At 70.7% G+C, this 54,535-nt stretch carries 50 protein-coding genes, 2 rRNA genes and 1 pseudogene; 14 read left to right on the top strand and 39 right to left on the bottom strand.

What is annotated here, in order from left to right; translation table 11 throughout:
* Positions 1–200, top strand: a pseudogene (locus G6048_RS16085) (phosphatase PAP2 family protein); the annotation flags it as partial.
* A gap of 119 nt (positions 201–319) precedes the next feature.
* Here G6048_RS16085 and G6048_RS16080 read toward each other — a convergent pair.
* Positions 320–535: an I78 family peptidase inhibitor gene (locus G6048_RS16080; protein WP_165340214.1), complete on the bottom strand. Its 216-nt coding sequence runs from the start codon at positions 533–535 to the stop codon at positions 320–322.
* A 435-nt stretch (positions 536–970) separates the two neighbouring features.
* On the opposite strand from G6048_RS16080, the gene ctaD reads away from it, so the two are divergent.
* A complete protein-coding gene (ctaD, locus tag G6048_RS16075) occupies positions 971–2,662 on the top strand; it encodes an aa3-type cytochrome oxidase subunit I (protein ID WP_165340213.1) in 1,692 nt (563 codons plus the stop codon).
* On the opposite strand, the gene G6048_RS16070 is transcribed toward ctaD, so the two are convergent.
* From G6048_RS16070 to G6048_RS16055, 4 genes are all read right to left on the bottom strand, one after another.
* Positions 2,646–3,476 carry a hypothetical protein gene (locus G6048_RS16070; protein WP_165340212.1) on the bottom strand — a complete coding sequence of 277 codons (831 nt, stop codon included), beginning with the start codon at positions 3,474–3,476 and terminating at the stop codon, positions 2,646–2,648. The genes ctaD and G6048_RS16070 overlap by 17 nt on opposite strands.
* On the bottom strand, positions 3,473–4,741 hold the full coding sequence (locus tag G6048_RS16065) for a glycosyltransferase family 4 protein (RefSeq protein WP_165340211.1): 1,269 nt from the start codon (positions 4,739–4,741) through the stop codon (positions 3,473–3,475). Before G6048_RS16065 ends, G6048_RS16070 begins: the two co-directional genes overlap by 4 nt.
* Positions 4,742–4,921: 180 nt before the next feature.
* Complete coding sequence (locus G6048_RS16060) at positions 4,922–6,214, bottom strand: ABC transporter substrate-binding protein (RefSeq protein ID WP_165340210.1); 1,293 nt, start codon at positions 6,212–6,214, stop codon at positions 4,922–4,924.
* A complete protein-coding gene (locus tag G6048_RS16055; protein ID WP_165340209.1) occupies positions 6,189–6,716 on the bottom strand; it encodes a hypothetical protein in 528 nt (175 codons plus the stop codon). The genes G6048_RS16060 and G6048_RS16055 overlap by 26 nt, the downstream gene beginning before the upstream one ends.
* Before the next feature lie 374 nt (positions 6,717–7,090).
* Between G6048_RS16055 and G6048_RS16050 the strand changes: the two genes are divergently transcribed.
* From G6048_RS16050 to G6048_RS16035, 3 genes are read left to right on the top strand one after another with little or no spacing between them, the layout of a single operon-like run.
* A complete protein-coding gene (locus G6048_RS16050; RefSeq protein WP_165340208.1) occupies positions 7,091–7,588 on the top strand; it encodes a hypothetical protein in 498 nt (165 codons plus the stop codon).
* On the top strand, positions 7,588–11,070 hold the full coding sequence (locus G6048_RS49575; RefSeq protein WP_235989929.1) for an ABC transporter permease subunit: 3,483 nt from the start codon (positions 7,588–7,590) through the stop codon (positions 11,068–11,070). Before G6048_RS16050 ends, G6048_RS49575 begins: the two co-directional genes overlap by 1 nt.
* Entirely contained in the window at positions 11,067–11,744 is a 678-nt protein-coding gene (locus G6048_RS16035) for an ATP-binding cassette domain-containing protein (protein ID WP_165340207.1), read from the top strand. The genes G6048_RS49575 and G6048_RS16035 overlap by 4 nt, the downstream gene beginning before the upstream one ends.
* On the opposite strand, the gene G6048_RS16030 is transcribed toward G6048_RS16035, so the two are convergent.
* Both G6048_RS16030 and G6048_RS16025 read right to left on the bottom strand, forming a co-directional pair.
* Positions 11,686–12,312: a LysM peptidoglycan-binding domain-containing protein gene (locus G6048_RS16030; protein WP_165340206.1), complete on the bottom strand. Its 627-nt coding sequence runs from the start codon at positions 12,310–12,312 to the stop codon at positions 11,686–11,688. The two genes, G6048_RS16035 and G6048_RS16030, sit on opposite strands and share 59 nt — an antisense overlap.
* A 121-nt stretch (positions 12,313–12,433) precedes the next feature.
* Complete coding sequence (locus G6048_RS16025) at positions 12,434–13,054, bottom strand: LysM peptidoglycan-binding domain-containing protein (protein ID WP_206341645.1); 621 nt, start codon at positions 13,052–13,054, stop codon at positions 12,434–12,436.
* Positions 13,055–13,592: 538 nt separating this feature from the next.
* On the opposite strand from G6048_RS16025, the gene G6048_RS16020 reads away from it, so the two are divergent.
* Complete coding sequence (locus tag G6048_RS16020; RefSeq protein ID WP_165340205.1) at positions 13,593–14,402, top strand: hypothetical protein; 810 nt, start codon at positions 13,593–13,595, stop codon at positions 14,400–14,402.
* Positions 14,403–14,654: 252 nt separating this feature from the next.
* Positions 14,655–14,921 (top strand): hypothetical protein, encoded by a 267-nt coding sequence (locus G6048_RS16015; protein ID WP_165340204.1) that lies wholly within the window; start codon positions 14,655–14,657, stop codon positions 14,919–14,921.
* A 109-nt stretch (positions 14,922–15,030) separates the two neighbouring features.
* Here the strand turns inward: G6048_RS16015 and der are convergent, their stop codons facing one another.
* From der to aroH, 5 genes are all read right to left on the bottom strand, one after another.
* Positions 15,031–16,500, bottom strand: a complete 1,470-nt coding sequence (der, locus tag G6048_RS16010; protein ID WP_165340203.1) for a ribosome biogenesis GTPase Der — start codon at positions 16,498–16,500, stop codon at positions 15,031–15,033.
* 77 nt (positions 16,501–16,577) lie between these two features.
* The gene (locus tag G6048_RS16005) at positions 16,578–17,195 is read right to left on the bottom strand and encodes a lysophospholipid acyltransferase family protein (RefSeq protein WP_206341653.1); all 618 of its coding nucleotides are present in this window, start codon (positions 17,193–17,195) and stop codon (positions 16,578–16,580) included.
* A gap of 56 nt (positions 17,196–17,251) precedes the next feature.
* Complete coding sequence (gene cmk, locus G6048_RS16000) at positions 17,252–17,947, bottom strand: (d)CMP kinase (protein ID WP_165340201.1); 696 nt, start codon at positions 17,945–17,947, stop codon at positions 17,252–17,254.
* A gap of 149 nt (positions 17,948–18,096) precedes the next feature.
* Entirely contained in the window at positions 18,097–19,182 is a 1,086-nt protein-coding gene (locus tag G6048_RS15995) for a prephenate dehydrogenase (RefSeq protein ID WP_165340200.1), read from the bottom strand.
* A complete protein-coding gene (gene aroH, locus G6048_RS15990) occupies positions 19,179–19,541 on the bottom strand; it encodes a chorismate mutase (protein WP_165340199.1) in 363 nt (120 codons plus the stop codon). Before aroH ends, G6048_RS15995 begins: the two co-directional genes overlap by 4 nt.
* A 259-nt stretch (positions 19,542–19,800) precedes the next feature.
* On the opposite strand from aroH, the gene G6048_RS15985 reads away from it, so the two are divergent.
* From G6048_RS15985 to G6048_RS15970, 4 genes are read left to right on the top strand one after another with little or no spacing between them, the layout of a single operon-like run.
* Complete coding sequence (locus G6048_RS15985) at positions 19,801–20,460, top strand: hypothetical protein (RefSeq protein ID WP_165340198.1); 660 nt, start codon at positions 19,801–19,803, stop codon at positions 20,458–20,460.
* Between the two features lie 46 nt (positions 20,461–20,506).
* Positions 20,507–21,094 (top strand): DUF6529 family protein, encoded by a 588-nt coding sequence (locus tag G6048_RS15980; RefSeq protein WP_165340197.1) that lies wholly within the window; start codon positions 20,507–20,509, stop codon positions 21,092–21,094.
* On the top strand, positions 21,091–21,546 hold the full coding sequence (locus G6048_RS15975; RefSeq protein ID WP_165340196.1) for a Rieske (2Fe-2S) protein: 456 nt from the start codon (positions 21,091–21,093) through the stop codon (positions 21,544–21,546). Before G6048_RS15980 ends, G6048_RS15975 begins: the two co-directional genes overlap by 4 nt.
* Before the next feature lie 22 nt (positions 21,547–21,568).
* The gene (locus G6048_RS15970) at positions 21,569–22,300 is read left to right on the top strand and encodes a nucleotidyltransferase domain-containing protein (RefSeq protein WP_165340195.1); all 732 of its coding nucleotides are present in this window, start codon (positions 21,569–21,571) and stop codon (positions 22,298–22,300) included.
* Here the strand turns inward: G6048_RS15970 and G6048_RS15965 are convergent.
* The 14 genes from G6048_RS15965 to G6048_RS15900 form a co-directional block, all read right to left on the bottom strand.
* Positions 22,269–23,288, bottom strand: coding sequence for an ADP-ribosylglycohydrolase family protein (locus G6048_RS15965; RefSeq protein WP_165340194.1), 1,020 nt, complete (start codon positions 23,286–23,288; stop codon positions 22,269–22,271). The two genes, G6048_RS15970 and G6048_RS15965, sit on opposite strands and share 32 nt — an antisense overlap.
* On the bottom strand, positions 23,285–24,037 hold the full coding sequence (locus tag G6048_RS15960; protein WP_165340193.1) for an NUDIX hydrolase: 753 nt from the start codon (positions 24,035–24,037) through the stop codon (positions 23,285–23,287). The genes G6048_RS15965 and G6048_RS15960 overlap by 4 nt, the downstream gene beginning before the upstream one ends.
* 82 nt (positions 24,038–24,119) lie before the next feature.
* Positions 24,120–25,562 (bottom strand): MFS transporter, encoded by a 1,443-nt coding sequence (locus tag G6048_RS15955; protein WP_165340192.1) that lies wholly within the window; start codon positions 25,560–25,562, stop codon positions 24,120–24,122.
* A gap of 26 nt (positions 25,563–25,588) precedes the next feature.
* Entirely contained in the window at positions 25,589–26,173 is a 585-nt protein-coding gene (locus G6048_RS15950) for a TIGR03086 family metal-binding protein (RefSeq protein ID WP_165340191.1), read from the bottom strand.
* Positions 26,170–27,129: a sigma-70 family RNA polymerase sigma factor gene (locus tag G6048_RS15945; RefSeq protein ID WP_165340190.1), complete on the bottom strand. Its 960-nt coding sequence runs from the start codon at positions 27,127–27,129 to the stop codon at positions 26,170–26,172. The genes G6048_RS15950 and G6048_RS15945 overlap by 4 nt, the downstream gene beginning before the upstream one ends.
* 110 nt (positions 27,130–27,239) lie before the next feature.
* On the bottom strand, positions 27,240–28,313 hold the full coding sequence (locus G6048_RS15940; protein WP_165340189.1) for a pseudouridine synthase: 1,074 nt from the start codon (positions 28,311–28,313) through the stop codon (positions 27,240–27,242).
* Positions 28,313–28,963 (bottom strand): SMC-Scp complex subunit ScpB, encoded by a 651-nt coding sequence (scpB, locus tag G6048_RS15935; RefSeq protein ID WP_165340188.1) that lies wholly within the window; start codon positions 28,961–28,963, stop codon positions 28,313–28,315. The genes G6048_RS15940 and scpB overlap by 1 nt, the downstream gene beginning before the upstream one ends.
* Positions 28,960–30,102 carry a segregation and condensation protein A gene (locus G6048_RS15930; RefSeq protein ID WP_165340187.1) on the bottom strand — a complete coding sequence of 381 codons (1,143 nt, stop codon included), beginning with the start codon at positions 30,100–30,102 and terminating at the stop codon, positions 28,960–28,962. The genes scpB and G6048_RS15930 overlap by 4 nt, the downstream gene beginning before the upstream one ends.
* Before the next feature lie 19 nt (positions 30,103–30,121).
* Positions 30,122–30,733, bottom strand: coding sequence for a hypothetical protein (locus G6048_RS15925; RefSeq protein WP_165340186.1), 612 nt, complete (start codon positions 30,731–30,733; stop codon positions 30,122–30,124).
* On the bottom strand, positions 30,718–31,854 hold the full coding sequence (locus tag G6048_RS15920; RefSeq protein WP_165340185.1) for a ParA family protein: 1,137 nt from the start codon (positions 31,852–31,854) through the stop codon (positions 30,718–30,720). Before G6048_RS15920 ends, G6048_RS15925 begins: the two co-directional genes overlap by 16 nt.
* A 401-nt stretch (positions 31,855–32,255) precedes the next feature.
* Complete coding sequence (gene ald, locus G6048_RS15915; protein WP_165340184.1) at positions 32,256–33,380, bottom strand: alanine dehydrogenase; 1,125 nt, start codon at positions 33,378–33,380, stop codon at positions 32,256–32,258.
* 148 nt (positions 33,381–33,528) lie between these two features.
* The gene (locus tag G6048_RS15910) at positions 33,529–35,610 is read right to left on the bottom strand and encodes a tetratricopeptide repeat protein (protein WP_328826085.1); all 2,082 of its coding nucleotides are present in this window, start codon (positions 35,608–35,610) and stop codon (positions 33,529–33,531) included.
* A 186-nt stretch (positions 35,611–35,796) separates the two neighbouring features.
* Positions 35,797–36,423, bottom strand: coding sequence for an NUDIX domain-containing protein (locus G6048_RS15905; protein WP_165340182.1), 627 nt, complete (start codon positions 36,421–36,423; stop codon positions 35,797–35,799).
* 83 nt (positions 36,424–36,506) lie between these two features.
* Positions 36,507–38,165, bottom strand: a complete 1,659-nt coding sequence (locus G6048_RS15900) for a CTP synthase (RefSeq protein ID WP_165340181.1) — start codon at positions 38,163–38,165, stop codon at positions 36,507–36,509.
* Positions 38,166–38,655: 490 nt separating this feature from the next.
* On the opposite strand from G6048_RS15900, the gene G6048_RS15895 reads away from it, so the two are divergent.
* Positions 38,656–40,464 (top strand): glycoside hydrolase family 15 protein, encoded by a 1,809-nt coding sequence (locus G6048_RS15895; RefSeq protein ID WP_165340217.1) that lies wholly within the window; start codon positions 38,656–38,658, stop codon positions 40,462–40,464.
* A gap of 29 nt (positions 40,465–40,493) precedes the next feature.
* Here the strand turns inward: G6048_RS15895 and G6048_RS15890 are convergent, their stop codons facing one another.
* From G6048_RS15890 to G6048_RS15870, 5 genes are all read right to left on the bottom strand, one after another.
* Complete coding sequence (locus G6048_RS15890; protein WP_165340180.1) at positions 40,494–41,636, bottom strand: glycosyltransferase family 4 protein; 1,143 nt, start codon at positions 41,634–41,636, stop codon at positions 40,494–40,496.
* A 224-nt stretch (positions 41,637–41,860) separates the two neighbouring features.
* Positions 41,861–43,603 carry a DNA repair protein RecN gene (recN, locus tag G6048_RS15885; RefSeq protein WP_206341643.1) on the bottom strand — a complete coding sequence of 581 codons (1,743 nt, stop codon included), beginning with the start codon at positions 43,601–43,603 and terminating at the stop codon, positions 41,861–41,863.
* 245 nt (positions 43,604–43,848) lie between these two features.
* Positions 43,849–44,754 (bottom strand): NAD kinase, encoded by a 906-nt coding sequence (locus G6048_RS15880; RefSeq protein WP_165340179.1) that lies wholly within the window; start codon positions 44,752–44,754, stop codon positions 43,849–43,851.
* The gene (locus G6048_RS15875) at positions 44,751–45,566 is read right to left on the bottom strand and encodes a TlyA family RNA methyltransferase (protein ID WP_165340178.1); all 816 of its coding nucleotides are present in this window, start codon (positions 45,564–45,566) and stop codon (positions 44,751–44,753) included. Before G6048_RS15875 ends, G6048_RS15880 begins: the two co-directional genes overlap by 4 nt.
* A gap of 7 nt (positions 45,567–45,573) precedes the next feature.
* Positions 45,574–45,843, bottom strand: coding sequence for a hypothetical protein (locus G6048_RS15870; RefSeq protein ID WP_165340215.1), 270 nt, complete (start codon positions 45,841–45,843; stop codon positions 45,574–45,576).
* Positions 45,844–46,044: 201 nt separating this feature from the next.
* On the opposite strand from G6048_RS15870, the gene G6048_RS15865 reads away from it, so the two are divergent.
* On the top strand, positions 46,045–46,392 hold the full coding sequence (locus tag G6048_RS15865) for an SCP2 sterol-binding domain-containing protein (RefSeq protein ID WP_165340177.1): 348 nt from the start codon (positions 46,045–46,047) through the stop codon (positions 46,390–46,392).
* 22 nt (positions 46,393–46,414) lie between these two features.
* Here the strand turns inward: G6048_RS15865 and G6048_RS15860 are convergent, their stop codons facing one another.
* The 4 genes from G6048_RS15860 to G6048_RS15845 form a co-directional block, all read right to left on the bottom strand.
* Positions 46,415–47,257 (bottom strand): ABC transporter ATP-binding protein, encoded by an 843-nt coding sequence (locus G6048_RS15860; RefSeq protein ID WP_165340176.1) that lies wholly within the window; start codon positions 47,255–47,257, stop codon positions 46,415–46,417.
* Positions 47,254–48,327, bottom strand: a complete 1,074-nt coding sequence (locus G6048_RS15855) for a FecCD family ABC transporter permease (RefSeq protein ID WP_165340175.1) — start codon at positions 48,325–48,327, stop codon at positions 47,254–47,256. Before G6048_RS15855 ends, G6048_RS15860 begins: the two co-directional genes overlap by 4 nt.
* The gene (locus G6048_RS15850; protein WP_165340174.1) at positions 48,324–49,367 is read right to left on the bottom strand and encodes a FecCD family ABC transporter permease; all 1,044 of its coding nucleotides are present in this window, start codon (positions 49,365–49,367) and stop codon (positions 48,324–48,326) included. Before G6048_RS15850 ends, G6048_RS15855 begins: the two co-directional genes overlap by 4 nt.
* A gap of 147 nt (positions 49,368–49,514) precedes the next feature.
* Positions 49,515–50,543 carry an HAD hydrolase-like protein gene (locus G6048_RS15845; protein WP_165340173.1) on the bottom strand — a complete coding sequence of 343 codons (1,029 nt, stop codon included), beginning with the start codon at positions 50,541–50,543 and terminating at the stop codon, positions 49,515–49,517.
* A gap of 72 nt (positions 50,544–50,615) precedes the next feature.
* Between G6048_RS15845 and G6048_RS15840 the strand changes: the two genes are divergently transcribed.
* A complete protein-coding gene (locus G6048_RS15840) occupies positions 50,616–51,905 on the top strand; it encodes a DUF1015 domain-containing protein (RefSeq protein WP_165340172.1) in 1,290 nt (429 codons plus the stop codon).
* A 73-nt stretch (positions 51,906–51,978) separates the two neighbouring features.
* Here G6048_RS15840 and G6048_RS15835 read toward each other — a convergent pair whose 3' ends face one another.
* From G6048_RS15835 to G6048_RS15820, 4 genes are all read right to left on the bottom strand, one after another.
* A complete protein-coding gene (locus tag G6048_RS15835; protein WP_206341642.1) occupies positions 51,979–52,803 on the bottom strand; it encodes a tetratricopeptide repeat protein in 825 nt (274 codons plus the stop codon).
* On the bottom strand, positions 52,695–53,960 hold the full coding sequence (locus G6048_RS52220) for a hypothetical protein (protein ID WP_165340171.1): 1,266 nt from the start codon (positions 53,958–53,960) through the stop codon (positions 52,695–52,697). The genes G6048_RS15835 and G6048_RS52220 overlap by 109 nt, the downstream gene beginning before the upstream one ends.
* 256 nt (positions 53,961–54,216) lie before the next feature.
* Positions 54,217–54,333 (bottom strand): 5S ribosomal RNA (gene rrf, locus G6048_RS15825).
* A gap of 105 nt (positions 54,334–54,438) precedes the next feature.
* A 23S ribosomal RNA gene (locus G6048_RS15820) occupies positions 54,439–54,535 on the bottom strand; the annotation flags it as partial.

The raw sequence follows: 54,535 nt of genomic DNA, 5'->3' as shown, positions 1-54,535 counted from the left end.
GCCCCCGCGAGCCGGTCAGCGTGCCGCGCACGTCACGGACGCCCCCCGCGGCGCCCGTCTACCTGGCGCCCGGCCCGCACACGAGCCGCGCGGAGCGCACGCCGGTGACGCCCGCCGGCAGCCGCAGGCCCCCGCACTCGGAGCGAGTGACACGTGGCACCCAGCACAGCAGCCAGCCGCGCCCCGTGACGGGCGGCTGAGCAGCAGGCACAGAAGACAGAGCGAACAGCGGGGACGGTACGCACACGCCACTCCCCGCATGGCGAAGGCCCTCGGCTCCGGGAGCCGAGGGCCTTCGCCATGCGGACAGTAGGGGCCTTCAGCCCTTCCAGCAGCGCTTCACGACGCCATCGCTGACCTCGAAGTTCAAGCGACCGCTCAGGTATTCCATGGTGATCATCGCGCCCGGCGGCAGCGACCTCACGGTGGACCAGCCGCGCTCACGCGCGCGCTGCTCCGCGCCACTCGCCTCCAGACCGACGTACGTGTCCGGATTGTCCTGGGGCTCTGCGGATGGAGTGGGAATCGGTGCCATGCCGCCACGTTAGGCGCCGGAATGCGGACGGGGAAGCCCGCTAGCCGCCACGATCCGTCACCGGTACCTCTCCGGTCACGCTTCTGTCACAGGATCACGACACTCGATTCGACCGCCGTGACATCTGCCGCATGGCAGCGGGGAGTCACACGAACGGGCGGTTCCCGAAGCGTTTCGCGCACTGCCGAACGTAATTCCTGACTAGCTTGACGGCGATCCGAATAGGCCCGAGGGAACCCGGCGGAATGCGGGGCCCACTCGGTGCGTACGCCTTTCCGTTCCGAATCCGTGGTGCGTCCCGAATGGGGACGCACCACAGGAAATACATAGTTCAAGCACAGATCCGACGTACGCCCCCTGTCGGAGCGCCGCGCGACACGAGCATCATGGCGTGAGCTTCGGGAAGCCCAGGGCGCGATGAGCGAGGGGGCAGCGATGGGCACGGATACCGCGCAGGCACCGGTCCGGGCCGTACCGGTGAGGCAGCCCGGGCGGTTGATCGTCGACTGGCTCACCACCACCGATCACAAGAAGATCGGCCATCTCTACCTGATCACGTCGTTCGCGTTCTTCCTGGCCGGCGGTCTGATGGCGCTGCTGATGCGGGCCGAGCTCGCCCGTCCGGGCACGCAGCTGATCGACAACAACCAGTTCAACCAGATGTTCACCATGCACGGCACGATCATGCTGCTGCTCTTCGCGACGCCCACCTTCGCCGGTTTCGCCAACGAGATCATGCCGCTGCAGATCGGCGCCCCCGACGTGGCCTTCCCGCGCCTGAACATGCTGTCGTACTGGCTGTTCCTCTTCGGCGGTCTGATCGTGCTGGGCTCGCTGCTGGTGCCGGAGGGTCCCGCAAACTTCGGCTGGTTCGCCTATGCCCCGCTCAACAGCCTGGAACGGTCGCCCGGCATCGGTGCCGACATGTGGATCATGGGGCTGGCGCTGGCCGGTTTCGGCACGATCCTCGGCGCGGTGAACTTCCTGACGACCATCGTCGGGATGCGCGCCCCCGGCATGACGATGTTCCGGATGCCGATCTTCGTCTGGAACACGCTGTTCACGTCGATCCTCATCCTGATGGCGTTCCCGGTGCTCGCCGCGGCGCTGCTGGTCCTGGAGGCGGACCGGCGGTTCGGCTCGCAGGTCTTCGCCTCGGCCAACGGCGGGGCGCTGCTGTGGCAGCACCTCTTCTGGTTCTTCGGGCATCCGGAGGTCTACATCATCGCGCTGCCGTTCTTCGGCATCGTCACGGAGATCCTGCCGGTGTTCAGCCGGAAGCCGATCTTCGGTTATCTGACGCTGGTCGGCGCGACGATGGCGATCACGGGTCTGTCGGTGGTCGTGTGGGCGCACCACATGTTCGCGACGGGAGCGGTGCTGCTGCCGTTCTTCTCCTTCATGTCGTTCCTGATCGCGGTGCCGACGGGGGTGAAGTTCTTCAACTGGACCGGCACCATGCTCAAGGGGTCCCTGTCCTTCGAGACGCCCATGCTGTGGTCCACGGGCTTCCTGGTGACCTTCCTGTTCGGCGGGCTGAGCGGGGTGATCCTGGCGTCACCGCCGCTGGACTTCCATGTCACGGACACCTACTTCGTGGTGGCGCACTTCCACTACGTGGTGTTCGGCACCGTCGTCTTCGCGACCTTCGCCGGCTTCTACTTCTGGTGGCCGAAGTTCACCGGGAAACTGCTCGACGAGCGGCTCGGCAAGATCCACTTCTGGACGCTCTTCGTCGGCTTCCACGTCACGTTCCTGGTGCAGCACTGGCTGGGCGCGGAGGGCATGCCGCGCCGGTACGCGGACTATCTGGCCGCCGACGGCTTTACGGCGCTCAACACCGTCTCGACGATCGGCTCGTTCCTGCTCGGCCTGTCGACGCTGCCGTTCCTCTACAACGTCTGGAAGACGGCCAAGTACGGCGAGAAGGTGGGGGTCGACGACCCCTGGGGCTTCGGCCGCTCGATGGAGTGGGCGACCTCCTGCCCGCCGCCCCGGCACAACTTCCTCACGCTGCCCAAGGTCCGCTCCGAATCCCCGGCCTTCGACCTCCACCACCCGCAGTTCGCGGCGATCACGCCGCCCCAGACCCGGTCAGGTCAGGAGCGCTTCAACCCTCCGCAGTGACCGTCACCGACAGGTCGTTGTCCGCCGTGTAGTACGGCCCCGCCATCGCGTCGCCCTGCTCCGTCTTCAGCGCGACCTTCGGATAGGTGAAGATCGGCTTCTTGTCGGCGACGTCGTCGAGCAGCCGGGCGATCCGTAACCGCGGCCCGTTCTCCCCCGCCGGGCGCAGCCACAGGTCCCAGATGCCCTCCGTCAGGGCGCCGTAGTCGACCGTGAAGCGGAACTCGGTCCGGTCAGCCGTGATGTCGGCTCGCAGCGGGGTCGCCGGTGCGTGACGGGCGCGTACTTCGGCGTACGCGTCCGGCGTGAGCGTCTCGCCGTACAGCCGGCCTCGTACGCTCAACTCCCCCTCCTTGACGTACAGTTCGCCCGCCTCGGCGTGCGGGGCGCGCAGCCAGCTGCGGACGGTGAGGTTGCCGTGCTTGGTGGCGTACGGGATGCGGACGGCGATGCGGCCGGCGGTGTCGTCGTCGGGGACGCGGTCGACGAGCGAGCGCAGGTCGTTGACGCCGGGCACCAGGCGCTGCGGCTCGCCGTCGGACAGTTGGGCGTAGGCGTCCCAGCGGCCTTCGGGCAGTTCGACGCTGCTGGGCAGCGCGGCGCGCAGCCGGTCGTCGGCGGTCGGCGTGAGCGGCAGGCTGACCTCCCCCTCGCCGCCCCGGCGGCGCAGCAGCAGGTGCGCGGTGCCGGCCCGGGCGGACCCGGTGAGGTCGAAGGTGAGCCCGCCCGCGGAGTCGGCGATGCAGTCGGCGCGCGGGGGCATGGCGGCGCCCTCGTCGGTGTGCTGGGGCGCGGGCTGCGGAGCCAGCGTCATGCGGTGTGCCCCTTCTTGAGTACCGTGCGTCCGGCATCCCGAACGGCATACGCGCCACCGAGCAGCGCTGCGCGGGTGCGGTGCAGTGAGCCGCGCATCCGGCCACCCGTCGAGCCGCCGCCACGGGCGGCCAGGCCGGAGAACAGCGACTCGTAGCGTTCGGCGATCCGGCTCGGGTCGAAGCGCTCGGAGTCCTTGAGGGCCGCGCTCGCCATCTGGTGGCGGAGTGCGTCGTCGTTGATCAGCTCGAGGAGGCCGTCGGCGATGGCCTTGACGCTGCCGACCTTGACGAGGCGTCCGTCGACACCGTTGTCGATGATCTCCCCCGGGCCGTGCGGACAGTCCGTGGAGACGACGGGCAGACCGCAGCGCATGGCCTCGACGATCGTCATGCCGAAGCTCTCCAGGCTGGAGGTGACGGCGGCTACGGAGCCCTTGGTCCACTCGGGCTCGATGGGGTGGGCGGGGCCCATCAGATAGACGTGGTTGTAGAGCCCGAGGTCGTCGATGAGGGCGCGCAGCTTGTCCTTCTGCTTGCCGCCGCCGTATATCCGCAGGCGCCAGTCGGGCCGCTCTCCGCGTACCCGGTCGAAGGCCTTGATCAGCAGGTCGTACCGCTTGACCGGGGCGAGCCGCCCGGCTGCCACGACCCACTTGCCGGAGCCGTCCGCGGGCTGGACGCCGGGCGCGGGCACGGAGTTGGGCACGGCCTCGACGCGTACGCCGGGCAGCCGCATCTTCTTGCGGTACGCGCCGGCATCCGCCTCGGTGGTCGTCGTGAGCGCGTCGAGCCGGGGATAGACGCCGCGCAGCTCCTCGCGCAGGGCGGCCGAGTGGCTGTCGAGCGTGAGGTGCTCCTGGCCGACCCGGATCGGGCCGCGCCGCGTCTCCCTGGCCAGATGCACGTTCAGGCCGGGCCTGGTGCCGACCACGACATCGGCGTCGACCTGCGCGAGGTGCTCGGCGATACGGCGGTCCGTGAGGGCGCTGTACTGGTCGTAGCGGCCCTCCGCACGCGGGAAGACCCTGGCAGGACGCTTGTTGTCGGGGTCCTCGCCCTCGTAACCCGGGCTCTCCTTGCGGAGGTCGACGAGGTGGCGCAGACGGACGCGGGGGTCGGGTGCGAAGACCGGCTCGTCGCGGTGGCGGAACACCGAGACGATCTCGACGTCATGCTGCTCGGCCAGAGTGCCGGCGATGTTGTACGTCGTCCGGATCGTCCCCCCGATCCCGTACGCGTTGTGTATGAGGAAAGAAATATGCATGCGTCCCCGAATCCCCTGTCTCGTCCGCTACCGCGTGGTTAGACCTGGGCCACCGGGAGATGGTTGGCCTCTATTATCACCTTGTTCCCAAAGAGTTTCGCTTTTGGGTCCAGATGTACGGAACCCTTCGTCAACTTCACGCATCCGGGCTAGTAACGGACATCGCAGGGATCGTGAACCTCAGGGCTCGTAGGCCAGCTGCGGTACGTCGAAACAGTTGCCGTTCATGTCGTCCTGGCTCACCCATCCCTCCGCGTCCCCCCAACGGGCCACGGACACACAGGTCCTGCGGGTCTCCGGGGGCTCGGGCAGGCGCTCGTAAGTGACGGGCAGCAGCAGGCCGTCGGCGGTATACGGTTTCCCGTCGGCCACGAAGCGGTCGACACACGCGCGCGTGATGCCCGTTTCCGCGCAGGAGTCGGCCGCGTCCGTGAACCACATCGCCGCCGCCCAGCCCTCCAGCTGCCACTGGGAATGGGTCTTGAGGTCCTTCGTGGCATCGCGGAACTCCCGTACGGCCTCATGGTCCGTGTCCTCGAAGTTGCGGCTGGAGCCCGTCGCCCACAGGGCGTTGCGGCAGCGCGGCGAGTCCTTGTAGTCCTCGCGGACCTTGGACGACCAGTTCTGCACATTGGTGACCTTGGCGAGGACCTCGGCGCCGACGTCGTCCATGGCCTTGCACAGCTGGGCGTTGCCGTACGAGTCGATCGCGTCGAAGACCAGGTCGGCGCCCTGCTCCTTCAGGTCGGCCGCCACGGCGCGGAAGTTGGGCAGCGAGAAGTCGACCTGCTCGGTGACCACCTTGTAGCCCTCGGCCTTCAGGCCCCGGGTGATGAGCCGCGCGTACGCGGCCGAGGCCGGCTGGTTGTAGGAGACAACCGCCGCCGTACGGGCGCCCTGCTCACGCTTGAAGTAGCGGTAGACCTCCGTACCGCCGTACAACTTGCCGTCCCAGCCGGGCTTTCCGTCCCGTGGCGCGAGGCTGCCGTAGATGCTGTAGAGGTGCGGATACGTGTCGTACGCCGGGCCGATGGGCTGTCCGCCGATGTCGGGCACGCGCGCGCGTGAGACACGGGAAGCGCCCGCGTAGTCGAGGGACGAGCCCGCGACCAGGGCGACGACCTTCTCCTCGTCGAGGAGCTTGTGCACGCACTCGTTGTTGCCGACGCCGCTGCCGCCGTCGTCGCACGTACGGACCTCGACCTGGCGGCCGTCGATGCCGCCGCGCGCGTTCAGCCGCTCGAAATAGGCCTTCGCGCCGTCGCGGGGGCCGGTGAACGCGTCGCCGCCGACCGGGCTGGTGGCGCTGGTGATGATGCCGACGCGGACCGGCTCGCCGCCCGCCCGCGTGGGGGCGTTGTCGTCGGGCCGGTTCTCGAAGTCGCTCTCCGGGAGGCGGCTGCCGCAGGCCGTGCCCAGCAGGAGCAGCAGGCCCGCGACGGCGCACTCAGCAGCCCGGAAGCGGCGACGCATTACCGCTCAGCCCGACCAGGCCGCACAGCGTCTTGACGGAGACCTTCCACACGTCGTCCTGCTCGACGGCCGTACCGGTGGCGTCGGGCATGACGGTGGCGCCCTTCAGGGTGAGGGTGTACGTCACGTTCGCCTCGGTCGCCGAGGTGAACTCGACCTTGTTGACCTCCGCCTGCACCTGCCCGCCGCGCTGGTCTCCGCTGAAGGCTTGCAGGACCGGGGCCATCTGGTCGCCGTTCTCCAGATAGTCCTGCTTGTCCTTGAGGGGGGTGGCGGGGTCGAAGAACTTCACCCAGTTCTCCTTGATCTCCCGCTCCGCCGCCGCGGCGTCCTCCGGCGCCGTGGGGCTCTCTTCGGCGGGGGTGGGTTCCTGCTCCACCGTGGGCGTCGCCGGCGTCGTGTCGCCGCCGCCACTGTCGTCCCCGCAGGCCGTGAGGGCCGGGCCCGCCACCAGGACGGCGGCCGCCAGCCACGCCGCCGTACGCCGTCCGGGACCATGCATCCGCTTGCCGCTTCCCCGCCTAGGGCGCTTCTGATGGATATCCGTGGAGGAAGGAGCGGCGTCCGGTGCGTGCGATCGGCGTGCGGTGTGAAGGGTCATGTGGCGGAGCCACCTGTCCCTTTGCGCCGTGCGGCATGGGGGTCCCCCCGCTCGAGCGGAGCCGAGAGTGGGGGAGTGCGTGCTGGGCGTCGTGACGCCGCGGAGATCCATCAGGAGTGCCCTAGGGTCGCTGCCGAGAACCATCTGGCTCACCACCGGGTGTCGGTCCGGGCCATCAGCGCCCGGTTCTTTCAGGGTCAGCTTCCACAGGGCATAGTGCAAGCCATTGGCTGGCATGGACAGACACGTGACAGACACATGACGTGGGAGCTCCGATGCGGACTGCTCGACTGCGGACTGTGCACCCCGTCCTCTGGGCCGGGTGGGCGGCGCTCGCCGCCGGAGCGGTGCTGTGCGTCATTGGCTGGTACGGGATCTCGGGCGAGCGGTTCGCCGAGCGGCAGCTGCCCTATCTCGCGTCCTGCACGGTGCCCGGCGCCGCGCTGATCATCGCGGGCTCCGTGCTGCTCACCCACGGCAGGAACGCCCTCGCGGCGGCGCGCGTGGAGGAGTTGTACGGGCTCCTGGTGGCCGCCGAGCCCGCCGACGCCGACGAGTCCGGGCAGGCTGCCCTGGCGCCCGTCGCCGTCAGCGGTGAGCTGCTGATGGTGCCGGGCGGCACGCTGTGGCACCGGGACGACTGCCCCCTGGTCGCCGGGAAGCCGGACGCTCTGCCGGTCGACTCGCGGGTCCTCGCGCGCGGGGAACTGGATCCCTGCCCGATCTGCGAGCCCGCCGCCTCGGACGACCGGTCGTCCGAGGCGGGCGACTGATGGCGTCACTGACGTACGACCTCACGCTCGCCGGGCTCTCCGTCGGCGCCGCCGCCGCGCTCACCGGGATCGGACTGATCGTCACCCACCGGGCGACCGGCGTGCTCAACTTCGCGCACGGCGCGATCGCGATGGTGTGCGCCTATCTGCTGCGCCAGCTCACGGTCGAGTGGGACTGGCCGCTCCCGCTCGCCGCCGCCCTCACCCTGCTCGTGGTGGCGCCGGGCATCGGCCTGGTCCTGGAACGCTTCGTCTTCCGTCCACTGTCCGTCCTGGGCAGCGATCCGGCGCAGACGCTGGTCGCCTCGATCGGCGTGTTCGTGCTGCTGGTCGGCGGGGCGGCGCTGATCTGGGGTCCTGGCGCCCACTCGGACGCGCCGACGCTCGTAGCGGCGGATCCCTGGGGGCAGTTGACGGTGACGCTGGTCCTGGCCGTGGGTGTGGGGGCACTGACCCGCTGGACGCGCTTCGGCCGGGAGCTGCGGGCCGTCGTCGACGACCGCTCACTCGCCGTGCTCGGCGGCATCGACGCGGACCGGGTGGCCGCGGCGGGCTGGGCCTTCGGCTCGTTCACGGCGGGACTGACGGGGGTACTCCTGGCGCCATACGTACGCCTTGATCCGTACGGTCTGCCGCTGCTGGTCATGGAGGTGGTGGCGGTCGCGGTGGCCGCCCGGATGCGCAACCTGCCGGTGGCCGTGGTGGTGGCGCTGGGCATCGGAGTCGCGCAGAGCCAGCTGACGCGACTCCACCCGTCGGGCTGGCGCGAGCCGCTGGTGCAGGCGCTGGGGGCGAACCTCTTCGTCGTCGCGCTGTTGGTCACGGCGCTGGTGCTGCCGGGGATCGGCGCCCGGGACGCACTGCCGCGCACGGCGACGGCGCGGGTGGCGACGCCACCGGGCGCGTGGATAGTGGCCGTGGTCCTCTTCCTGATCCCCCTGGGCTTCGCGGGTCAGGACCTGCATACGTCCGTGCAGGTCCCGGCACTGGGCGTAGTGCTGCTCTCCCTGGTGGTGGTGACGGGCCGCGGCGGCCAGATCTCGCTCGGTCAGGCGGCGTACGCGGGCCTCGGCGCCCTCTTCACGGCCCTGCTCGCGGCGGGCCGCTTCCCCGGCCTGCCGGAACTTCCCGAACTGGCCGCGCTGCTGGTCGCCGTCCTGCTGGTGGCTCCGCTGGGCCTGCTGACCGGATGGCCCGCCATCAGCCGGCACGGTCTGGCCCTGGCCCTCGCGACCTTCGCGGTGGGCGTCGGCGTCAGCCGCTTCGTCTTCGCCCAGCCGTACGCGACGGCGGGCCTGACGCTGGGCCGCCCGGCGGGCTTCGAGAACGACCGCACGTACTACGTACTCGAACTCGGCCTCCTGGCAGGCGCGTTGCTCGCCGCGCACGCACTGCGCCGGGGCCGCACGGGTCGCGCCCTGGCGGCAATGCGCGACCACGAGGCGGGCGCGTCGGCGGCGGGCGTCCGCGTGCCCGCGCTGAAGCTGACGGCCTTCGTGGCGGGCGCGGCCCTGGCCGCCCTCGGCGGCGGCATGCTCGGCATGGGCCTGCGCGCTTTCGACCCCACCGCGTACGACCCCGTACGCGGCCTCCTCTGGTTCGCCGCGATCGTCGTCCTGGGCGCCGACAGCGTCCTCGGCGCGCTGGCCGCGGCGGCCCTCCTGGTAGGCCTGGACGCAGGCACCCGCGGCGGCGTGGCCGCCGCCCTGATCGGTCTCCTGGCGGTACTGGTGGGCCGCTTCCCGGGCGGCCCCTACGAGGCACTGCGCCTGGCCGCAGAACGCCTCCGGCTACGCCGAGAGGCGACGCTCACACCGCTGGGGGCGAGGGTACGGAGACGGCTCCGGCCGACGCCGCCCGCGCCACGCCGGTCGTCGCGGGTCGCGGCGCGGGCTACGGGGGTTTCGGCGGGGGCATCCGGGCCCGCTGGGGCAGGCGGTGCCACGGAGTCGGGCGCCCTGGGCGGTACGGCCCGACGGGGCACGGCCTACGGCCCGAGCGCGACACCTGAACCGGGCGGAAAAGCCACCGGCCCCGCCGAAGCCAGCGGCCCAGAAGACTCAACCCGCCCGGGCACAACCCACGGCCCCAGCGGGACACCTGAACCGGGCAGCACGCCAATCGGCCCAGACCGCACGGCGCCTGGCCGAACCGGGGAACCTGGAGCGCCAGGCCCGACCGAGGCACCCGGCCCCGCCGAGACCCACGGCCCAGAAAACTCAGCCCGCCCCGGCGCAACCCACGGCCCGAACGGGACACCTGAACCGGGCAGCACGCCAATCGGCCCAGACCGCACGGCGCCTGGCCGAACCGGGGAACCTGGAGCGCCAGGACCGGCCGAGGCAGGCGGTCCCGCCGACGCGATCAGCCCCGCCGAAGCCCGTGGCCCAGAGGACTCAGCCCGACCAGGCACAACCCACGGCCCGAACGGGACGCCTGAACCGGGCAGCACGCCAATCGGCCCCGGCCGCACGGCACCTGACCGAACCGGGCGGCCGGGGACGCCAGCGGCACCCGGCCCCGCCGCTGGGGCGATCAGCCCCACTGGAGCCGACGGCACTGAAGGCTCACCCCGCCCAGGCACAACCCACGGCCCGAGCGAAACACCCGAACCGGGCGGGAAGGCCACCGGTCGTGGCCGCACGGCGCCTGGTCGAACCGGAGAGCCTGGGCCGCCAGGCCCGGCGGAGGCAGGCGGGCCTGGCCGGCCAAGCGGTCCAGGCGCCCCAACCGCCCACGGCCCCGCGTCGCCCCCCAAACCGCGGGGCGAGCCGGTCGGCCGTCTGCTCCGCGCCCGCGGCCTGCGCGTCACCTACGGCGGCTTCACCGCCCTCGACGGGGTCGATCTCGAGCTCCGCCCGGGCACGGTCACCGCCGTCGTCGGTCCTAACGGGGCCGGGAAGAGCACCCTGTTTCACTGTCTCGCCGGGACCGTGCGGCCGGACGCGGGGCGGGTCATGTTGGGGGAGCGGGATGTGACCCGGCTGCCGGCGCACGCCCGTACGCGGCTCGGTGTGGCGCGGACGTTTCAGCAGCTTGCCGTTTTCCCTACGTTGACGGTGGCCGAGAACGTGCGGGTCGGGGCCGAGCAGGGGCGCGTCGTGGATCCGGGCGCCGTGGAGCGCGTGTCGCGGCTGCTCGGGCTCGACGGGGCGGTACGGGCCTTGCCCGCGGCGGGGCTGCCGACCGGCACCCTGCGGCGTGTGGAACTCGCCCGGGCACTGGCGGGCAGCCCGCGTGTCCTGCTCCTCGACGAGCCCGCTGCCGGGCTCGACACGGGCGAAGTGGCCGCGCTGGCCCGCGTGTTGCGGGCCCTCGCCGCCGACGGCATGGCCCTGCTCGTCGTCGAGCACGACCTCGACCTGGTGGCCGATTTGGCCCACACCGTGCACGTCATGACGGCGGGCCGCATCGTGGCCTCCGGCCCCGCCGGCCACGTACTCGACCACCTCGAAGGCCTCGACGCGGCGGTTGAACGATGAACACCGGTATTTCGCTGCGCCACGCGCGCGTGCGGTACGGCCCGCTGGAGGCCCTGCACGGCGTGACCCTCCTGGCGCCCGCCCCCGGCCTCACCGTCCTGCTCGGCCGCAACGGCTCGGGCCGTACGACCGCGCTGCGCGCCCTCGCCGGCACCGTCCCCCTGTCCCGCGGCGCCGTGGTGTGGGACGGCACCGACGTGACGCGGATGCCCGCATACGAACGGGCCCGCCGCGGACTGTGCCTGGTGCCGGAGCGGCAGGCCGTCTTCGGCTCGCTCACCGTCCGCGAGAACCTCGAACTCGCGGCGACCGGCGGCCGCTTCGCACCCGCCCTCGACGCCTACCCCGCACTGCACCCCCTGCTCGACAGGAAGGCCGGCACCCTCTCCGGCGGAGAGCAACGCATGCTCGCCCTCTCCCGCGCCCTCCTGGCACGCGCGCGCGTGGTGCTCGTCGACGAACCCGCGCAGGGCATGTCACCGCCAGTCGCGGCTCGCACGTACGAACTGCTCGGCGGCCTCGACGCCTGTGTGATCGTGGCCGAACAGCGACTGCCGCCCGGCCTGGTCGGCAGGGCGGCAGTCGTGTACGAACTCCGGCGTGGCGAGGTCGTGTTCAGCGGCGAGGCGGCGGAGTGGGCAGCGGCGGACCCATCAGCACCGGACCGGGAGTGACCGCCCGGCCGGAGGCGGCCCCCTTGGGGAGGCTCAGCATCATGCCGGGAGTCAGCCGGTTCGGATCCTTCCCGACGGTCTGCTTGTTGAGCTGGTAGAGCGCCTGCCAGCCACCCTTGATCTTGTAGCGGTGGGCAAGTGACGAGAGCGTGTCGCCGGGCTTCACCACATGCGCCCGGCCCGTGAGTCCGTACCTCTTGGAGCAGACGGGCCACGCCTCCCATCCCTGGACGCTCAGCACTTCCTGGGCGACGGTGATCTGCTCCTGACGGGTGGCCAGATCCGCGCGCCTCGCATACTTCAGGCCGCCGAACTGCTCCCAGGTGGACTGCCGGAACTGCAGCCCTCCGTAGAAGCCGTTTCCGGTGTTCACATCCCAGCGGCCACTGCTCTCGCAATGGGCGACACAGCCCCACGGCCACTGGTCTTTCGTGCAGTCGGACGCCGTCCGGGCCCCGCCCGGAGGACCGGACGCCGGAAGCGGTGGCGCGGGGGCCGCCTCGGCGGGGGCGAGCAGGGTCAGGGCTACGGCGACGACAGCCGCGTACCACATGCGCTTGATCAGCATTCGGCCACGCTAAGCAGGCGGCAAAGGTGGTCCGTTGAGCCGCGCCTGAGGCGGGTGGGGCCCCACCCGGTCGGAGGACCGGATGGGGCCCGATGCCCCGAGGGCAGGGGGAGCAGAGGGCTCAGAGATTGAGCCGCTGCCCGGGGACGATCATGTTGGGATCGGTGCCGATGGCGGCCCTGTTGGCGGCGAAGATCCGCTCCCAGGTGGTCCCGTGCCGCGCGGCTATGGCGCTCAGCGTGTCGCCGGCGCGGACGGTGTAGTCGCCGCGGGACGCGTCGCGGCCGGGGTGGCTGGTCGAGCGGGCCGGCGCCTTCGACGGCTTCGCGGGCTTGGACGGGGCGGCCTTGGTGCCGGGCGTGGGGGCGGCGGGCGCGCTGCCGGACGCGCCGGCCCGCGAGGAGCAGGTGGGCCAGGCGCCCCAGCCCTGCGCGCGCTGCACCTTGGTGGCCACAGCGATCTGCTGCGCCTTGGAGGCCTTGTCGGCGGTCGACGCGTAGGCCGTGCCGCCGTACGCGCGCCAGGTGGCCGCGGAGAACTGGAGTCCTCCGTAGTAGCCGTTACCGGTGTTGATGTGCCAGTTGTTGCCGCTCTCGCACTGGGCGATGCGGTCCCACACTCCGCTGTCCGCCGCCGCGGCGTTGCTGCCGGCGGCGAGCAGTCCGAGGGGGGCGAGCAGGGCCGCCCCGGCGAAGACCGCGGTCGTACGTACCTTGCGAGTGGTGTCGGCACAATCGGACATGTAGTTCCCTCTCGAAGGACTCGGGGTCCCCCAAGGCGGGACGGAACTCGCCGCCCTTTGGCCGCGGTTGCTCCGGTCCGCCCCGTCCGCCGACGGTGGTGCTTCGAGCTGGCTGTGGTGCGGCCGGCGGACGTACCCGAGCGGTGCTCGTTGCACACGGCCGAGGAATCTATGGAGGTGCGCGGCCCTATATCAACCAAATCCTTGTCATTCCAGGCCAGTTCGCCGTTACCAGCAGTATCGGCGAATTCCAGCCACCCACTTCATTCGCCGATATCCGGATTTGTCTACCCTGTCTCCTGACGATCTGTGACTCACCTCACCGAATCAACTTCCTTGGATTTCCGAGGAGTTGGCATGGAGTAGCAGATTCCGCAGCCGGATTCACCGTGCGCGCAGGATGGTGCGATTCCGTTCGCTCCCGGGCGTGACTCCGGCCACAGATCGTCCGTTGTCTTCTTCATGAACCGGGAACCCTCCCGCTTCATGAGCCGGGAGCCGCCCGGCGACGCACGCACCGCATCCCGAGGAGCCACCCGTGCCGCGCATGCTCGACGTCAGCGACGACGTACGCGCCGAGATCGGCGACGAAGAAGCCGACCGGCTGCTCGCCGGAGAGAACGCCCCGGGCAGTTACGACTGCACGTCCTGCCGCACCCCGGGCGACTCGGAACAGGAGCGCACCAGCACCGTCCTGTTCATCGGCGAGGAGACCGCCGTCCTCGCCTTCGCCCACGCCACCTGCCTGCCCTCGCAGGTCGTCCAGGTCACCGAGGAGCAGCTGCAGGGAGCCGTCCGCTCGATCACCGGACAGGACTCGATCACGGGGCAGGACTCGGTCACCGGGCACGAGCGCCCCTCCGAGGTCCTGCCGGAGCAGGCCGTCCTCGGCGTCACCAGCGGACTCGTCCTGCTCGGCGGCGAGTTGCACCCCGCGCTCGTGGTCGAGCCGACCGGGCCCATCGCGCGCCCCGGGGCGGGAGGCGGCGGTGACGACTTCCTGCCGCTCCTCATCGAGCAGGGTTTCATGCCGCTGCCCCAGCTGACCGAGGTGCCGCGCGTGCTGCACGGCTGGTCCGTGCTGCTCGCCATGGGCCAGCTGCACGCGGTCCTGCAGCCCGGCACCGGTGGCGGCTCGCCCGTCGCCTGGTGGCAGGCCCACCAGCCGCTCCAGGTCACCGACAGCTGGCGGCAGGCCGCCAACAAGCACCAGCAGGTGCTGCTGTTCGCGGCCCCCGCCGGCTCGATCGGCCGCCAGCCCCGCGAGGACCTGCTCCGCGAGGCCCTCGACAAGGCGGCGGCGAACGGGAAGCTGGTGGCTTGCGCGATGCCGCTTGCTGGAACGTGAACGCTCCGCTGGGCTCGGGGTATTGAGACCGGTGGGTCAACTGCGGGTCTGTTGGGGCTGGTCGCTCCCCCGCTCTCGGCTTCTCCCCCAGTGCCTTAAGGGCCTGGGGGGCCCCCAGAGCGGGGGGACCCCCATCGCGGCGTAGCCGCATATGTCACAGCCCCGCACCGTTAGCGGCCCGGGGTCGTTGGCACGTACGTGCACACCTACGACTCCCCTCGCCGCCTGCCGTACACCGCTCCGATCCCGGCCATGCGGCCGGCGCAGGACTCCTCCGGTCATTCGGCCACGCCGATCTACGACGCGCTCTACGCGGAGTTCCGCCGGTCCTTCCGTGCCCTGCCGGGCGATCGCAGCGGCGAGGAGGAGCTGGGCTTCACCGCCTTCGGGACCGTGCAGAACGCGAGCGGACGTCCGGCCTCACGCAGCCGCGGCACCGGCATCTGGCAGCCGGTCGCGCGGCAGCACGCCTCGGGGCTGATCCCGGCGCTGCCGCCCTGGCCACGTAAGGAACGCTGACGCGGCTGCTCGTACATCTCGCACATACGGAGCATCTCGCACGTACGGAAAGGGCCCCCTGCATCAGCAGGGGGCCCTTTCCACGCGCTCAACTCGCAGCAGGCGCCCGTTACTTCTTCTTGCCGCGCTTCTCGCGCACCCTTACGGAGATATGGATCGGCGTCCCCTCGAAGCCGAACTCCTCGCGCAGGCGGCGCTCGACGAAGCGCCGGTAGCCGTGCTCGATGAAGCCGGACGAGAAGAGCACGAACCGCGGGGGCTTTGTGCCCGCCTGCGTGCCGAACAGAATGCGGGGCTGCTTGCCGCCCCGGATCGGGTGCGGGTGTGAGGCGACCAGCTCGCCGAGGAAGGCGTTCAGCCGGCCTGTCGGGACCCGGGTCTCCCAGCCGGCCAGCGCGGTCTCGATGGCCGGGACCAGCTTCTCCATGTGGCGGCCCGTGCGCGCCGAGACGTTGACGCGCGGCGCCCACGCCACCTGGGCGAGCTCGGTCTCGATCTCCCGCTCCAGGTAGTAGCGGCGCTCCTCGTCGAGGGTGTCCCACTTGTTGAAGGCGACGACGATCGCGCGGCCCGCCTCCACGGCCATCGTCACGATGCGCTGGTCCTGGACGGAGATGGACTCGGAGGCGTCGATGAGGATCACCGCGAGCTCCGCCTTCTCCACGGCGGCGGCCGTGCGCAGCGAGGCGTAGTAGTCGGCGCCCTGCTGGAGGTGGACGCGCTTGCGGATGCCCGCCGTGTCCACGAACTTCCAGGTGACTCCGCCGAGTTCGATGAGTTCGTCGACCGGGTCACGGGTGGTGCCCGCGACCTCGTTGACGACCACGCGCTCCTCGTTCGCCACCTTGTTGAGCAGAGACGACTTGCCGACATTCGGGCGGCCGATGAGGGCGATACGGCGCGGTCCGCCGACACCGACGCCGAAGGTCTGCGCCGGGGCGTCCGGCAGCGCCTCAAGGACGGCGTCCAGCATGTCGCCGGTGCCGCGGCCGTGCAGGGCGGAGACGGGGTGCGGCTCGCCGAGGCCGAGGGACCACAGGTACGCCGCGTCGGCCTCACCGCTCGGGCCGTCGACCTTGTTGGCGCACAGCACGACGGGCTTGCCGGCCTTGCGCAGCAGCCGGACGACCGCCTCGTCGGTGTCGGTCGCGCCGACCTTGGCGTCCACGACGAAGACGACGGCGTCGGCCGCGTCGATCGCGTACTCGGCCTGCGCGGCCACGGACGCGTCGATGCCGAGGACGTCCTGCTCCCAGCCGCCGGTGTCGACGACCTTGAAGCGGCGGCCCGCCCACTCGGCCTCGTACGTGACGCGGTCGCGGGTGACGCCGGGCTTGTCCTCGACGACCGCCTCCCGGCGGCCGATGATGCGGTTCACCAGGGTCGACTTGCCGACATTCGGGCGGCCGATGACGGCGAGGACCGGGAGCGGGCCGTGGCCGGCCGCCTCGATCGCGCCCTCGACGTCCTCGACGTCGAAGCCCTCTTCCGCGGCGAGCTCCATGAACTCCGCGAACTCGGCATCGCCAAGTGCCCCGTGCTCGTGCTCCGAGCCGTCGGGCTGGATGTGGTCGTTCATGAAGTCCGTACCTCGTCGTTCATCGTGGTGATCGGTGGAACCCCCTGAATCTGGGTGATCCACTACTCAAGTGTCGCCTAGTGCGTGCTGGGACGCCGGGCGTTTTCCAGGCGTCCGGTGAGGCGCCTGGCGTCTTCCAGGTGGGCGGCGAGCTGCTTCTGGATGCGCTCGGTCGCCTCGTCGAGCGCCTTGCGCGTACGCCGCCCGCTGCCGTCGCCCGCTTCGAAAGGGTCGCCGAAGACGACGTCTACGCGGCTGCGCAGCGGAGGCAGCCCCTTTATCAACCGTCCGCGCCGCTCCGTACTTCCCAGGACGGCGACCGGAACGACCGGCGCTCCGCTGCGTACGGCGAAGTAGGCGAGTCCGGCGCGCAGTGCGGCGAAGTCGCCCTCGCCGCGGCTGCCCTCGGGGAAGATGCCGAGGACTCCGCCGTTCTCCAGGACGCCGAGGGCCTGGGTGATGGCGGTGCGGTCGGCGGTCGAGCGGTCCACTTTCAGCTGGCCGACGGCGTGCATGAAGGGGCCGAGCGGGCCGACGAACGCCTCCTTCTTGACCAGGAAATGCGATGGCCGGGGTGCCACGCCGATGACCATCGGGCCGTCGATGTTGTGGGAGTGGTTGGGGGCGAGGATCACCGGGCCGGTCGCGGGGACCTTCCAGGCGCCCAGGACGCGCGGCTTCCACAGCCCGTACATCAGGCCGACGCCGATGCGCCTCCCGACCTCGGCACCGCGTGCCGAAGGTGGCTCGGTCACTTCGCTGCCCGCTTCTCCTCGACGAGGGTGACGACGCACTCGATGACCTGCTGGAGCGTGAGGTCGGAGGTGTCCACCTCGACCGCGTCGTCCGCCTTGGCGAGCGGCGAGGTCTTACGGGTGGAGTCGGCCGCGTCCCGCTTCAGCAGGGCCTCGCGGGTCGTGTGCAGGTCGGCGCCCTTGAGCTCGCCGCTGCGGCGGGCGGCGCGGGCCTCCGGGGACGCCGTGAGGAAGATCTTCAGGTCGGCGTCGGGCAGGACGGTGGTCCCGATGTCCCGGCCCTCGACCACGATGCCCCCCTCGGCCGACGCGGCGACCGAGCGCTGCAGCTCGGTGATCCGGGCGCGCACCTCGGGCACGGCACTGACCGCGCTGACCTTGGAGGTGACCTCCTGGGTGCGGATCGGGCCCGAGACATCCGTGCCGTCCACCGTGATGGTGGGCGCCGAGGGGTCCGTACCCGACACGATCTCGGGCTTCGCGGCCACGGCGGCGATAGCGGAGGGGTCGCTGACGTCTATGCCGTTGTTCACCATCCACCAGGTGATCGCCCGGTACTGGGCGCCGGTGTCGAGGTAGCTCAGACCGAGCTGGGCCGCGACGGCCTTGGAGGTGCTCGACTTGCCCGTGCCGGAGGGGCCGTCAATGGCGACGATCACTGCCGGAGCGGTCCGGGCGGCGCTGGTTTCCACGGGTGCGGGCACCTTCCTGGTACGGGGTGGTGGGCTGGCAGGGGCACGATCGCGCCCCGCACAAGGTTACTGTCTCCCCGAGCCCGGTATTACTGGCCTCCGGGCGGCCCGCCCTACGAGCTTCGGTGCGGCTACGGCGACCCCTACCGCTACTGCCGGATCGCCCAGCCCCGCTCCCGCAACGCCGCCGTCAGCACCGGCGCCACAGTCGGCTTCACCATCAGCTCCACCAGGCCCGCCTGCTGCCCGGTCGCGTGCTCGATGCGTACGTCCTCGATGTTGACGCCCGCGGCGCCCGCGTCCGCGAAGATGCGGGCCAGTTGGCCGGGCTGGTCGTTGATGAGGACGACGACGCTCTCGTACACCGTGGGGGCGGCGCCGTGTTTGCCCGGGACGCGGACCTGGCCGACGTTGCCGCGGCGCAGGACGTCCTCGATGCCGGTGGCGCCCTCGCGGCGCTTGGCCTCGTCGGAGGACTGGAGGGCGCGCAGGGCCTGCACCGTTTCGTCCAGGTCGGCGGAGACGTCCGCGAGGAGGTCGGCGACCGGGCCCGGGTTCGCGGACAGGATGTCGATCCACATCCGGGGGTCGGAGGCCGCGATGCGCGTGACGTCACGGATGCCCTGGCCACAGAGGCGTACGGCTGCCTCCTCGGCGTTCTCCAGACGCGCGGCGACCATGCTGGACACCAGGTGGGGCATGTGGGAGACCAGGGCGACCGCGCGGTCGTGGGCGTCGGCGTCCATGACGACGGGCACGGCACGGCAGTGCGACACCAACTCCAGCGCCAGGTTGAGCACGTCGGTGTCGGTGTCCCGGGTCGGCGTCAGCACCCAGGGGCGCCCCTCGAAGAGGTCCCCGGTCGCGGCCAGCGGGCCCGACTTCTCACGGCCCGACATGGGATGGGAACCGATGTACGCGGAGAGGTCGAGGCCCAGCGACTCCAGCTCGCGGCGCGGCCCGCCCTTGACGCTGGCCACGTCCAGGTAGCCGCGCGCGACCCCGCGCCGCATGGCGTCGGCGAGCGTCGCGGCCACGTGTGCGGGCGGCGCCGCCACGATCGCGAGGTCGACGGGGCCCCGGGGCTCCTCGTCCATGCCCGCGCCGAGCGCGGCGGCCGTACGGGCCTGCTCCGGGTCGTGGTCGGCGAGGTGCACGACGACGCCACGCCCCACCAGGGCCAGCGCCGCGGACGTGCCGATGAGCCCCGTACCGATGACGAGTGCGGTCCTCACTGGGCGATGTCCTTGCGGAGCGCGGCCGCGGCGCCGAGGTAGACATGCGCGATGTCGGAGCGCGGCAGATCGGACTCGATGTGCGCGAGGACGCGTACGACCCGGGGCATGGCGCCCTCGATGTCCAGCTCCTGTGCGCAGATCAGCGGTACGTCGGCGATGCCGAGCTTGCGCGCGGCGGCGGCCGGAAAGTCGCTGTGCAGGTCGGGCGTCGCCGTGAACCAGATGCTGATGAGGTCCTCGGTGGTCAGAGAGTTCCGCTCCAGGATGGCGGTGAGCAGCTCACTGACCTGCTCGTCCATGTGCCCGGCCTCGTCCCGCTCCAGTTGGACGGCGCCGCGGACCGCTCGTACCGCCACGGTGTCGCTCCTCGCTGATGTACGTATCGGCTGTGTGCCCATCCAGCGTAGTCAGCCCGTGGTGCACGGGTACGCGGCGCCCGCCTGCCGAGACAAGGGGCGATCCCCTTGTCACGGGCACGGCCAAAGCTCTTGTCATTGTTACGGAACCATTCGTTCCCGCCACTCGGAGTGAAACCGTCTGGGTCCGCCTATGGACGCCACCCGTCACGTCCGCTTGCATGGAACCGCAGTCCGCGACGCCTCGGGGGAGGCACAAATGAAGCGCTCCGGACCACTTTTCACGCTACTCGGGGGACTCCTGCTGGCCCTGGTGATGCTGTCGCTCAACGCGACGACAGGGACGAGCCCCACCGCGTCGGGCGGAGGCGAGACACCCGCCACGAAGGTGTCGCCGAGCCCGGAGCCCGAGCCGACGAAGACGACCGCGTCACCGAGCCCGTCGCCGAGCGCACCGGGCAACGCCGACTACGCGGGCCGTACGGACGACGACTCCTCCGCGGTCGCCGTCTCGCTGCGCGACGGCAAGGCGATCGCGTACTTCTGCGACGGCCGGGACCAGGAGTCCTGGCTGAAGGGCGACGTCAAGGCCGACGGCAGCATGCGCCTGACCAGTAAGCAGGGCGGCGTGCTGAACGGCGAGCTGAAGGGCGGCCGGATCAGCGGCACGGTGGACATGGGGCAGCAGGAGTACGGGTTCACCGCCGACAAGGCGCTCAAGCCCTCTGGCCTGTACCGGGCCACCGAATCCGTACGCGGCGCCGAGATCGACGGCGGCTGGATCGTGCTGCCGGACGGTCAGCAGGTCGGCATCGTCAAACGCGACGGCACGCCCTCGGCCGCGCCCCGTATCGACCCCGAGACCGGCGCCGTGACGGTCGACGGACAGCAGCTCACCGCGCGCCCCGTGCAGCCGTAGACCTCCGTTCAGCCCTGGCCTCAGCCCTGACCGCAGGGAGCCGACCATGACCGTCGACCCGAACGCCGCCACCCAGGACTTCCCCTCACCCGAACCGGCCCGCGGTCGCCGCCAGCAAGCCGTCGGCTACCTCGTCCCGGCCCTGGTCGCCGGGGCGGTCGCCCTCGCCCTCGGCGCGTACGGCAAGGTGCACGAACCGGCGGGCACGGCCTTCAACCTGGCCGGGTTCAGCAGCACGGGCGCCGTCAAGTCCTGGCTGGCCACGGGCGCGATGGGCTTCGCGGTGGTGCAGTTCGTCTCGGCGCTCATGGTGTACGGGAAGCTGCCGGGGCCGAGCTGGGCAGGGGTGCTGCACCGCTGGTCGGGGCGGGTCGCGTTCCTGGCCGCGGTACCGGTCGCCGTGCACTGTTTGTACGCTTTGGGCTACCAAACATATGAACCGCGCGTATTGTGGCATTCGCTGTTGGGGTGCTTCTTCTTCGGTGCCTTCAGCGCCAAGATGCTGCTCCTTCGCTCGGAGCGACTGCCCGGTTGGCTGCTGCCCATCGTGGGCGGGCTCGTCTTCGCCGCACTCACAGTGGTCTGGCTGACCTCCGCCCTCTGGTTCTTCCGCACCTTCGGAGTGACGACATGACGATCAGCGCGACGCGTCGCACGGTCCTCGCGGCGGGCGCGGCCGGCGCGGCTGCCCTGCTCGCGGGGTGCAGCGAGTACGGAAACGAGAACGGCGGCGGCGAGACGGAGTCGCCGACTCAAAAGGAGCCGACGTCCGGCGAGTCCCCCGGTGAGGCCCCGGCCGGCGAGGAACTGGCCAAGACGACCGACATCCCGGTAGGCGGCGGCAAGATCTTCAAGGACGAGCAGGTCGTCGTCACGCAGCCCGAACAGGGCGAGTTCAAGGCCTTCTCGGCCATCTGCACCCACCAGCGCTGCACGGTCGCCAACGTCTCGGACGGCACCATCAACTGCACCTGCCACGGCAGCAAGTTCCGCGTGGCCGACGCCTCGGTGGCCGACGGCCCCGCGACGAGACCCCTCCCCGAGGAGAAGATCGCGGTCACGGGAAATTCGATTCGCCTGGCGTGATCCGGACCCTACGCTCGTCCGCATGAGCCCCGAGGACCTGGTGCGCGATCACACGATCTACTCCTGCGTCATGGGCTCCCGCGCCTTCGGTCTGGCCACCGACGCCAGTGACACCGACGTCCGGGGTGTGTTTCTGGCCCCCACCCCGCTCTTCTGGAGCTTCGAGAAACCACCGACCCACGTCGACGGTCCCGCGGACGAACAGTTCAGCTGGGAGCTGGAGCGCTTCTGCGCACTGGCCCTGCGCGCCAATCCGAACATCCTGGAATGCCTGCACTCCCCGCTCGTCACGCACGCGGACGACACGGGCCGCGAACTCCTCGCCCTGCGCGAGGCGTTCCTCTCCCGCCAGGCGCACGACACCTTCGCGCGCTACGCACTGGGCCAGCGCAAAAAGCTGGAAGCGGACGTTCGCACGCAGGGCGCGCCGCGCTGGAAGCACGCCATGCACTTGCTGCGCCTCCTGACGAGTTGCCGCGACCTGCTGCGCACGGGCGCGCTCGCCGTCGACGTCGGCGACCAGCGGGAACCTCTGCTCGCGGTGAAACGCGGTGAGGTGCCGTGGCCGGTCGTCGAGGTCCGCATGGCCCGCCTCGCGACTGAAGCGGACGAGGCGGCCGCCCGCAGTCCGCTTCCGCCCGAGCCGGACCGGGCCAGGGTCGAGGACTTCCTGATCCGGGTCCGCCGCGCCTCGGCCCGCCGACCGCTCCCGGACGAGGAGATCATGCGTCCCAGAGCGCTCCCAGGGCCATGAGGTCCCCCCGGTACTCGATCCGGTCGGCCCACTCCGCAGGCCAAGCGTCCGCGCCGACGTACGCCCCGGCGAACGCGCCCGCCAGGCAGGCGATCGAGTCGGAGTCGCCCGAGGTGCAGGCGGCTCGGCGCAGGGCCGTGAGTGGTTCGTCGAGGAAGAGCAGGAAGCAGAGCAGGCCGGTGGCGAGGGCTTCCTCCGCGATCCAGCCCTCGCCGGTGGCCAGGCACGGGTCCGTCTCCGGCGAGGGTGAGCGCACGGCTTTCTGCAGCCGGTCCAGGATCTCCAGGCACTCGTCCCAGCCCCGCGCGATGAAGTGCGTCGGCGTCGGGTCCTGGCTGCGCGTCCACAGGTCGCCGAGCCAGTGATCGTGGTAGCGGGTGCGGTTCTCGTAGGCGTACGAACGCAGCAGTCCGACGAGGCCGGTCGGCTCGGTGCCCTGCGCGAGGAGGCGCACGGCATGCGCGGTGAGGTCGGACGCGGCCAGCGCCGTGGGGTGGCCGTGGGTGAGCGCGGCCTGCAACTGCGCGGCTCCGGCGCGTTGTTCGTCGCTCAGTCCGGGGATCAGCCCGATGGGCGCGACGCGCATGTTGGCGCCGCAGCCCTTGGAGTGGATCTGGCTGGCGTCCTGCCAGGGTCGGTCCGGGCGCTCCAGCAGACCGCAGGCCCTGAGACAGGTGTTGCCCGGGGCGCGGTTGTTCTCCGGGGAACGGTTCCAGGCGATGAACTCCTGGCGTACGGCCTCGGCCATCGCCTCGGGTTCGAGCACCCCGCGGTCCATCACCGCCCGCAACCCTCGCCCCAACGCCAGCGTCATCTGCGTGTCGTCGGTGACGAGCGCCGGCGTCGGCAGCTCCATCTCCCGCCACGGCCCGTACTTGGCGAGGATCGACGGCACGTCATTGAACTCGGTCGGGTAGCCGAGCGCGTCCCCGAGCGCGAGCCCGTTGAGCGCTCCGGTGGCGGCTTGCTTCCTCACGGTGGTGGTCATATGGGGCGTCCTTCCCGGGACGGTCGAAGCAGCGGTGGGTGGAGGGCGGCGGCCGCGCCCGCCCGGTACAGCGCCGCCGGCTTGCCCCGGCCGCCGGTCAGGCGCGCCGCGCCGGGGATCAGTTCGACGAAGCCGGGCGTGGCAAGGACCTTGCGCCGGAAGTTGGGCCGGTCCAGGACCGTCCCCCACACCGTCTCGTAGACCTGCTGAAGCTCCCCGAGCGTGAACTCGGGCGGGCAGAAGGCCGTGGCGAGACAGGTGTACTCGAGCTTGGCGCCGACCCGTTCGTGGGCGTCGGCGAGGATCCGGTCGTGGTCGAAGGCGAGCGGTCCGAGCCTGTCGTACGGCAGCCACTGGGCGCGGGCCGCGTCTCCGCCACCGTGCGGCTCCGGAGCGTCGGGCAGCAGCGCCGCGTACGCGACGGAGACGACCCGCATCCGGGGATCACGGTCCGGCTCGCTGTACGTCCGCAGCTGCTCCAGATGCAGCCCGGTGACGTCCGACAGACCGGTCTCCTCGGCGAGTTCGCGCCGGGCGGCCGTCTCCGCGGACTCGTCGGGCAGGACGAAACCGCCGGGCAGCGCCCAGCGGCCCGCGTACGGCTCCTGCCCGCGCTCGATCAGCAGCACCTGGAGTACGGCCGCCCGGACCGTGAACACCGCGAGATCGACGGTGACGGCGAAGGGCTCGAAGGCGTGCTTGTCGTACCCCTCGGGAGCTTCGGGTGCGTTGCCCTTTGCTGTGGTCACGCCCACCCACCTCCTTAATAGTCACTCGGACTATAAAGAGGCGGGCGGGCTGTGGCAACCCCTCAACTCCCGTCCTTGGACGTCAACTCCCGTGCTTGGACGGCGCGAATGACGCCACCACCGCCCCCGCGGCCGACACCCCCGCCGAGACCCACAGCGCGGGCGCGCACCCGTCGATGAAGCTCTCCGCCGAGTCGTAGCCCCCGTACTGGACGAACACGGCCGCGGCGACGGCGACCCCGAAGACCCCGCCCAGCTCGCGCAGCGCGTTGTTGACGCCCGACGCGACGCCCACCTCGGCGGGCGGCACCGACGCGCTCACGGCGTTCGCGACGGTGGGGAAGACCATGGAGATGCCGACTCCGGCGATGATCAGCGGCAAGACCAGGCGGTCGTAGCCGACGCCGGGCTCCACCTGCCAGGCCATCAGCCCGAGTCCCACGGCTTGCAGGACGAGGCCCGTCAGCATGAAGGGCCGGTTCCCGAACCGGTCCGCGAGCGCGCCCGCGACCGGCGCGACGAGCAGCGGCGTACCCGTCCATACGAGGATCCGCAGGCCCGCCTCCAACGGGGAGTTGCCCAGGCCGACCTGGAAGAGCTGCGAGATCATGAACAGCGCGCCGAGCAGCGACACGAACATCAGGAAGACCGCGCCGTTGGCGGTGGAGAAGCCGCGCCGCCGGAAGTGCGCGAGCGGCAGCATCGGGTACCGCGCCCCCGACTCCTCCCAGCCGAGGAAGGCCGCCACGAACACGGCTCCGACACCCAGGGCGAACAGCACCTCGGCACTCCCCCAGCCGGCCTCCGGCGCCCGCACCGGCGCCCAGGCGAGCCCGGTCAGGCCCACGGCCGCCAACACCAGTCCGACGATGTCGAGTTGGGGCCGTGGGCCATAGCTCTCGCGCAGCTTCATCGCGGCGAGCGGGAGCATCACGAGCCCCAGGGGCACGTTCAGCCAGAAGATCCACTGCCAGGACAGACCGTCCGTGACGGCCCCGCCGAGGACCGGCCCAGCGGCCACCCCGAGCCCGCTCACCCCACCCCACAGGCCGATCGCCACGCCCCGCTTCTCGGCCGGGAACGCCTCGCTGATCAGGGTCAGTGTGAGTGGCAGCAGTACGGCCGCTCCCGCGCCCTGGACGGCGCGTGCGGCGATGAGTTCACCGGCGCCGCCGGCCAGCGCGGCCCACGCGGAGGCCAGGGTGAAGAGGGCGAGCCCGGCGACGTACATCCGCCGCCGCCCGAACCGGTCGCCGAGCGCCGCACCGGTGAGGGTCAGGCAGGCGAAGACGAGGTTGTACGCGTTGATCGTCCACTCCAGCTGGGACAGGCTCGCGCCGAAGTCAGCCTGCAGTGCGGGCAGCGCGGTGGCGACGACCACCACGTCCAGCGCGCACAGGAGCGCCCCCAGTCCCGCAAGGACCACCGTCCAGACGCGCCGCGGAGGTGCGGTGGACGGCGGTGCCTTGCGGGCGGGGGCGAGCAGAGTTTCTGTGATGTCGATGTCAGAGTCGATGTCAGACATGAGGGATAAAAGCCCTTCCGTGAGAGTCACTCACGGAAGGCAGACCAGCCCCGCCCCGAAAAGGAATCGCGCCCGAGGAACGCGACGAGCCGATCGGAGGCACCGGCCCGGGGCAGCACGCCGACCGGCTCGGCGAAACGCACTCCCCGGTCCTCGTCCCCGACCACGCACCGCGCGACGGGCAGCAGCTCGGCCGCGAGCGCGGACGGTATCGGCCGCGGCCGCCCGCAGGCCTGCGCCACGTCCCAGCCGTGAACGGCGATCTCGACGGCGCCGGTGGCGGCCATCACCCGGACGTCCAACGGCCGGTCCCCCACGCTCACGGAGCGCTCCTCCCCTGGCAGCGCCACCCACGCGCCCAGCAGCGCGCAGGCACGCCGCCGGAAGTCACACACGGGATCCGTACGGCCCGCGGGCCCCGGAAAGAGACCGATCCGCCCGCCCGTCAGCCCCTCGTGCAGTGCGTCGAGCGCGTCGTCGAGATGAGCGAGCAAGTCCCCCAGGTCCCACCGCGCACACGGCGTGGCCCGCCCCAGCCCCTCACGGGGCACGAGGGCGACGCTACCCAGCGCGTACGCGAGCGAACGCTCCAGCAGCTCCCCGGAGTTCACGACAGAACCTCCGGCATCCCGAAGTGCCCGGCCAACTCCGGTTCCAGGAAGACGGTGATCCGCGTGATTCCCCGATCCCCGACGGTGAGCACCTGCACGGAGTGCGCCCGGTACATCTCGTCCGCACCGCGCCTGTACGCCACCGCGGCCGGCTGCCCGTTCGCCCGCGCGGGGAACATCCGCAGATCCCCCTTCTCGTGCTCGAGCGCCTCCAGGAACCGCATGACGTCCTTCCTCCCGCTGAACCACTCCAGGTAGGGCGGCATCTCCAGTTCGACGCCTTCCTGGAGCAGCCCGAGCAGCGCCTCCATGTCGGCGTGCTCGAAGGCGGCCACGTACCGGTCGAGCAGTTCGCGGTCGCCCGTACTGTCCGGCTCCGCCAGCAGGTCCTCCTCCGGCGCCACCTCGTCGAGTCGGGCACGCGCGCGTTGGAGGCTGCTTTTCACCGCCGCCGTCGTGGTCCCGAGCAGGGCGGCCACCTCGTGCGCCCGCCAGGCAAGCACGTCCCTGAGGATGAGTACGATCCGCTGCCGCGGCGGCAGGTTCTGCAGCGCCGCGACGAGTGCGAGCCGCAGGCTGCCGCGCGCCGCGACGACGGCCGCCGGGTCGACGAGCGTGTCGGGCACCGGCTGGAGCCACGGGATGTCCGTCGGAGGGGTCCTCGGCAGCTCCTCGGGCGCGTCTGACGGCCCGCCGAGTCCGGTGGGCAGGGGACGGCGCTCGCGTCCCTCCAGCGCCGTCAGGCACGTATTCGTGGCGATCCGGTAGAGCCAGGTCCGCAAGGACGCACGGCCCTCGTATCCGTCGTACGACCGCCAGGCCCGCAGATACGTCTCCTGCACCAGGTCCTCGGCGTCGTCGACCGACCCGAGCATCCGGTAGCAGTGCGCCAGCAGCTCACGCCGGTACATCCCCGTCAGCCGTACGAACTCGTCGCGATCCGTCGTCACATGCATGGCCGCTCCCTTCCCTCACGGGTACAGACCCCAGGAGCGGCGAAAACGCATCGGCCGGCCCCGGACGAATTCCGGAACCGGCCGTCAAGCGTGGCGAGTACGGGAGCGGCCTAGAGGTTGACCTCCTGCATCAGCATCCCGACCTCCGTGTTGGACAGGCGGCGCAGCCAGCCGGACTTCTGGTCGCCGAGCGTGATCGGGCCGAAGGCCACGCGGACGAGCTTGTCGACCGGGAAGCCCGCCTCAGCGAGCATGCGCCGCACGATGTGCTTGCGGCCCTCGTGGAGAGTGACCTCTACGAGATAGTTCTTGCCGGTCTGCTGGACGACGCGGAAGTGGTCCGCGCGCGCGTACCCGTCCTCCAGCTGGATGCCGTCCTTGAGCTGCTTGCCCAGGTCGCGCGGGATCGGGCCCACGATGTGCGCGAGGTAGGTCTTCTTGACGCCGTACTTGGGGTGGGTCAGCCGGTTGGCCAGCTCGCCGTGGTTGGTGAGCAGGATGACGCCCTCGGTCTCCGTGTCGAGCCGCCCGACGTGGAAGAGCCGCGTCTCACGGTTGGTGACGTAGTCCCCGAGGCACTGGCGCCCCTCCGGGTCCTCCATCGTCGAGACGACACCGGCGGGCTTGTTCAGCGCGAAGAACTGGTACGCCTGCGTGGCGACCGTCAGCCCGTCGACCTTGATCTCGTCCTTCTCCGGGTCGACGCGCAGCCCCTGCTCGAGCACGATCTCGCCGTTGACCTCGACGCGGGCCTGATCGACCAGCTCCTCACAGGCGCGCCGCGAACCGTATCCCGCGCGCGCGAGCACCTTCTGCAGCCGCTCGCCCTCCTGCTCGGCGCCCGGGAAGGTCTTCGGGGGCTTGATGTCCTTCTTCTCCGCGTACCGGTCGCGGTTGCGCTCCTCGATCCGCGTCTCGAACTCGCGAGAGCGCGCGGGGGCCGTACGACCGCGCCCGCCGCCCTGCTGACCCTTCTTCGGAGCGCCCTTGGCGCCGCCCCGCGCAGAGGCGCCACGCCCGGACTTGGGGCCCTCCTTGCTGGCGTCGGGGCCCACGTCGTAGCGGCGCTCCTCGGGGCGGGGCTTGCGGGGGCGGCCCTGCCCCTGCTTCTGGTCCCTGTTGTTGCCGGCGCCGCGGGAGTTACCGCGCCCGCCACCGCTCTTGCCGCTGCCGCTGCTTCGCATCAAATTTCCGTCGTCGTGTCGTCATCGGGGTCCGGTGCATCCGGATCGAACGACGGTACGCCTTCCTGCGTCTCGGCCTCGATCGCCTCCGCCTCGGGGAGGAAGGGCGCGAGCTCCGGAAGCTCGTCCAGGCCGCGCAGGCCCATCCGCTCCAGGAAGTAGTTCGTCGTCCTGTACAGGATCGCACCTGTTTCGGGTTCCGCGCCCGCCTCCTCTATCAGTCCGCGCTGCAGGAGGGTGCGCATCACACCGTCGCAGTTCACTCCTCGCACGGCCGAGACGCGGGAACGGCTGACCGGCTGCCGGTACGCCACGACCGCCAGCGTCTCCAGAGCGGCCTGCGTGAGCCGCGCCTGCTGCCCGTCCAGTACGAACCGTTCGACGGCCGCCGCGTACTCGGGCCGGGTGTAGAACCGCCAGCCCCCCGCGACGAGCCGCAGCTCAAAGCCCCGCCCCTGAACGGTGTACTCGTCGGCCAGCGCCCGCAGCGCGTCCGCGATCTGTCGCCGGGGCCGCTCCAGGATCTTCGCGAGGTGCTCCTCGGTCGCGGGTTCGTCCACGACCATGAGTACGGCCTCCAGGGCGGGCCCGAGGTCGAGATCCGCGACGGTACGCAGCCCCGCCGGGACCTCGGTGGTGTTCTCGCTCACGCCTTCTCCTCCTTGGCTTCGTCCTGGACCGGCTCCGGAGGCCTGTCGAACTCGTCGGTCACCCTGGGCTCCTCGTCGCTGTCCCCGCCCGTCCAGCGCACCAGCAACTCCCCCAGCGCCTCCTCCTGGTCGAGCGCGACGGCCTTCTCGCGATACAGCTCCAGGAGGGCCAGGAACCGCGCCACGACGGTCAGCGTGTCGTCCGTGTCCTCCACGAGCACGCGGAAGGAGGCCTCCCCAAGCTCTCTCAGCCGCGCCACAACGATCCCCGCCTGCTCCTGCACACTCACCAGCGGGGCGTGGATGTGGTCGACGTACACCTGCGGCTTGGGCTTGGGCTGCATCGCCTTCACGGCGAGCTTCGCGAACCCCTCCGCCCCGATGCTGATGACGACCTCGGGCAACAACTCGGCGTGATGCGGCTCCAGTCCGACGGTACGGGGATACCGACGGGCCTCCTCCTCGAGCCGCCCGCTGAAGATCTCGGCGATCTGTTTGTACGCGCGGTACTGCAACAGCCTCGCGAACAACAGATCCCGCGCCTCGAGCAACGCCAGATCCGCCTCGTCCTCCACCTCGGCGGACGGCAGCAGCCGAGCGGCCTTGAGATCGAGCAGGGTGGCGGCGACGACGAGAAACTCGGTCGTCTCATCAAGATCCCAGTCCGGCCCCATCGCCCGGATATGCGCCATGAACTCATCAGTGACCTTGGAAAGCGCCACCTCGGTCACGTCGAGCTTGTGCTTCGAGATCAACTGAAGCAACAGATCAAACGGCCCTTCAAAGTTGGCCAGCCGAACTTTGAAGGTGCCGTCATCGGGCTGGGTATCAACTTCCGGCTCGCTGGCGTTGTGGGCAGTCGTTCCGCGGGGCGGAACGGGTGGGCACAACGCCCCACGGTCCGCAGCCAACGAACCGTCCTCAACCAGAGACTCGCTCTCCGCCGAAGGCGGGTCTGGCTCCGCCGCAGGCGGCTCAACCTCCGCCGGAGGCGCAGGCACCGGCGCCTCGTCCGCCTCCGGAGGCGCAGAAGCCTCAACCTCGGCCGGAGGCAATGGCGGACCCCCCGGCCCCCGCCCCAGCGCACGCCGACGCCCGGCGGAGCCAGCTGCGGGGACGGAACCGTCGTTCGAGGTCATAGCCGTCGCAGGCTACCGCTTACCGCCCACGAAGCCGACGGACAAGAATGCTGGCGTCCCCCCGGGACTCAAGATCCGCGAGCACAACGGCCACAGCCTCCCGCACGATCCGCCCGCGATCCACCGCAAGCCCGTGCTCCCCGCGCAGCACCAGCCGAGCGTGCTCAAGATCCATGAGCTCCTCGGCGGACACGTACACGGTGATCTTCTCGTCGTGCCGCTCCCGCCCACTGGGCCGCCGCGCGGCAGCCCGCCCCCGCTTACGCGACTGAGCGGCGGCGGCAGAACCTTCCTGCGCCCCCTGCCGTCGTCCGGAGCGCTCGCCCCCGGCGGCACGGGTACGGGACTCCCCGGCATCGGCGGACTCGGAGTCCGCGGCCACATGCTCGGCCCCGTCACCGTCCCCGCCCTGCGCGGGCACGGCCTGCGGCGCGTCCTCCGCGGTCCCGGCACCGGACCCGGATCCCGAGCCGGAGGCAGCCGTATCGCCCTCCCCCGCAGGAGCCGGCACCCGGGCCTCACCATTGGCCTGGCCGTTGGCCTGGCGCCTGGGGCTGGACGACTGGAGCGCCATTCCCCCTGTCGTACGGAACAGTTCGTCGGCCCCCGGCAGACTCACTCGGCGTGACACCGGGCGAGCACCTCCCTGGCGAGCTGGCGATAGGCGGCGGCACCGACGGAGTTGGAGGCGTACGTGGTGATCGGTTCACCGGCGACCGTGGTCTCCGGGAAGCGGACCGTGCGCCCGATGACCGTGTGGTAGACGTGATCGTCGAACGCCTCGACAACCCGCGCGAGCACCTCACGGCTGTGCACCGTGCGCGAGTCGTACATCGTGGCGAGGATCCCGTCGAGCTCCAGCTCGGGGTTGAGGCGCTCCTGGACCTTCTCGATCGTCTCCGTCAGCAGCGCCACACCACGGAGGGCGAAGAACTCGCACTCCAGCGGCACGATCACCTTGTGGGCGGCCGTGAGGGCGTTCACGGTGAGCAGGCCGAGCGAGGGCTGGCAGTCGATCACGATGAAGTCGTAGTCGGCCATCAGCGGCTTGAGCGCCCGCTGCAGCGTGGACTCGCGCGCGACCTCGGAGACGAGCTGAACCTCGGCGGCCGACAGGTCGATGTTGCTGGGCAGCAGGTCCATGTTCGGGACCGCGGTCTTCAGGAGGACCTCGTCGGCCGCCATGCCCCGCTCCATGAGCAGGTTGTAGACGGTGAGGTCGAGCTCCATCGGATTGACGCCGAGGCCGACCGACAGCGCGCCCTGCGGGTCGAAGTCGACCAGCAGGACCCGTCGTCCGTACTCCGCGAGCGCGGCCCCCAGGTTGATGGTCGACGTCGTCTTGCCGACGCCGCCCTTCTGGTTGCACATCGCGATGATCTTCGCGGGGCCGTGATCGGTGAGCGGGCCCGGGATCGGGAAGTACGGCAGCGGGCGCCCGGTCGGGCCGATGCGCTCGCGACGCTGGCGTGCCGCGTCGGGCGCGAGCGTGGCCGCGTACTCCGGATCGGGCTCGTACTCGGCGTCGGGGTCGTAGAAGTGCCCTTCGGGCAGGTCGTCGTAGTCGGCGAAGTGGGTGCGGTTCTCGCCACTTCCGTTGCCGGCCATGGCGTTCACGTGATGGCCATCCATGCTCTGGTGGACTGTCTGTGCCCTATGCGGACTGTGCGGACTTTGGTGGGCTGCGAAGGTGCGCACAGCTACGGAGCCGACAGCCTCGAGCCCCGTGGGCCTCGGGCCCTGCGCAGGCATTCCTGGTTGACCACCCCCGGGAGTAAATGTCGACTCATTCACAAGTCGTCTTACCTCCTTGGTGACCAGGAAACTTCTAGATAGGTCAGCGTGGCACCATGCCGACGGTTGGCGACTCTATGGCGTGTCACCGGTCCGCAGCAACACAATCCGCCGGACCCGGCCCGATGTGTCGGCAACGGAACACCCCTCTGTCAAGGGCGTAAGGCCGTCGCACGGCAGGTTTCGCGGGTGTGCGAAACGGTCGAAGGGTTACGTTCGAGGCGAGTTGAGCGAGTCTCGCAAAGGGTCTCGACACACAGCGGCCGGACCTGGTTCCCCAAGGTCCGGCCGAATGTATGCCGTTGACGACTCGTGTTGACGTATCGCCTTTTCCCGGCGGAGAGATGAGCGCGGGTGGCTCAGCCGAGCAGGGTCTCCAGCTCCCGGTGCTCCAAGCCGTGTGCCTCGGCGACCTCGCGGTAAATCACCTTGCCGTCATGGGTGTTGAGGCCCTTGGCCAGCGCGGGATCGCGGCGCAGCGCCTCGACCCAGCCGCGGTTCGCGAGCTCCACGATGTACGGGAGCGTGGCGTTGGTGAGCGCGTACGTGGAGGTGTTGGGCACAGCTCCGGGCATATTGGCGACGCAGTAGAAGACCGAGTTGTGGACCGGGAAGGCCGGCTCGGCGTGGGTCGTCGGTCGCGAGTCCTCGAAGCAACCGCCTTGATCAATCGCGATGTCGACAAGAACACTTCCCGGCTTCATCCGGGAGACGAGCTCGTTGGTGACGAGCTTCGGCGCCTTGGCGCCCGGGATGAGCACGGCGCCGATGACGAGGTCGGCCTCCAGGCAGGCCTTCTCGAGTTCGAAGGCGTTGGAGACCACGGTCTGGATCTTCGTGCCGAAGATCTTGTCGGCTTCCTTGAGCTTGTTGATGTCCTTGTCGAGCAGGGTCACGTGGAAGCCCATGCCGATGGCGATCTGCGCGGCGTTCCAGCCGGAGACACCGCCGCCGATGACGACGGCCCGGCCGGCCAGCACGCCCGGGACGCCGCCGGGCAGCACCCCGCGGCCGCCGTTCGCGGCCATCAGGTGGTAGGCACCGACTTGCGGGGCGAGCCGGCCCGCGACCTCGGACATCGGGGCGAGCAGCGGCAGCGCGCGGCTGGGCAGTTCGACGGTTTCGTACGCGATCGCCGTGGTGCCGGACTCCAGGAGCGCGTCCGTGCACTCCTTGGACGCGGCCAGGTGCAGGTAGGTGAAGAGGATCTGGTCCTTGCGGAGGCGGTGGTACTCCTCGGCGATGGGCTCCTTGACCTTCAGCAGCAGGTCGGCGGAGGCCCACACCTCGTCCGCGGTGTCGAGGATCCGCGCACCGGCGGCGACGAACTCGTCGTCCGTGATCGAGGAGCCGACACCGGCACCCCGCTCGATGACGACCTGGTGGCCGTGGCGCACCAGCTCATGCACTCCGGCGGGGGTGATGGCCACCCGGAACTCGTTGTTCTTGACCTCGCGGGGGATGCCGACCTTCACGTCGATCACGGTCCTTGGCTCAGGGGGTTGTGGTTAACGCCTGCCCGGACGATGCCTGACATACCCGGATGCACGGGAGCACACCGGGAGACACCACGCAGGGACGCGGTGCAGCCAGTTTAATGAAGGGATTCCCCGTGTCTAGCCTTTCAATGCTTCAATCTTCTGCGGATGTACTACGGATTTCGTAGGCGTTAGCGTCGTGTTCCCTGGTGGACAGGTCCTCCGGGAGCTCGTTTCCCAGCATGCGCTCGGCCGCGCCGCGGTGCAGCCGGGCAGCCACGGGGTCGCCGAGCCGGTCCAGCGTGTCGGCCAACCGGAGCTGCAGAGCGGCCCGCAGTCGTACGTCCTGGGCGCGGCGCGCCCACTCGATCGCCTCCTGGCAGGTGCACAGCGACTCCTCGGTCAGGCCGGCGTACTCCTGCACCCGTGCCAGTTCGCTCAACGCCCTGGCCACGCCCGCCACATCACCGTCCCTGCGATGGCCGGTGACCGCCGAGCGCCAGCTGCGCAGCGCCTCGTCGTAGCGGCCCGCGTAGGTGTGCACGGTGGCGATACGGCCGTGCAGCCGGGCCGCGTCCACGCGCTCGTCGCGCGCGAGCCGCTGCGCGAGCGCCCGCCCGTACCAGTCGGCGGCCCGGTCGAAGTCCCCCAGCTCCTGATGCGCTCCACCTACGGATTCCATCGCGCGGCCGGTCGCATACGGGTCGTTCGCCTCCCGTCCGGCGTCGAGAGCGGCGCGGTAGCGGGCGAGCGCCGCACTTGTACGGCCGGTCCGGGCGTCCAGGTCCCCGAGGTTCAGCAGCGCGGCGGCCTTCTCGCGGGGCAGCTTGCGCCGCTCGGCGACATCGAGGACGAGTTGGTGGATGCCGTACAGCTCGGGAGCCGCCGCCCGTGTACCGAAGTGCGCGACCATCGCCCGCACCAGCGCGGCCATCAGACGGCGCGCAAGGGTGTCCAGCTCCCCGTCGGCGACCGCGAGCCGCGCGGAGGCCAGCAGCGCGGGCTGCCGGATGCGCAGCCAGTCGGCCGCCGCGCGGGGGTTCTTGAAGCGCAGGGAGCTGGGCATCCCGGCGAGCTTCTCGCGGGCGGGCGAGCTGTCGGTCTCGGTGATCGCGCGGCAGGAGACGAGCAGCCGTACGGTCCGCTCCAGCATCCGGGCGCGGGCCAGCTGCAACTCGGCCGGCCGGTCCTCGCTCTCGGTGAGCGAGCGCAGCAGCGGCAGCAGGCAACCGGGCACCTCGTACTGCGGCAGCGGCGATGCGACGCGCCGCAGGAGTCCGAGCCCGGCGAAGTCGTCGAGGGTGGACTCGGCGACGCCCACCGAGCAGCCGGCGAGCGCGGACGCGGTGTGCGGGTCGACGAGGCCCGCGGGGGCGAGCGAGAGCAGGCGCAGCATGTGCGCGCGGACCGGGGGCAGTTCGGCGTACACGAGGTGGAAGACGCGCTCGAGTGCCGGGCGCCCGTCACCCTCCGTGCACAGCTGCTTGGCGAGATCGGCGACGGCCGCCTTCGGTCGGCGGGCCAGCCAGGCGCCGGCGAGCACGAGCGCGGCGGGCTGGGTCGCGCAGATTTCGACGAGTCCTTCGGCGGCCCGCGGATCGACGGTGATGCGCACAGAGCCGGTGTAGCGGCCGAGGAGTTCGACGGCGGACTTGGTGTCCAGGCCGCCGAGGGTGCAGGGGCGGACGTCGGAGATCCCCGTCAGAGGCCCGTCGGAAACGGCGACGACCAGGCATTCCGGAGTGTCGGGGAGAAGTGCGTCGACCTGTTCCGCGTCCGCCGCGTCGTCGAGCAGGAGCAGGGCCCGGCGGGTGGCGAGGGCTTCGCGCAGCGCCTCGACGAGGTCGTCCTCACTGGCTCCGGGCGGGGCGGTCAGCTCCAGGGCGGCGAGCAGGTCGCGGGCGGTGCGCTCGGTGGGTACGGGCGTGCCGTCGGGTTCGGTGAGGCGGGCCCGCAGAGCACCGCCCTTGTAACTGTCCGCAACCTGCCGTACGAGTTCCTCGGCGAGCGCGGTGCGGCCGAAGCCGGGTTTGCCCGCGATGAGCAGCACGCGCGCGCGTGGCGCTTTCCGGCCCGCCAGGGTGTCCAGGCCCGCACGCTCGATGTCGGCCCGCAGTTCCTTCAACTCTCTTGTGCGGCCGAGGAACTGACCTTCAGTGGGAGCAGGGGCGGCAGCCGGGCGCTGTTTCCCGGCCAACGGCTTCGTGCCCTCGGTGTCCACCGCCTGATCCGTCACGGGCCACACTCCCGTCCCACCGCACGCGCAAGCCCGCCGGGACTCCGGACGGGGCATTTGTAGAGCCTAGTTCACGCTCTGCGACGATCCCGTTGGAGCACGGCAGGCACGTCCCCCGATCGGATCAGGCGATCGTCACACCGGCGCCAGGGCGGTTTGCGTGGCGGCCTCGCGAGAGGGCGAGGGTCACACCTCGAAGGGCCGCGCGGGCCACGGCGCCTCGGCCGGGCGCAGTGCGTCGAGACCCGCGCCGTTCTGGGCCGCGACCAGGGAAAGGACGCCTACGACAAGGCAGTTGTTGTGCAGCTCACCGGCGAGCACACCGCGGACGAGTTCCTCGACCGGGATCCGCGAGAGCTCCATGTCGGCCTCTTCGTCCTCGACCTCGAATCGCTGCCCCTCGGCCTCGGACAGATCCCGGGCGAGGAAGATCCGTACGGCCTCGTCGCAGCCACCCGGCGTCGTGTACACGTCGGTGAGCACCCGCCAGTCCTCGGCCTTGACGTGGGCCTCTTCGTAGAGCTCGCGCTGGGCGGCGTGCAGCGGGTTCTCGCCGGGGATGTCGAGCAGACCGGCCGGGATCTCCCACAGCTTCTGGCGTACGGGATGCCGGTACTGGCGGATGACCAGGACGCGGCCCTGGTCGTCGAGGGCGAGGACCGCCACCGAACCGGGGTGGACCTGGTAGTCGCGTCGGACGACCGTCCCGTCGGGCATGACCACGTCGTCCGTGCGCACGGAGGTCTTGTTCCCCGTGAACGGAGTCCCGGTCGCCCTGACCTCCCACTCCTCGGCGGTGTCCTTGATGGTCATGTCGACTTGTCCTCCCACGTACACAGAAAAACCGGGGCACGCGTCCCAAAGGACCCGCACCCCGGCAACCGTACAACCTCGTGTTACTTACCCGTCTTGCCTGTCTTGCGCTCCACAGCGGCCTTCACCAGGCCCGCGAACAGCGGATGCGGACGCGTCGGGCGCGAGCGCAGCTCGGGGTGCGCCTGGGTCGCGACCAGGTAAGGGTGGACGTCGCGCGGGTACTCCAGGTACTCCACGAGCTTCCCGTCCGGGGACGTGCCGGAGAACAGCAGACCGGCCTTCTTCTCCAGCTCGGTGCGGTAGGAGTTGTTCACCTCGTAGCGGTGACGGTGGCGCTCCTCGACGTACTCCTTGCCGCCGTACACCTCGCGCACGACCGAGCCCTCGGCGAGCTTGGCCGGGTACATGCCCAGCCGCATCGTGCCGCCCATGTCGCCCTCGCCGGCGACGATGTCGAGCTGCTCGGCCATGGTGGAGATGACCGGGTGGCCGGTGGCGGCGTCGAACTCCGTGGAGTTGGCGTCCGCGATGTCGGCGAGATTGCGCGCGGCCTCGATCACGATGCACTGCAGGCCGAGGCACAGGCCGAGCAGCGGGATCTTGTTCTCGCGGGCGTACTGGATGGCGCCGACCTTGCCGGAGACGCCGCGGTCGCCGAAGCCGCCGGGGATACAGATCGCGTCGACGTCGGCGAGCTGCTGGGCGGCGCCCGCCGGGGTCTTGCAGTCGTCCGAGGTGACCCACTTGATCTTCACGCGCGCCTTGTTGGCGAAACCGCCCGCGCGCAGCGCTTCGGTGACCGAAAGGTAGGCGTCGGGCAGGTCGATGTACTTGCCGACGAGCGCGAGGTTGATCTCGTGCTGCGGGTTGTGGACCCGGTCGAGCAGGTCGTCCCAGACCGTCCAGTCCACGTCCCGGAAGGCGAGGTCCAGCTTGCGGACGACGTAGGCGTCCAGGCCCTCGGTGTGCAGGACCTTCGGGATGTCGTAGATCGACTTGGCGTCGATGGCCGCGACCACGGCCGCCTCGTCGACGTCGCACATCAGCGAGATCTTGCGCTTGATCGCGGTCGGCACATCGCGGTCGGCGCGCAGCACGATCGCGTCTGGCTGAATACCGATGTTGCGCAGAGCCGCAACCGAATGCTGGGTCGGCTTCGTCTTCAACTCTCCCGACGGTCCGATGTAGGGAAGGAGCGAGATGTGGACGACGAAGACGTTGTCGCGGCCGACCTCGTGACGGACCTGCCGGACGGTCTCCAGGAACGGCAGCGACTCGATGTCGCCGACCGTGCCGCCGACCTCCGTGATCACCACGTCCACGTCGTCCGTGGCCATGCGCCGGATGCGGTGCTTGATCTCGTTGGTGATGTGCGGGATGACCTGCACGGTGTCGCCGAGGTACTCGCCGCGCCGCTCCTTGGCGATCACCGTGGAGTACACCTGGCCGGTGGTGATGTTGGCGGAGCCGTCCAGGTCCACGTCGAGGAAGCGCTCGTAGTGACCGATGTCCAGGTCCGTCTCGGCGCCGTCGTTGGTGACGAACACCTCACCGTGCTGGAACGGGTTCATGGTGCCCGGGTCGACGTTCAGATACGGGTCGAGCTTCTGCATCGTGACCCGCAGACCCCGCGCCTTGAGCAGTGCGCCCAGGCTGGACGCGGTCAGGCCCTTGCCGAGGGAGGAGGCGACACCCCCCGTGACGAAGATGTGCTTGGTCGTCGAGGATTTGGAGGGCATGGCCAAGACGGGGCTCCCGTGGTCGCGGTTCGGAGTGCGGGCCGGCTGCCTGACCCGGGCGTTTCGGGAGGTGCCGTCGCTGCGGTTCGGGGGACCCCTCGCATCGGTTTCTGCTTCGGGGGCGCCCACCGGTCCACGGGCTACCAGGGTATCAGCGCCCGGACGAGGCCGCTTCCGGCCACGCTCCGCACACGGACCGACACGGGGCACAGTGGTACTCACTCTTCCCACTCATCCGGCGCAATCGCTTTCCAGGGAGGGGCGCGCGGATCACCATCCTGCGTCGTATCCTGCTCGGACGATCGCTGCCGAGCCGGGCCGAACAACGGCACCACCCCGCCCGTATTCTCCGGACACAGAGCTCGTCAGTTCGTTTCGCACCAACAATCACTGCGACCATTGACGTCATGCAACGACGCTGTATTGACCCATTCCCCTGACCGCAAAGAGCAACCGCCCCTCGGGGGGCGACGTGGCCGTTCGACTGGAGATGCACGTGGCCGGGCGCATCGAGGACTACGCACTTATCGGAGACATGCAGACCGCAGCGCTGGTCTGCCGGGACGGCACGGTGGACTGGCTGTGCCTGCCCCGCTTCGACTCTCACGCCGTCTTCGCCGGACTGCTCGGCACCGAGGAGCACGGCTTCTGGCGTCTTGGCCCAGCCCACTCGGCGGACGCCGAACCGCCCAGAGCGGTCCGCCGCGGCTACCGCGGCGACTCCCTCATCCTCGAATCCGAGTGGGATACCCCACGTGGAACGGTCCGTGTGACCGATTTCATGCCCCCGCGTGACGGCGCACCCCAACTGGTGCGGATCGTCGAGGGCGTCTCGGGCCGGGTGCCGATGCGCTCGGCGCTGCGGATGCGTTTCTCGTACGGCCGCATCGTGCCCTGGGTGCACAAGCACGAGGGGCGGACGGTGGCCGTCGCCGGGCCCGACTCCGTGTGGTTCGACACGACGGCCGAGACCTACGGCAAGTCGCTGACCACGTACGCGGACTTCACGGTGGCACCGGGCGACCGGATCGCGTTCACCATCTCCTGGCAGCCCTCGCACAAGGAGCCGCCCGCGCTGCCCGAGCCGGAGCAGGCCCTGGAGGCCACCGAGGAGTTCTGGCGCGAGTGGGTCGAGCAGTGCACGTACCACGGGCCCTACCGCGAGGCCGTGGTCCGCTCGCTGATCACCCTGAAGGCGCTGACGTACGCGCCGACCGGCGGCATCGTCGCCGCGCCCACCACCTCGCTTCCGGAGGAGATCGGCGGCGTCCGCAACTGGGACTACCGCTACACCTGGCTGCGCGACGCGGCCATCACCCTCTCCTCGCTGCTGCGCACCGGCTACCGCGACGAGGCGCGCGCCTGGCGCGAGTGGCTGCTGCGCGCGGTCGCGGGCGACCCGGAGAGCCTGCAGATCATGTACGGCATCGCGGGCGAGCGGGAGTTGGGCGAGGCGGAGCTCGACTGGCTGCCCGGGTACGAGAACTCCGCGCCGGTACGCGTCGGGAACGGCGCCGCGCACCAGCTCCAGCTGGACGTCTACGGCGAGGTCACCGAAGCCCTGCACCTGGCGCACATGACGGGCCTGGCCCGCAACGACTACGCGTCCCTGCTGCAGCTCAAGCTGATCCGCTACCTGGAGAACCACTGGGACCAGCCGGACGAGGGCATCTGGGAGGTCCGCGGTCCGCGCCGGCACTTCGTGCACTCCAAGGTCATGGCCTGGGTCGCCGTCGACCGCACCATCAAGCTCATCGAGTCCGGCGACGCGGACGGTCCGCTGGAGAAGTGGCGCGAGCTGCGCGACGACATCCACCGCGATGTGTGTGAGAAGGGTTACGACAAGGAGCGCAACACCTTCACGCAGTCGTACGGCTCCAAGGAGCTGGACGCCTCGCTGCTGCTGATCCCGCAGATGGGCTTCCTGCCGCCGGACGACAAGCGGGTGATCGGCACGATCGAGGCCATCCAGCGGGAGCTGTCGACCACGGACGGCTTCATCCTGCGCTACCCCACCGCCGGTGAGGACGCGGGCGTGGACGGCCTGGAGGGTGACGAGGGCGCGTTCCTCGCCTGCTCGTTCTGGATGGCGGACGACCTGGCGATGATCGGCCGCGTGGACGAGGCCCGCAAGCTCTTCGAGAAGCTGCTCGCCCTGCGCAACGACCTCGGCCTGCTGGCCGAGGAGTGGGACCCGCGCCTGAAGCGCCAGGTCGGGAACTTCCCGCAGGCGTTCAGCCACGTGCCCCTGATCGACACGGCACTGCGGCTGACCGCTTCGGGGGCCTACGGCGGCTGATGAGCGACTGATGACAAGCCGCCGCCCGGCTACGGCACGGGCGGCGGCTTCGTCAATTCGTCGTAGATGCTGAGGACTTGGGCGACGGTCTCGTCCTCGGTCGGCCAGGAGGCGGCCTGCTGCGTGCCCTTGACCTTGAGGGCCTCACACCGTTCCGGATCCGCGAGAAGGCCTACGACGGCGTCGGCGAGGGCTTCCGCGTCTCCGTGCGGTACGAGTTCGGCGGCGTCCCCGACCAGTTCGGGGATCCCGCTCATATCGGCGGCGACGAGCGGCACGCGCGCGTGGAGGGCTTCCTGGGCGAGCACAGAGCGCGCTTCCCGGCCGCCGGGCAGCAGTGCGAGATCGGCTGCAGCGAGCAGCTCACCGACGTCGTCGCGCCGCCCGACGAGACGTACCGGCAGCCCTTCGTTCTCGATACGCCCCTGTAGTTCGGCGCGCAGCGGCCCCTCCCCGGCGATCACCAGCAGCGGTACGGGATCCAGCCGCCGCCAGGCGCGCGTGGCGTCCAGCAACGTGTCGTACCCCCGGTGCCGCTCGAGCGAGCCGACAGCCATCAGCAACGGCCGGTCCGTGGCACCCAGTTCGGCCCGCGCCTTGGGAAGCAGCCGCTCGAGCTCCTCGTCCGCGAGGACGGGCCGCCGCACCTGAGGCAGCGCGACCGCGGCGAGCCGGGCATCACGCGCCCCGTTCCGCCGGGCCCGCTCCACCAGGTCGGACGAGGCCCCGAGGACCACGGAGGCGGCCTTGGCGACCCGCCGCTCCAGCAGCCGCAGCAGATGCCCTCGCGCCCCGTCGGCGTGCGAGCGGCTGTGCCAGGTCACGACGAACGGAACCCGCCGCCCACTGAGCGCCATGGCCGCCCTCATCCCGGCATGCAGACCGTGTGCGTGGACGAGATCGGCGTCCGCGCAGGCCGCCCGCAGCGCGGACAGGGAAGCCGGGTCGCTCCGCCGCGGCACGTGCACATGCCGGGCCCCGACACCATTGAAGTCGTACGCCTGCTCCGCGGCGGCCGGCGCACACACCGTGACCCGCACTCCTCGCGCCACGAGCCCCGACGCCAACGACCGCACATGCCCACTGCTGCCCGCGCTGCCGCCGCCGAGGACCTGCACGGTACGCAGCGCCGACCGGCCATGCGACAACTGGCTGCTCACGGGGGTGCTCACGTGGCCGGGGCTCCTGGTTCAGCGACGGGCGGTCACGAAGAAAGTACAGAAGACGTTCTGAGATGACGCAGAAGGAACGCTCCGTTGGGGTGTACGGCGCGTTCGCCTACATCTAAGGATGCCAGGACATACGGGAGTTCCGGACCACGGTGGGGCGGTGGGGGACAGATCGGCCCGCGAGGCGGGCGGGAGACGGGGCCGCGGAGCGGCGGCCACCCGTCGTCCTAACCGTCCCCCCGAGCCGTCGCCAGCAGTTCCTCCGCGTGGGCGCGGGCCGTCTCCGAGTCCTCCTGGCCCGCCAGCATGCGGGACAGTTCGCGGACGCGGTCCTCGCCCTCCAGGGACTTCACTCCGGAGCGGGTGACGGAGCCATCGTTGGTCTTCTCGACGAGGAGCTGCCGGTCGGCGAAGGCGGCGACCTGGGGCAGGTGGGTGACGACGACCACTTGTGCGGTCTTGGCGAGGCGGGCGAGGCGGCGCCCGATCTCGACCGCGGCCTTGCCGCCGACGCCGGCGTCGACCTCGTCGAAGAGGTACGTAGGCACCGGATCCGTACCCGCGAACACGACCTCCACCGCGAGCATCACGCGTGACAGCTCACCGCCGGACGCGCCCTTGGCGATCGGCCGCGGCGGCGCCCCGGGATGCGGCGCGAGAAGCAACTCGACCTCGTCGACACCGGCAGGCCCGTACGCCACCGGACGACCGCCCACCTCCACGCCGTCGGGGTCCTCGGTCTGCCGGATCGCGAACGACACGCGCGCGTGCGGCATGGCGAGCGAGGCGAGCTCGGCGGTCACGGCGGCGGCGAACCGCTCGGCGGCCTCCGTACGAGCGTCCGTCAAAGCCTGCGCCAAGCCGCCCAGTTCGGCCCGCAAGGCGTCCCGTTCGGCCGTCAGCTCACCGAGCCGGTCGTCGTCGCCGTCCAGCTCCAGGAGCCGCGCGGCCCCCTGCTCGGCCCAGGCCAGCACAGCAGCCACGTCCTCGCCGTACTTGCGCGTCAGCGCGGTGAGCGCGGCCCGCCGCTCCTCCACCGCCGCGAGCCGCAGCGGATCGGCGTCCAGGTCGTCGGCGTACCCCGCCAACTCCCCCGCCACATCGCCCAGCAGAATCCCGATCTCCCCGATCCGGTCGGCGAGCGCGGCCAGCGCGGAGTCATGGGACCGTACGGCCTCCAGTGCCCGGTGCGCGCCCGCGACGAGCGTCGTGGCGTCGATGCCCTCGGGATCCTCGGGGTTGCCCGCCAGCGCCGCGTGCGCCGCCGTGGCCGCGGACGCGAGCGCCTCGGCGTGCCCGAGCCGCTCGGCCTCGGCCGCCAGCTCCACGTCCTCGCCCGCCCGCGGCTCCACCGCCGCGATCTCGTCGAGCCCGAAGCGCAGCATGTCGGCTTCCTGGGCACGTTCCCGCGCGCGCGTGGTGATCTCGTCCAGCTCGGCCGAGATGGCACGCAGCCGACGGTAGGCGCCCGCGTACTTGGCGAGCGGCACGGCGACCGCGTCCCCCGCGTACCGGTCGAGCGCCTGCCGCTGCCGGGACAGCTTGAGCAGCCCCTGCTGATCGCTCTGCCCGTGCACGGCGACAAGCTCGTCGGCGAGTTCGGCCAGCACCCCCACGGGCACGGAACGCCCGCCCAGGTGGGCCCGCGAGCGCCCTTCGGCGGACACGGTACGGCTGATCAACAGCGCCCCGTCGTCGAGCTCGGCCCCCGCCTCCTCGGCCCGTACGACCGCTGAGGAACCCTCGGGAACGGCGATCCGCCCCTCCACCACAGCGTTCTTGGCCCCGATCCGCACAAGACCAGCGTCCGCACGCCCGCCCAGCAACAGCCCAAGGCTGGTGACCACCATGGTCTTGCCCGCCCCGGTCTCACCGGTAACGGCAGTAAAGCCGGGCGACAACTCGACAACGGCGTCATCGATGACTCCGAGCGACCGTATCCGCATCTCCTCCAGCACGGACACGACCATACGAGGTTTCCCTGGCCCGGTGCGACGCCCCCTGTGTTCGTTGCGTGAAGGCGCAGGCTTTCACGGGGCGCGGGGCTGTGACATATGCGGCTCCGCCGCGGGGCGCGACCAGCCACAACGCACCCGCAGCGAACATACGAACCCGAGGGCCTGGGGGCGCAGCCCCCTCACACCGAGGAGCCGCAAATTGATACAGCCGGGAAGGGGCGGGGCTGGGGAAAGAAATCCCCACCCGCCCCCAACCGCTAGTGCGGAGCCCCCCGCCAACCCGCCACAGGCAACGCGAACTTGGCAACAAGCCGATCAGTGAACGAAGCGTGATGCAGCCGAGCAAGCCGCACCGGCACAGCCCCCCGCCGCACCTCCACCCGCGCCCCCTCCGGCAACTCGATAGTCCGCCGCCCATCGCACCACAACACCCCATGCGGGGTATGCGGCTGAACCTCCACAGCAAGCACAGAATCCGGCGAGGTAACCAACGGCTTGGCAAACAGCGCATGCGCACTGATCGGCACCATGAGCAGCGCCTCGACCTCCGGCCACACCACAGGCCCCCCGGCGGAGAACGCGTACGCCGTGGACCCGGTAGGAGTCGCGCAGACTATGCCGTCACACCCGAACCCGGTGACGGGCCGCCCGTCAATCTCGAGAACCACCTCAAGGAGCCGCTCGGCGGAAACCTTCTGAACGGCGGCCTCGTTCAGCGCCCAGTCCGTATGCACGACATCACCGTTGCTGTGCACGACGACATCGACGGTCATCCGCTCCTCGACCTCGTAGGCACGAGTAACCACCCGGTCGACAACCTTGTCGAGATCATCACGCTCGGCCTCCGCGAGGAAGCCGACCCGCCCCAGATTGACGCCGAGCATCGGCACCCCCGAGGCACGCGCGAACTCGGCGCCGCGCAGCAGCGTCCCGTCACCGCCCAGCACGATCAGCAGTTCACACCCGTCGAGGCACTCGGGAGTCGCCTCCTTGACGAGTTCCACGGTCGACGGCAGCGGCAGATCGGCCGCCTCGGCCGCCAGCACCCGCACCCCGAGCCCGGAGCGCAACAGCCCCTGGACGACGAGCTCGGCACTGCGGATGGCCGCGGGCCGCCCGGTGTGGGCCAGCAGGAAAACAGTACGAGCTCGGGTATCGGTCAACGCGGCCCCTCCGCCACTGCACGGTCTACGTCGGCCGGGTCCAGTTCGGGTGCACCGGCTCGCAGCCACAGAAAGTACTCGACGTTCCCCGAGGGCCCGGGCAGCGGGCTGGCCGTGACGCCCTTCACCCCGAGCCCCAACCCCCACGCGTGCCGGGCCACCCCGCGCACGGCCTCGGCCCGCAGTTCGGGGCTGCGTACGACACCGCCGCTCCCCAGCCGCTCCTTGCCCACCTCGAACTGCGGCTTGACCATCATCACCAGGTCGGCATCGGGCGCCGCGCACCGCACGAGGGCGGGCAGCACCAGTCCGAGCGGGATGAAGGACAAGTCACCGACAATAAGATCCACCGGCTCCCCATCGATCGCCTCCAACGTCAACTCGCGTACGTTCTTACGGTCCTTGACGGTGACCCGTTCATCGCTTTGGAGTGACCATGCCAGCTGCCCGTAGCCGACATCGACGGCGACGACGTGAGCGGCTCCCGAGCGCAGCAGTACGTCGGTGAATCCGCCGGTCGAGGCGCCCGCGTCCAGCGCCCGCCGCCCCTCGACCTTCAGGCCGAGCGGCACGAAGACCTTCAACGCCCCCGCCAGCTTGTGGCCGCCGCGTGAGACGTAGTCGGGGTCGCTGTCGTCGCGGGTGACCACGATGGCGGCGGCGGTCTCCACCTGGGTGGCGGGCTTCGTCGCGAGGGTCTTGCCGACGGTGACCCGCCCGGCGGCGATCAGCTGGCCGGCATGCTCCCGCGAGCGGGCGAGCTTCCGGCGGACCAGCTCGGCGTCGAGGCGGCGTCGTGCCACTCCTGCCACGTTCGGTTCAGCTCCTGTTGTTCATGCCGTACGGTCCCGGGGCCCTCGGAGGTCCCTCCGGCCCCGGACGGGCGTCGAGCGCGGTGAGCGCGTCGCGCAGCCCCCGGTGCACATCCTCGTACACCTCGATGTGCCCGTCCGCAGCGAGGTGGTCGACATCGGCAAGCCGGTCGAGCAGGGCGTCCACCTCGGCGTTCCCGGTGGGCGTGCGCGGCACGTTCAGCGGGGCGGGGGCGGCGGGTTCGTACGCGGATCCGGATTCCGGGCCGGCGCCCAGCCCGGCCCCGGATCCGGCTTCGAGTCCGGTCCCCACGCCGGCTTCGGCTCCGGCCTCGGTGCCGGAGCCGAAGCCGGTTTCCGAGCCTGCGGCGTGCCCGGCCCCGGGCCCGGCAGCCGGGCCGGCCTCCGGCTCGGCGGGAAGCTCCCAGTCGTTCATGCCCCGACGCTACCGCGAAGCGCTGGGGTACCGTCGTCCGCGATGGCCACGATTGAGGAGTGCCGCAGCGCACTAGACAAACTCTCGGACAACATGGCGGGCGCGGAGGGCGACGTGCGCAGTGCCGCCGCCCTGGACCGCTCGCTGAGCTGCCGTATCACCGACCTCGACATCACCTTCGTGGGCCGCCTCAAGGACGGCCGCATCGAGGTGCTCGACACGGTGCAGGGCCCTCCGCCCGACAAGGCCCAGATCCGGCTCACCATGGCCGGCGACGACCTGGTCGCCATGGTGAACGGCGAGCTGAACTTCGCGAAGGCCTGGGGCTCGGGCCGGGTCAAGCTCGAAGCGGGCCTGCGCGACCTGATCCGGCTCAGAAAGCTGCTCTGACCCGTCACCCGGTTCGGGACCTTCACGAGCCCTTCGCGACGCTCACAGCAGCGGCCGTACGCGCGTTACGCGCCGCCGGCACCACCAGCGGCGTACCCGTCTCCGGGTCGTCGATGACCTGGCAGCGCAGCCCGAAGACCTCCTCGACCAGCTCGGCCGTGACGATGTCCTGCGGCGTGCCCTGGGCGATGACGGATCCGTCCCGCAGGGCGATCAGATGCGTCGCGTACCGAGCCGCGTGGTTGAGGTCGTGCAGCACGGCGACCAGGGTCCGGCCCTGCTCCTCGTGAAGTTCGGCACACAGATCGAGTACGTCGATCTGGTGCTGGATGTCGAGAAAGGTGGTCGGCTCGTCGAGCAGCAGCAGCGGGGTCTGCTGGGCGAGCGCCATGGCGATCCAGACGCGCTGGCGCTGGCCGCCGGAGAGTTCGTCGACGTAGCGGTCGGCGAGTTCTCCGACTCCGGTCGAGGCCATCGACTCCCGTACGACCCGCTCGTCCTCGGAGGACCACTGCCGCAGCAGCCCCTGGTGCGGATAGCGCCCGCGGCCCACCAGGTCGCCGACCGTGATCCCGTCGGGCGCGATCGACGACTGCGGCAGCAGCCCCAGCGTCCGGGCCACCTTCTTCGCGGGCATCGACTGGATGACCTGCCCGTCGAGCAGCACCCGTCCCTGGCTCGGCTTCAGCATCCGGGACAGGGCCCGCAGCAGCGTGGACTTGCCGCAGGCGTTCGGGCCGACGATGACGGTGAAGGAGTTGTCGGGTATCTCGACGGACAGCTGCTCGGCAATGACCCGCTGGTCGTAGGCGAGGGTGACGTTCTCGGCGGACAGGCGGTTCACGGTGCTCCTTTGGGTGTTCATATCCGGCCCGCCTTGCGCTCGGTGAAGAGGAGCCACAGCAGATAGACACCGCCGAGCACTCCGGTCACCACCCCGACGGGCAGCTGGTCGGCGCCGAAGGCCCGCTGCGAGGCCCAGTCCGCGACGACCAGCAGGGTGGCGCCCATGCACATCGCGGGCATCAGGTTCGGCCCCGGCGCGCGGGTGAGACGCCGGGCGAGCTGCGGTGCGGTGAGCGCGACGAAGGCGACGGGGCCCGCGGCGGCGGTGGCGGCAGCGGTGAGCAGCACGGCGGCCAGCATCAGCAGCATCCGCGTCCGCTCGACCCGCACCCCGAGTGCGTACGCCACGTCGTCGCCCATCTCCAGCATGTACAGCCCGCGCGCGTTGCCGAGGACGAGCGGTACGAGGACGGCGCTCAGCGCGAGCAGCGGCCAGACCTGGTCCCAGTCACGACCGTTGAGCGAACCCGTCATCCAGACGACCGCACGGGCCGCGTCCACGATGTCGGCCTTGGTGAGCAGATAGCCGTTGACGGCCACGGCCATCGCGGAGACACCGATACCGACCAGGACCAGTCGATAGCCGTGCACACCCCGCTTCCAGGCGAGCACATAGATGGCAAGTCCGGTCACCAGACCGCCGAAGAGCGCCCCGAGGGTGACCTCGGCCGCACTCCCCGAGAAGAGCACGATCACGGTGAGCGCGCCGGCCGTCGCGCCCTGCGCGAGACCGAGCACGTCCGGACTGCCCAGCGGATTGCGGGAGATGGCCTGGAAGAGCGCGCCGCCGAGCCCGAGCGAGGCCCCCACCAGGAGACCGACGAGAACCCGCGGCAGCCGCAGTTCGTTGACGATGAACTCCTGCCCGGCGTCGCCGTTGCCGAACAGCGTCTTGAGCACGTCGCCGGCCGGGATCGGGAAGTCGCCGGTGCCGATGAGGACGACGCTCGCGGTGAGCGCGGCCACCAGCAGCAGGACGACGACTGTGAACGAGCGGACGTCGATACGGACGGACAGCCCGCCACGGGTACGGACGGGCCGGGCGCGGAACGGCCGGGCGGAACCGGCCTGCTTGGTCAGGACCTTCACAGCTGCGCCGTCCTCCGCCGTCGTACGAGAAAGATGAAGACCGGGCCGCCGAGGATCGCGGTGACGATGCCGACCTGGAGCTCGGCGGGCCGCGCGACCATCCGGCCGACCACATCGGCGCCGAGCAGCAGCACCGGCGAGAGCACGGTGGCGTACGGCAGGATCCAGCGCATGTCGGGCCCGGTGAAGGACCGTACGACGTGCGGGACCATCAGCCCAACGAACACGATCGGCCCGCAGGCGGCCGTCGCGGCCCCGCACAGCAGGGTCGCGGCCGCCATGGACAGCGCGCGGGTACGGCCCAGATGCGCGCCGAGGGCGCGGGCGGTGTCGTCTCCCATGGCCATGGCGTTCAGCGGCCGCGCGAGGGCCAGCGCCAGGATCGTACCGATCGCGAGGAACGGCAGCACCTGCTCGATGGTCCGGTCGTTGGCCGAGGACAACGAACCGACCGTCCAGAAGCGCATCTTGCCGAGCGCCGCCTGGTCCATGATCATGACGGCCTGCAGATAGCCGTAGAGCGCGGCGCTGAGCGCGGTGCCGGCGAGGGCGAGCCGCACCGGTGTCGCCCCCCGGCTGCCGCCGAGGACATACACCAGGACCCCGACCACAGCCGCGCCCCCGAAGGCGAACCACACATAGCCGCTCAGCGAGGTGACACCGAAGTAGGTGATGGCCGTGACGACGGCCGCGGACGCGCCGGCATTGATGCCGAGCAGTCCGGGGTCGGCCAGCGGATTGCGGGTGAGCGCCTGGAGTACGGCTCCGGCGAGGCCGAGCGCGGCACCGGCGAGCAACCCGAGGACAGTGCGCGACAGCCGCTCGCTCACCACGACGTCGCCATACGTGCCCGAGTCGTCGAACAGGCCGTGCCAGACCTGACTCAGGGACAGGTCCTTCGCGCCGATCGCGATACTCGCCAGCGCGATGAGCACCAGCACGGCCACGGACACGAGGAGCCCGGCGGCCCGTATCGCCCGGCGTTTGCGGGGCGCGGGGGCGGTCTCCGCGTTCGGTTCTGGGGGACTGTCGACCAACACACAGTTAGGTTAGCCTACCCTATCCAATTGCTCGATTCGTGCGCCCGCAGGACTCTGTTGGACCTCTCGGACCTGCGCGCTTGCTCGGTTTCGGAGCCCCGTGAGCAGCGGCGTCCCGGGTGGCCTGCGGCTCAAAGTCCCAGCCGTTCAAAGTCCCAGCCGTGCCAGTGCTTTGCCCCCGTCCAGCTCGCATGTCCCGTCCCCGGCCGCCGTCCAGGCGGCGGCACACAACGCCCGCAGCCCGTCGAGGGCCTCGCCTTCGCCCTCCAGCTCCAGCCGGTCCTTTCCGGCCGTGGCGGTCCAACCCCCGCAGCGATACGCCTCGCTCACCTCGACGACCTCGGGCTGTCCGGTCAGCAGCCCGCGCAGATCGGCGTCCACGTACGTCGGCCGGTGCTTCGGCGAGGCGGCAAGGAGCTGCGCGCCGTCCGTCACCCCGGTCAGCACCAGCACGGAATCCACCTCGCCGTTGAACGCCCCCTCGATATCCGTGTCCAGCCGGTCCCCGACCACCAGCGGCCGCACCGCGCCCGTCCGCAGAATCGTCTCCCGGTGCATCGGCGGCAGCGGCTTCCCGGCCACCTGCGGCTCGGCGCCCGTCGCGATGCGTACGACCTCCACGGCCGCCCCATTGCCCGGAGCGATCCCCCGAGCACTGGGAATCGTCAGGTCGGTGTTGGAGGCGAACCAGGGCACCCCGCGCGCGATGGCGTAGCAGGCCTCCGCGAAGCGCCCCCAGGGCAGCTCCGGCCCGCCATACCCCTGCACGACCGCCACCGGTTCGTCCTCGGCCGACTCGACCGGCACAAGCCCACGCTCGCGCAGCGCGACCCGCAGCCCGTCCCCGCCGATCACCAACACCCGTGCCCCCGCGGGCACTTGCTCACTGATCAGCCGTGCCACGGCCTGGGCCGAGGTGATGACGTCCGACTCCTCGGCCGGTATCCCCAGCTCCGTGAGATGCGCGGCCACCGTGTCGGGCGTCCGCAGCGCGTTGTTCGTGACGTACGCGAGATGCATCCCGCCCGCACGAGCGGTGCCGAGCGACTCGACGGCGTACGCGATCGCCTCCCCGCCCGCGTACACCACCCCGTCCAGGTCGAGCAGCGCCGTGTCGTACGCCTCGCTCAGGGGCCGGTCACTCCCCTCGGGCCGCGTCCTCACGGTCTGGCTCATTTCGCATCGCTCCTCGTTCGATCCCATTGCCCCGATCATCGCGCATGCCACTGACACTCTTACGATGCACCAATGAATACTGCAGGTCCTGGGGACGTACCGGCACGCATGGGCCTTGACCTCACCCCGTTCCGGGGCCTGCGCTACGACCCCGACCGGGTCGGCAGCCTGTCCGCCGTGACCTCCCCGCCGTACGACGTGGTCGTACGACCCGACGGACTGCACCACCTCGAATCGTCCGACCCGCACAACATCGTCCGCCTTATCCTCCCCCAGGCCACCACGCCCGCCGCCCGCAACAAGAAGGCCGCGGACACCCTCCAACGCTGGCTCGCCGAGGGCGTCCTGGCCGCCGACTCCGAACCGGGCCTGTACGTCTACGAACAGCGCGCCGACGACGGCATGCTCCAGCGCGGCCTCATAGGCGCCCTGCGCCTCTCGGAGCCGTCGGAGGGCGTGGTCCTGCCGCACGAGGACGTCATGCCGCACATCGTCGCCGACCGCGCGGACCTGATGCGCGCCACATCCACGAACCTCGAACCCCTGCTCCTGACTTACCGCGGCGACAACTCCGCCGCCGACGCCACCGCCGTCATCGAACGCACCGCCCAAAATCCGCCGATCCTTGCCACGACCACGGAGGACGGTTTCAGCCACCGCCTATGGTCGATGACCGACCCCGAGGACCTGACCGCGATCCAGACGGACCTCGCCCGCCACCAGGCCCTCATCGCGGACGGCCATCACCGCTGGGCGACGTATCTGCGTCTGCGCGCCGAACACGCCTCCCCCAGCCCCTGGGACTTCGGCCTGGTGCTCCTGGTCGACACCGCGCGCTACCCGCTCCGCGTCCGCGCGATCCACCGCCTCCTGCACCACCTCCCCGTCGCGGAAGCCCTGTCCGCCCTCGGCGACTCCTTCCGCGTACGCCCCGTCCAAGGCCCCCTCTCCGAAGCCCTGGAGGCCCTCTCCGCAGCGGCCGCCGAGGGAAATGCCTTCCTCCTTGCGGGCGATGGCGCCTTCCACCTGGTCGACCGCCCCTCCCCGGACCTCCTCGCCCGTACGATCCCGGCCGACCGTCCGGAGGCCTGGCGCACCCTCGACGCAACGGTTCTGCACGCCACGCTCCTCGACCACATCTGGCGCATCCCGGACGTCCCGGAGCACATCGCGTACATCCACGACACCGCCGCCACGGTCGCCAAGGCCGAACGCGACGGCGCCACGGCCGTCCTGATGCACCCGGTCCGCGAAGAGGTCGTACGCGAACTGGCGAGCCAGGGCGTCACGATGCCCCGCAAGTCGACGTCGTTCGGCCCGAAGCCGGCCTCGGGCCTGGTGCTGCGCGCGCTGGAGCGCTGAAACGCGGATGGGCGGGTCCCGTAGGGGATCCCGCCCATATGCGCGTACGCCGCGTACGCGTCTCGTGTCGGCGTCAGTCGTCCGAGTCGTCCCTGTGGTCTGGAGCGTCCTTGTCCATGGCGTCGTTCACGACCGGCTCGGGCGCCGGGGCATCGACGATTGCTGCGGCTTCCACGGCTTCGGCCTCGGAACCGCTGCCGCTCTCGTCGAGGGCCTCCTCGTCCATGGCGTCGACGAACTCGACGCCGTCCATCTCGGCGAGCCGGTCCGAGGCGTCCGTGCTGCCGTCCTTGTCGGACTCGACGGCCTTCGCGAACCACTCGCGCGCCTCGTCCTCACGACCCGCCGCGAGCAGCGCGTCGGCGTACGCATAGCGCAGCCGCGCCGTCCAGGGCTGAACCGAATTCGAGGCCAGCTCGGGGCTCTGCAACGTCACGATGGCCGCGTCGATCTGCCCCATGTCGCGCCGTGCCCCGGCCGCCACGAGCCGCATCTCGACCTGACCCGCCTTGTCGAGCTTCTGCACCTCGGGCGCCCCGGCCATCTCCATGGCCTTCTCGGGCCGCCCCAGCCCCCGCTCGCAGTCCGCCATCACGGGCCACAGGTCCACGTTCCCGGTCATCCGCCGCGCGGCCCGGAACTCGGCGAGGGCCTCGCTGTACTTCTGGTTCGCATACGCCGCGAAGCCGGCCGCCTCGCGCACGGCGGCCACACGCGACGCCAGCCGCAGCGCGACCCTGGAATAGCCGTACGCCCCCTCGGGGTCCTCGTCGATGAGCCTGGCCACCATCACCAGGTTCTTGGCGACATCCTCGGCAAGCCCCTTCGGCAGACTCTGCAGCTCCTGCCGTACGTCCTTGTCGATCTCCTCGCCGGTGACGTCCTCGAGGATCGGCAACCGCTTGATCGGCTCACGATCCCGCTCCCGCTCCTCACGGAAGCGCCCGCCACCACGCCGGTCGTCGCTCCGCCGGTCGTCCCGCCCCCGGAAACCACCGGGCCGCCCACCGCCGTCCTCACGCCGCGGTCCACGCCCACCACGCTCGTCCCGTCCGCGCTCGTCCCGCCCACGGAAGCCACCGCGGCTGTCGTCCCGACGGAAACCACCGCGATCACCGCGGTCACTGTCGCGCCGGTCGTCCCGGCGTCCGTAACCGCCGCGCTCCCCCTGCCGCTGCTCATCACGCCGGAAGCCACCACGATCGTCGCCTCGACGGTCATCCCGACGGGGAGCACCACGCTCATCGCCCTGCCGGTCATCGCGCCGGAAGGGCGGACGGTCCTCCGACCGCCGGACCCCGCCACGGTCACGATCATCGCCCCGCCGCTCGTCGCGCCGGAAACCTCCGCCACGGTTCTCATCCCGACGGAAACCACCGCGCTCGGCACGGTCTTCACCACGGCGATCATCCCGCCGGAAGGCCGGCCGGTCCCCGCCACCGCTGCTGTCACGCCGGAACGCCGAGCGGTCGCCACCACCACGACTGTCATCCCGACGGAAACCACCACGGTCACCGCCACTACGACTTTCATCGCGACGGAAACCACCACGATCTCCGCTACTACGACTGTCATCGCGACGGAATCCACCGCGGTCGCCGTCCCTTCGGTCGTCGCGACGGAACCCTCCGCGCTCATCATCGCGACGGTCGTCCCGACGGTACGGTGGCCGATCGCCGTCACGCCGAGGCCCACCACGGTTGTCATCTCGCCGGAACCCGCCGCGATCGCGATCGCCGCCACCACGACTGTCGTCACGGCGGTCATCGCGCCGGGGCCCACCCGGACGTTCGTCACGACGAAACGCCGGACGGTCGCCACGATCACGATCGTCGCGCCCACGGAAGCCGCCACCGCCACGGTTGTCGTCACGGCGGAAGCCTCCGCGATCGCCGCGGTCATCACCACGGCGATCGTCACGGCGGTACGTCGGCCGGTCACCGCCACCGCTGTTGTCACGGCGGTAGGTCGGCCGGTCGCCCTCACGCCGAGGACCACCACGACTGTCATCCCGCCGGAAACCACCACGGTCACCGCCACCACGACGGTCGTCACGGCGGTCATCGCGCCGGCCGCTGCCACCACGGTCGTTGTCGCGTCGCGGCCCCCCGCGGGAGCCGCCGCGGTCACCACTGTCCCGGCGGCGCTGATCGCGCTCCGGTCGCTCGTCGGGAGAGTTGGTGGACATGGTGACTCCTGTCTTAAGTACCGCAAGTCATTCTCGCGCAGCCGAGTACCCTGCGCGCTTCGGAAAAACAAAAAGGACCTCTGGTCCCAGCAAGTCGCTGGGACCAGAGGTCCTCCAAAGATTGTTCGGCGGTGTCCTACTCTCCCACAGGGTCCCCCCTGCAGTACCATCGGCGCTGTAAGGCTTAGCTTCCGGGTTCGGAATGTAACCGGGCGTTTCCCTCACGCTATGACCACCGAAACCCTAATGGTTTCGAGCGAACAAGCACACTCTTCAGTTAAACGTTCTGCTCAAAGCCGACAACGGTTCGTTGTCTCAGAACCAACACAGTGGACGCGAGCAGCTGAGGACAAGCCCTCGGCCTATTAGTACCAGTCACCTCCAGCGGTTACCCGCCTTCCAGATCTGGCCTATCAACCCAGTAGTCTCCTGGGAGCCTTAA

This window comes from Streptomyces ureilyticus, from assembly GCF_011045025.1.
Taxonomy (GTDB): Bacteria; Actinomycetota; Actinomycetes; order Streptomycetales; family Streptomycetaceae; genus Streptomyces; species Streptomyces ureilyticus.
The sequence above is the reverse complement of the archived record's forward strand: the minus strand, read 5'-3'. Positions and strand labels throughout refer to the sequence as shown.

What these genes read in the sequence shown, in the direction of transcription:
- G6048_RS15975 (WP_165340196.1), top strand. Translation starts at nt 21,091, where the DNA reads ATGACGATCAGCGCGACGCGTCGCACGGTCCTCGCGGCGGGCGCGGCC.
- G6048_RS15895 (WP_165340217.1), top strand. Translation starts at nt 38,656, where the DNA reads ATGCACGTGGCCGGGCGCATCGAGGACTACGCACTTATCGGAGACATG.
- G6048_RS15845 (WP_165340173.1), bottom strand. Translation starts at nt 50,543, where the DNA reads ATGAGCCAGACCGTGAGGACGCGGCCCGAGGGGAGTGACCGGCCCCTG.
- G6048_RS15860 (WP_165340176.1), bottom strand. Translation starts at nt 47,257, where the DNA reads ATGAACACCCAAAGGAGCACCGTGAACCGCCTGTCCGCCGAGAACGTC.
- G6048_RS15965 (WP_165340194.1), bottom strand. Translation starts at nt 23,288, where the DNA reads ATGACCACCACCGTGAGGAAGCAAGCCGCCACCGGAGCGCTCAACGGG.
- der (WP_165340203.1), bottom strand. Translation starts at nt 16,500, where the DNA reads ATGAACGACCACATCCAGCCCGACGGCTCGGAGCACGAGCACGGGGCA.
- G6048_RS16035 (WP_165340207.1), top strand. Translation starts at nt 11,067, where the DNA reads ATGAACACCGGTATTTCGCTGCGCCACGCGCGCGTGCGGTACGGCCCG.
- G6048_RS16070 (WP_165340212.1), bottom strand. Translation starts at nt 3,476, where the DNA reads ATGACGCTGGCTCCGCAGCCCGCGCCCCAGCACACCGACGAGGGCGCC.
- G6048_RS49575 (WP_235989929.1), top strand. Translation starts at nt 7,588, where the DNA reads ATGGCGTCACTGACGTACGACCTCACGCTCGCCGGGCTCTCCGTCGGC.
- G6048_RS15840 (WP_165340172.1), top strand. Translation starts at nt 50,616, where the DNA reads ATGAATACTGCAGGTCCTGGGGACGTACCGGCACGCATGGGCCTTGAC.
- G6048_RS16065 (WP_165340211.1), bottom strand. Translation starts at nt 4,741, where the DNA reads ATGCATATTTCTTTCCTCATACACAACGCGTACGGGATCGGGGGGACG.
- G6048_RS16030 (WP_165340206.1), bottom strand. Translation starts at nt 12,312, where the DNA reads ATGCTGATCAAGCGCATGTGGTACGCGGCTGTCGTCGCCGTAGCCCTG.
- G6048_RS16060 (WP_165340210.1), bottom strand. Translation starts at nt 6,214, where the DNA reads ATGCGTCGCCGCTTCCGGGCTGCTGAGTGCGCCGTCGCGGGCCTGCTG.
- G6048_RS16025 (WP_206341645.1), bottom strand. Translation starts at nt 13,054, where the DNA reads ATGTCCGATTGTGCCGACACCACTCGCAAGGTACGTACGACCGCGGTC.
- G6048_RS15980 (WP_165340197.1), top strand. Translation starts at nt 20,507, where the DNA reads ATGACCGTCGACCCGAACGCCGCCACCCAGGACTTCCCCTCACCCGAA.
- G6048_RS16080 (WP_165340214.1), bottom strand. Translation starts at nt 535, where the DNA reads ATGGCACCGATTCCCACTCCATCCGCAGAGCCCCAGGACAATCCGGAC.
- G6048_RS15970 (WP_165340195.1), top strand. Translation starts at nt 21,569, where the DNA reads ATGAGCCCCGAGGACCTGGTGCGCGATCACACGATCTACTCCTGCGTC.
- G6048_RS15955 (WP_165340192.1), bottom strand. Translation starts at nt 25,562, where the DNA reads ATGTCTGACATCGACTCTGACATCGACATCACAGAAACTCTGCTCGCC.
- ctaD (WP_165340213.1), top strand. Translation starts at nt 971, where the DNA reads ATGGGCACGGATACCGCGCAGGCACCGGTCCGGGCCGTACCGGTGAGG.
- G6048_RS15865 (WP_165340177.1), top strand. Translation starts at nt 46,045, where the DNA reads ATGGCCACGATTGAGGAGTGCCGCAGCGCACTAGACAAACTCTCGGAC.
- G6048_RS15900 (WP_165340181.1), bottom strand. Translation starts at nt 38,165, where the DNA reads ATGCCCTCCAAATCCTCGACGACCAAGCACATCTTCGTCACGGGGGGT.
- recN (WP_206341643.1), bottom strand. Translation starts at nt 43,603, where the DNA reads ATGGTCGTGTCCGTGCTGGAGGAGATGCGGATACGGTCGCTCGGAGTC.
- G6048_RS15905 (WP_165340182.1), bottom strand. Translation starts at nt 36,423, where the DNA reads ATGACCATCAAGGACACCGCCGAGGAGTGGGAGGTCAGGGCGACCGGG.
- G6048_RS16015 (WP_165340204.1), top strand. Translation starts at nt 14,655, where the DNA reads ATGCGGCCGGCGCAGGACTCCTCCGGTCATTCGGCCACGCCGATCTAC.
- G6048_RS16050 (WP_165340208.1), top strand. Translation starts at nt 7,091, where the DNA reads ATGCGGACTGCTCGACTGCGGACTGTGCACCCCGTCCTCTGGGCCGGG.
- G6048_RS15920 (WP_165340185.1), bottom strand. Translation starts at nt 31,854, where the DNA reads ATGCCTGCGCAGGGCCCGAGGCCCACGGGGCTCGAGGCTGTCGGCTCC.
- G6048_RS16005 (WP_206341653.1), bottom strand. Translation starts at nt 17,195, where the DNA reads ATGTACGGGCTGTGGAAGCCGCGCGTCCTGGGCGCCTGGAAGGTCCCC.
- G6048_RS16055 (WP_165340209.1), bottom strand. Translation starts at nt 6,716, where the DNA reads ATGCATGGTCCCGGACGGCGTACGGCGGCGTGGCTGGCGGCCGCCGTC.
- G6048_RS15930 (WP_165340187.1), bottom strand. Translation starts at nt 30,102, where the DNA reads ATGACCTCGAACGACGGTTCCGTCCCCGCAGCTGGCTCCGCCGGGCGT.
- G6048_RS15940 (WP_165340189.1), bottom strand. Translation starts at nt 28,313, where the DNA reads ATGCGAAGCAGCGGCAGCGGCAAGAGCGGTGGCGGGCGCGGTAACTCC.
- G6048_RS15945 (WP_165340190.1), bottom strand. Translation starts at nt 27,129, where the DNA reads ATGCATGTGACGACGGATCGCGACGAGTTCGTACGGCTGACGGGGATG.
- G6048_RS15985 (WP_165340198.1), top strand. Translation starts at nt 19,801, where the DNA reads ATGAAGCGCTCCGGACCACTTTTCACGCTACTCGGGGGACTCCTGCTG.